Origin of the sequence: Flavobacterium sp. IB48, assembly GCF_016405855.1 — a bacterium.
In the GTDB taxonomy this organism is placed as follows: domain Bacteria; phylum Bacteroidota; class Bacteroidia; order Flavobacteriales; family Flavobacteriaceae; genus Flavobacterium; species Flavobacterium ginsengisoli.
On record NZ_JAEFCA010000005.1, the window covers coordinates 346029 to 403699 of the forward strand.

The 57671-nt window shown below is 33.6% G+C and carries 37 protein-coding genes (2 of these 37 cut by a window edge); 16 read left to right on the forward strand and 21 right to left on the reverse strand.

Annotation, left to right across the window (positions count from 1 at the left end; genetic code table 11):
* The 7 genes from JC605_RS17525 to JC605_RS17555 form a co-directional block, all read left to right on the forward strand.
* On the forward strand, positions 1 to 3805 hold the 3' portion of the coding sequence (locus tag JC605_RS17525; protein WP_198857441.1) for a two-component regulator propeller domain-containing protein. The gene continues 290 nt to the left of window position 1, outside the view; only the last 3805 of its 4095 coding nucleotides appear in the window; its start codon lies beyond the left edge, outside the window; the stop codon is at positions 3803 to 3805.
* 352 nt (positions 3806 to 4157) lie between these two features.
* Positions 4158 to 7160, forward strand: a complete 3003-nt coding sequence (locus JC605_RS17530) for a TonB-dependent receptor (protein ID WP_198857442.1) — start codon at positions 4158 to 4160, stop codon at positions 7158 to 7160.
* A gap of 12 nt (positions 7161 to 7172) precedes the next feature.
* The gene (locus JC605_RS17535) at positions 7173 to 8693 is read left to right on the forward strand and encodes a RagB/SusD family nutrient uptake outer membrane protein (RefSeq protein ID WP_198857443.1); all 1521 of its coding nucleotides are present in this window, start codon (positions 7173 to 7175) and stop codon (positions 8691 to 8693) included.
* 255 nt (positions 8694 to 8948) lie between these two features.
* Positions 8949 to 10142 carry a glycoside hydrolase family 88 protein gene (locus JC605_RS17540; RefSeq protein ID WP_198857444.1) on the forward strand — a complete coding sequence of 398 codons (1194 nt, stop codon included), beginning with the start codon at positions 8949 to 8951 and terminating at the stop codon, positions 10140 to 10142.
* Positions 10143 to 10296: 154 nt separating this feature from the next.
* Positions 10297 to 12624, forward strand: coding sequence for a glycoside hydrolase family 2 protein (locus JC605_RS17545; protein WP_233074151.1), 2328 nt, complete (start codon positions 10297 to 10299; stop codon positions 12622 to 12624).
* 210 nt (positions 12625 to 12834) lie between these two features.
* A complete protein-coding gene (locus tag JC605_RS17550; RefSeq protein WP_198857446.1) occupies positions 12835 to 14631 on the forward strand; it encodes a glycoside hydrolase family 2 protein in 1797 nt (598 codons plus the stop codon).
* A 109-nt stretch (positions 14632 to 14740) separates the two neighbouring features.
* Complete coding sequence (locus JC605_RS17555; RefSeq protein WP_198857447.1) at positions 14741 to 15304, forward strand: DUF2911 domain-containing protein; 564 nt, start codon at positions 14741 to 14743, stop codon at positions 15302 to 15304.
* A gap of 77 nt (positions 15305 to 15381) precedes the next feature.
* Here the strand turns inward: JC605_RS17555 and JC605_RS17560 are convergent, their stop codons facing one another.
* Positions 15382 to 16125 (reverse strand): response regulator transcription factor, encoded by a 744-nt coding sequence (locus JC605_RS17560; protein ID WP_233074152.1) that lies wholly within the window; start codon positions 16123 to 16125, stop codon positions 15382 to 15384.
* Between the two features lie 135 nt (positions 16126 to 16260).
* Between JC605_RS17560 and JC605_RS17565 the strand changes: the two genes are divergently transcribed.
* A complete protein-coding gene (locus JC605_RS17565) occupies positions 16261 to 17010 on the forward strand; it encodes a DUF1349 domain-containing protein (protein ID WP_198857449.1) in 750 nt (249 codons plus the stop codon).
* 145 nt (positions 17011 to 17155) lie between these two features.
* Positions 17156 to 17488, forward strand: a complete 333-nt coding sequence (locus JC605_RS17570; RefSeq protein ID WP_198857450.1) for a YegP family protein — start codon at positions 17156 to 17158, stop codon at positions 17486 to 17488.
* Positions 17489 to 17563: 75 nt separating this feature from the next.
* Here the strand turns inward: JC605_RS17570 and JC605_RS17575 are convergent, their stop codons facing one another.
* The 16 genes from JC605_RS17575 to rhaT form a co-directional block, all read right to left on the reverse strand.
* Entirely contained in the window at positions 17564 to 19501 is a 1938-nt protein-coding gene (locus tag JC605_RS17575; RefSeq protein ID WP_198857451.1) for a family 43 glycosylhydrolase, read from the reverse strand.
* Complete coding sequence (locus JC605_RS17580; protein ID WP_198857452.1) at positions 19502 to 20872, reverse strand: glycoside hydrolase family 27 protein; 1371 nt, start codon at positions 20870 to 20872, stop codon at positions 19502 to 19504.
* Positions 20873 to 20986: 114 nt separating this feature from the next.
* The gene (locus JC605_RS17585) at positions 20987 to 23410 is read right to left on the reverse strand and encodes a sugar-binding domain-containing protein (RefSeq protein WP_198857453.1); all 2424 of its coding nucleotides are present in this window, start codon (positions 23408 to 23410) and stop codon (positions 20987 to 20989) included.
* An 82-nt stretch (positions 23411 to 23492) separates the two neighbouring features.
* Positions 23493 to 25076, reverse strand: coding sequence for a glycoside hydrolase (locus JC605_RS17590; protein ID WP_198857454.1), 1584 nt, complete (start codon positions 25074 to 25076; stop codon positions 23493 to 23495).
* A 252-nt stretch (positions 25077 to 25328) separates the two neighbouring features.
* On the reverse strand, positions 25329 to 26966 hold the full coding sequence (locus JC605_RS17595; RefSeq protein WP_198857455.1) for a glycoside hydrolase: 1638 nt from the start codon (positions 26964 to 26966) through the stop codon (positions 25329 to 25331).
* A 1-nt stretch (position 26967) separates the two neighbouring features.
* Positions 26968 to 28569 (reverse strand): RagB/SusD family nutrient uptake outer membrane protein, encoded by a 1602-nt coding sequence (locus JC605_RS17600; RefSeq protein ID WP_198857456.1) that lies wholly within the window; start codon positions 28567 to 28569, stop codon positions 26968 to 26970.
* 11 nt (positions 28570 to 28580) lie between these two features.
* Positions 28581 to 31613: a TonB-dependent receptor gene (locus tag JC605_RS17605; RefSeq protein ID WP_198857457.1), complete on the reverse strand. Its 3033-nt coding sequence runs from the start codon at positions 31611 to 31613 to the stop codon at positions 28581 to 28583.
* Between the two features lie 46 nt (positions 31614 to 31659).
* Positions 31660 to 33057 (reverse strand): hypothetical protein, encoded by a 1398-nt coding sequence (locus JC605_RS17610; RefSeq protein WP_198857458.1) that lies wholly within the window; start codon positions 33055 to 33057, stop codon positions 31660 to 31662.
* 636 nt (positions 33058 to 33693) lie between these two features.
* A complete protein-coding gene (locus JC605_RS17615) occupies positions 33694 to 37626 on the reverse strand; it encodes a two-component regulator propeller domain-containing protein (RefSeq protein ID WP_233074153.1) in 3933 nt (1310 codons plus the stop codon).
* A 423-nt stretch (positions 37627 to 38049) separates the two neighbouring features.
* Complete coding sequence (locus JC605_RS17620) at positions 38050 to 38637, reverse strand: LUD domain-containing protein (RefSeq protein ID WP_198857460.1); 588 nt, start codon at positions 38635 to 38637, stop codon at positions 38050 to 38052.
* Positions 38630 to 40030 carry a lactate utilization protein B gene (locus JC605_RS17625; RefSeq protein ID WP_198857461.1) on the reverse strand — a complete coding sequence of 467 codons (1401 nt, stop codon included), beginning with the start codon at positions 40028 to 40030 and terminating at the stop codon, positions 38630 to 38632. The genes JC605_RS17620 and JC605_RS17625 overlap by 8 nt, the downstream gene beginning before the upstream one ends.
* A 164-nt stretch (positions 40031 to 40194) precedes the next feature.
* Positions 40195 to 40935 carry a (Fe-S)-binding protein gene (locus JC605_RS17630; RefSeq protein ID WP_111425602.1) on the reverse strand — a complete coding sequence of 247 codons (741 nt, stop codon included), beginning with the start codon at positions 40933 to 40935 and terminating at the stop codon, positions 40195 to 40197.
* A gap of 96 nt (positions 40936 to 41031) precedes the next feature.
* Positions 41032 to 42393, reverse strand: a complete 1362-nt coding sequence (locus tag JC605_RS17635; RefSeq protein ID WP_198857462.1) for an FGGY-family carbohydrate kinase — start codon at positions 42391 to 42393, stop codon at positions 41032 to 41034.
* A 138-nt stretch (positions 42394 to 42531) separates the two neighbouring features.
* On the reverse strand, positions 42532 to 43806 hold the full coding sequence (locus JC605_RS17640) for a TIM barrel protein (RefSeq protein WP_198857463.1): 1275 nt from the start codon (positions 43804 to 43806) through the stop codon (positions 42532 to 42534).
* Between the two features lie 203 nt (positions 43807 to 44009).
* On the reverse strand, positions 44010 to 46154 hold the full coding sequence (locus JC605_RS17645; protein ID WP_198857464.1) for a bifunctional aldolase/short-chain dehydrogenase: 2145 nt from the start codon (positions 46152 to 46154) through the stop codon (positions 44010 to 44012).
* A 31-nt stretch (positions 46155 to 46185) separates the two neighbouring features.
* The gene (rhaT, locus tag JC605_RS17650) at positions 46186 to 47235 is read right to left on the reverse strand and encodes an L-rhamnose/proton symporter RhaT (RefSeq protein WP_198857465.1); all 1050 of its coding nucleotides are present in this window, start codon (positions 47233 to 47235) and stop codon (positions 46186 to 46188) included.
* A 387-nt stretch (positions 47236 to 47622) separates the two neighbouring features.
* Here rhaT and JC605_RS17655 point away from each other — a divergent pair, with 387 nt between their 5' ends.
* On the forward strand, positions 47623 to 48663 hold the full coding sequence (locus JC605_RS17655; RefSeq protein ID WP_198857466.1) for a GntR family transcriptional regulator: 1041 nt from the start codon (positions 47623 to 47625) through the stop codon (positions 48661 to 48663).
* A 94-nt stretch (positions 48664 to 48757) separates the two neighbouring features.
* Here the strand turns inward: JC605_RS17655 and JC605_RS17660 are convergent, their stop codons facing one another.
* Complete coding sequence (locus JC605_RS17660; protein ID WP_198857467.1) at positions 48758 to 49936, reverse strand: serine hydrolase; 1179 nt, start codon at positions 49934 to 49936, stop codon at positions 48758 to 48760.
* Between the two features lie 213 nt (positions 49937 to 50149).
* Here JC605_RS17660 and JC605_RS17665 point away from each other — a divergent pair, with 213 nt between their 5' ends.
* A complete protein-coding gene (locus JC605_RS17665; RefSeq protein WP_198857468.1) occupies positions 50150 to 50905 on the forward strand; it encodes a response regulator transcription factor in 756 nt (251 codons plus the stop codon).
* A gap of 292 nt (positions 50906 to 51197) precedes the next feature.
* Here JC605_RS17665 and JC605_RS17670 read toward each other — a convergent pair whose 3' ends face one another.
* The 3 genes from JC605_RS17670 to JC605_RS17680 form a co-directional block, all read right to left on the reverse strand.
* Positions 51198 to 51374 (reverse strand): histone H1, encoded by a 177-nt coding sequence (locus JC605_RS17670; RefSeq protein ID WP_008467640.1) that lies wholly within the window; start codon positions 51372 to 51374, stop codon positions 51198 to 51200.
* A 725-nt stretch (positions 51375 to 52099) separates the two neighbouring features.
* Entirely contained in the window at positions 52100 to 52528 is a 429-nt protein-coding gene (locus tag JC605_RS17675; protein WP_233074154.1) for a hypothetical protein, read from the reverse strand.
* Between the two features lie 184 nt (positions 52529 to 52712).
* Positions 52713 to 53246: a YcxB family protein gene (locus JC605_RS17680; protein WP_198857470.1), complete on the reverse strand. Its 534-nt coding sequence runs from the start codon at positions 53244 to 53246 to the stop codon at positions 52713 to 52715.
* Between the two features lie 356 nt (positions 53247 to 53602).
* On the opposite strand from JC605_RS17680, the gene JC605_RS17685 reads away from it, so the two are divergent.
* The 5 genes from JC605_RS17685 to JC605_RS17705 all read left to right on the forward strand — a co-directional run.
* The gene (locus JC605_RS17685; RefSeq protein WP_198857471.1) at positions 53603 to 54694 is read left to right on the forward strand and encodes a sensor histidine kinase; all 1092 of its coding nucleotides are present in this window, start codon (positions 53603 to 53605) and stop codon (positions 54692 to 54694) included.
* A 7-nt stretch (positions 54695 to 54701) separates the two neighbouring features.
* Complete coding sequence (locus tag JC605_RS17690) at positions 54702 to 56030, forward strand: sigma-54 dependent transcriptional regulator (protein ID WP_198857472.1); 1329 nt, start codon at positions 54702 to 54704, stop codon at positions 56028 to 56030.
* A 172-nt stretch (positions 56031 to 56202) separates the two neighbouring features.
* Positions 56203 to 56355 (forward strand): hypothetical protein, encoded by a 153-nt coding sequence (locus JC605_RS17695; protein ID WP_198857473.1) that lies wholly within the window; start codon positions 56203 to 56205, stop codon positions 56353 to 56355.
* Positions 56356 to 56433: 78 nt separating this feature from the next.
* A complete protein-coding gene (locus JC605_RS17700; RefSeq protein WP_198857474.1) occupies positions 56434 to 57414 on the forward strand; it encodes a helix-turn-helix transcriptional regulator in 981 nt (326 codons plus the stop codon).
* Positions 57415 to 57447: 33 nt separating this feature from the next.
* Positions 57448 to 57671: the beginning of an AraC family transcriptional regulator gene (locus JC605_RS17705; protein WP_198857475.1), read on the forward strand. The gene runs 769 nt beyond the window's last position; the window shows 224 of its 993 coding nt (coding positions 1-224); the start codon lies at positions 57448 to 57450; its stop codon lies beyond the right edge, outside the window.

Below are 57671 nucleotides of genomic sequence, written 5' to 3' on the forward strand. Positions count from 1 at the left end.
CGGAACTTACAATGGATTAAATTGTTATGATCCTATTTCAAATCGTTTCACGAGATATCTTCATACCAAAGCCAATCATACCATTAGCAATAATGCCGTTTGGAGCATGAGAGAAATTGGCGGAGAAATGTGGTTTGGAACTTCAAAAGGATTAACGATTTACAATAAAAAAACAGGATTATTTTCTTCTGTTTTCCATTCAGATGATGATGCTTCTACCCTTCCGAGCAATAATATTTTGAGCATTTTAAAAACCAAAAAAGGCGAAATTTGGATTGGAACAACGAAAGGGTTGTGTCAATTGACAAGTAGAAAAAATGGCAAATTAACTTTCAAAAATTATCCTTTAAATTCGACTGATTTGTTAAATGTACAATCGGTAATTGAAGACAAAGATGGCAGTTTATGGATTGGAACAAAAAACAAAGGTCTTCTAAAATTCGATCAAAAAGAAAAAGCTTTTGTTTCGTTTTTACCAACAGAAAAATATCGAGAAATTAATAGCGACATTCGCTCTTTACTAATTGACAATCAAGGTTCTTTATGGATTGGAGCTTATGACGGAATTTATATCTTAGGTCAAGATAAGAGTCTTCAAAAAATCAACAATACCAATAACAGCAACGGAATCGACAAAGTAAAGTCGGTTTTTATGGATAAAAAAGGTTCTATTTGGATTGGCTGTTATTATAAAGGAGTAAATCTTTGGGATGTTTCAAATGTCAATTTCTCTAATTACAATCAGAATTCAAAAAAGATTCCGATGAGTTTTGATGTGGTGAGTTCGATTATTGCAGACAAAAACGGGAACATTTATTTTGGAACTGAAGGTGGCGGAATCACGATTTATAATAAAAATACCGAAACTGTAAGTTACATTAATAGCAAAACTGGACAAACTCATAAAAATGATATCAAAGCCATGTGTTTGGCAGACGATAATATTTTATGGATTGGAACTTTTTCTAAAGGATTATCAGCTTACAATACTATTTCTAAAAAAATTGAAGACAACAGAATCGCAACAGATCTAACCGATTTATTAAAAGAAAGCGGCGTTTATTCGCTTAAAGCTGAAAACAAAATCTTATGGATTGGAACTTTTGGCAAAGGTTTAATTCGTTATAATACATTAGATAAAACCTTTCAAATTATTGGAAATGATACTTCTAAACCCGTTTTTCTAACCAATAACATGGTTCGCAGTATTTTAATCGACAAACAAAATTCAATCTGGCTTGGAACACAAAATGGTTTAAATCGCATTTCGCTTCGAAATTTTGATCCGAAGAAATACCAAATACAGCATTTTTTTTATGATCATTCGGCTTTGTCGGGCGACGATATTTTGACTTTGTTTGAAGATTCTCAAAACAAAATTTGGGTGGGAACAAAAGCCAAAGGTCTTCATGTTTTTGATGGAAAAAAATTCACTAGAATCAATCTTAGAATTGGAAATACGGTCATTACTTCTATTCATTCGATTTTAGAAGATGACGATAAAAACTTATGGATCAGTACCAATCAAGGAATTATAAAGTACAATACAATTAAAAAAGCAATTGTCATTTATGATCAGAAAGATGGTTTGGCGAGTAATGAATTCAACGATAATTCGGCATTAAAATTAGGATCTAATCAGTTTTATTTTGGAAGTCCTTCGGGTGCAACCTTTTTCGATGCCACAAAAATTTCCTTAAATAATTATGCGCCACAGGTTTTAATTACCGATTTGAAAATTAAAAACGAAACGGTAAATGCGCATGACAAAGACGGAATTTTAGACCAAAGCATTGGTTTTACCAAAAACATTACTTTGGATTATGACAAGGCTAATTTTTCTATCAGTTTTGCGATTCCAAATTACATTCGATCCAAAAACAATCAATACAGTTATCGTTTGGTTGGTTTGGAAAACAACTGGACAACAACCAAAAACAGCGAGGCCAATTTTGCGATTCAGAATCCAGGAACTTATACTTTTGAAGTTCGTGGCGCTAACAATGACGGAGTCTGGAATCAAACTCCAACGACTTTAACTGTTATTGTAAATCCAGCACCGTGGCGCAGTATTTGGGCATTTTTATTGTACGGAATCGTAATTGGTTTAGGTTTGTACGGTTTGATTTGGATTATGAAATCGAAAGCCAGACTGAAACAAAAATTGGAACTGGAATATCTAGAAACACAGCGAATTGAAGAAAACAATAAATTAAAGCTGGATTTCTTTACCAATATTTCGCATGAATTTAGAACACCTTTAACTTTGATTTTAGGTCCTTTACAACAAATTCTAGCCGATTATAATGGTACTAATGAAATGTACAAAAAGCTTCTGGTTATTGAAGGAAGTGCAAATCATCTGTTGAGTTTGATTAATCGTTTAATGGATTTTAGAAAACTGGAAAATCATCAAGTTACATTAGAATCTGCAAACGGAAACATTGTAAAATTTACCAAAGAAATCTTTTTATCGTTTATTGAATACGCCAAAGACGGCGGCTACGATTACACGTTTGAAACTGAAAATGAAGAAATTCTAGTGTATTTTGACCGTTACAAACTCGAACGCGTATTTTATAATTTAATTTCGAATGCTTTTAGATATACTCCAAAAGGCGGTTCGATCAAAGTTACAATCAATCACGATCAGCAGAATCTGTTTATTGCGGTCGAAGATTCGGGCGTAGGAATTGCTGAAGAACATATTGATAAGATTTTCGACTTGTTTTTTGAAATTCCAATGCACAATCAAGTTCAGAAAAACTACAATAAAGGAACTGGAATTGGACTTTCGATTGTAAAAAATATTGTCGAATTGCATAAAGGAAAAATCGATGTTATGAACAAAACCACAGGTGGCGTTATTTTTAAAGTGACTTTACCGCTTGGTCGCGAACATCTTTTAGACAGCGAAATTATTTCTGATTTTAAAATCAGTGACGATATTGAACAATATTCGGCTCAATTAGAAACTTCAGAAATTATTGAAAATGAAGATATTGAAGATTTAATTGTAAACGAAGAAAAACAAACAATTTTAATTGTTGAAGATCATAAGGTTTTGAGAAAGTTCATGAAAAATCTTCTCAAAAAAGACTACAACATTATTGAAGCCGAAAATGGTAAAATCGCTTTTGAAAAAGCTTTAAAATTTGTTCCGAATTTGATTATCAGCGATGTCATTATGCCTGAAATGGTTGGAACTGAGCTTTGTTCAAAAATCAAAGAAAACATAAAAACGAGCCACATTCCAGTTATTCTGCTGACTTCTAGGTCTTCATTGGTTTACAAATTTGAAGGATTAGAAAGTGGCGCAGATGATTACATTAGTAAACCTTTCAACTTAATGGAGTTCAGGCTTCGCGTTAAAAATCTTTTGAATACAACAGAACGTTTACGAATCAAATTTTCAAGCGAAGACAGTTTTATTCCGTCAGAAATAACGGTTTCTTCTCTGGATGAAGAATTATTGAAAAAAGCATTCAAAATTGTGGAAGAAAACATTTCAAACGAACAATTTGATATTCCGCTTTTCTGTTCAGAATTGGGTGTCAGCCGAACGATGCTATTTTTAAAAATCAAAGCTTGGACCAATTGTACGCCAAATGAATTCATTCACGAAATCAGATTAAAACGTGCATCTCAATTATTAGAACAAAACAAATTAACCGTTTCAGAAATCAGTTATAAAGTAGGTTTCAACAATCCGAAATACTTTAGCAAATGCTTTCAGAAAAAGTATGGCGAGACTCCATCTCAATACGCCGACAAATTTTACAAATCTTATACGATTAAATTGTAAAATGTGAGATGTAAAATGTGAGATGTGAGATGTGAATTGTTTAAGGTAACCAATCCTTTCACTTTTCACTTTTCACTTTTCGCTTTTCACTTTTCGCTTTTCACTTTTCACAACTCACATTTCGCATCTTATTTAAATAATCCGCGTTTTTAAAGGCTTCAAAAAGGGTATCTGTATTTTTAGATACCCTTTTTTGTATTTCTATTTCTTTTTTGGCTTCTACATTTGCGATATGAAAATCAAAAAAACAAGCTTCCTTTTACTCCAAATTTTGTTTGTCATTATCATAATCGGAATGAGTTTATTGCTTTTCTACTTTATCTAACTTATTAACCTTAAAACCAAAAAATGAATGTTTACAAACCACAAAAACAAATCGTTTAAATGGTGTTTACTGGTATCTTTTTTACTGGTAAATATCGTGATGCACGCACAGGAACGAAAAGTAACTGGAAAAATTACTTCCAGCGAAGATTTGCTCGGGCTTCCTGGTGCCAATGTCTATATTAAAAATTCCTCTGTTGGCGCTTCTGCCGATATGGACGGAAATTATACTGTAATTGTAGGAGAGAAAAATGCTGTTTTAGTTTTTAATTTCGTCGGATTTCAAACTGTTGAAGTTCCGGTTGGAACCAAAAATGTTATCAATGTAAGTTTAAAACCAGATACAAAAGCCCTTGACGAGGTTATTGTTGTTGGTTATGGTACACGTAAAAAGAGTGATATTACAGGATCTGTATCTTCTGTAACAGCAAAAGAGTTGACGGCTTATCCTGTTTTAAATGCAGAACAAGCTTTACAAGGCCGTGCTGCGGGTGTTTCGGTAATGTCTAATAATGGTGGCGAACCTGGAGCTCCAACAAAAATCAGAGTTCGTGGAGGAACTTCAATCAATGCAAGTGGAGACGCTTTAATTGTTGTTGATGGTTTTGCAGGTGTTTCTATGCCAGCACCTCAAGATATTGCCTCTATCGAAGTTTTAAAAGATGCTTCGGCAACAGCAATTTATGGATCTCGAGGATCAAATGGAGTTATCATGGTAACAACCAAAAAAGGAAAAGCAGGAAAACCTGTAATTGAGTTTAGCAACTCGACTTCTATTCAATCTGTAAACAACAAATTGCATTTATTGAACGCTGATCAGTTTGCAGCTTACAGGAAAAGTTTTACTACGCATACGCAAGGTCCTGCAAATACAGATTGGCAAGATGTTATTTATCGCGAAGGAATGATTTCGAACACGCAATTATCTTTCTCAGGCGGATCTGATAATGTGAGATATTATGTTTCGGGAACTTATTTTAACCAAAATGGAGTTGTAATTAATTCTGGAATTGATAAATATACTATTGTGGCTAATCTTGAAGCCGATTTATCTCCTAAATTTAAAGTGGGGTTAAACACGTTTACAAGCAAACAGAACAAAGAAGGAATTGTAAGCCAGACAGGTGCTGGAGGAACGGGTGCTGCGGGTGTAATTGCGTCTGCTTACCGTTTTATGCCAGATAAAGGAATTTACAATGCAGACGGAACTTACACGACTACTGCTCCAATTGGAGACGATATCGACAATCCGTACGCAACTGCAATGGAAAATATTTTAGAAACTGTTTCTATCGTAAACCGAAGCAATTTCTTCGCTCAATATCAAATTACTAAAGATCTTGATTTTAAAACGACTTTAGGTTTAACCGATAATAATTCGCAAACAGGAAGATTTATTCCTTCTACTTTAATTGCTGGAAAAAATATCAAGGGAGAAGCTTCTGTCAATAACACTAGATTTTCTTCTTTCTTGACAGAGAATTATCTGACTTTCAAACGTGAAATTATCGACAAAGGAATACTAACGGTTCTTGGAGGATATTCATACCAAAAAAATAAAAACGAAAATTCGTATGCCGCTTCAAGAGGCTTTTTGACAAATACGAATTCGTATAGAAACTTAGGCGCTGGAACTGTTTTCTTAAAACCTGATTCTGGTTTATCTGAAACAGAATTGATTTCTGCTTTCGGAAGGTTGAATTTTGATTATGCAGACAAATATTTACTAACCTTTACCGCAAGACGAGATGGCTCTTCTAGCTTTAGTAAAAACTACAAGTACGGAACTTTTCCTTCTGGAGCAATTGGATGGAACATTAGTAAAGAAAACTTTCTGAAAGACAATAAAACGGTTTCAAATTTAAAATTAAGAGCAAGTTACGGAGCAACAGGAAACCCTTCAATTGGTGCTTACTCTACTCTTTCTAGATTCTCTGAAATTTATTATGTGAGCGGCGATGTAATTACAAATGCAGTTCAGTTAACTTCTTTGGATAATCCGAACTTGAAATGGGAAACTTCATATCAGCAGGATTACGGAATTGATTTAGGTTTATTTGATAACCGAATCAGCATTACAGCAGATTATTATAAAACAATCACTAAAGATTTGTTATTCAACAGACCGCTTCCAGGAGTTTCAGGAATTGCTTCTCAGCTTCAAAACGTAGGAGAATTAGAAAATAAAGGATGGGAATTAGGAATTAATACCAGAAACTTTATTGGTGCAGATTTTACTTGGTCTACAAATTTTAATATTTCTTCGAATAAAAATAAAGTGTTGAAATTAGCAGACAACAAAGATCTTTTAATCAATTCTGCTCCAGGACACTTCTTAGCAACTGAATCTCAAATTTTAAGAGTTGGACAACCTGTTGGTTCTTTCTTCGGATTTGTTTATGATGGTGTAATTCAACAAGGAGAAGCAGTTCTGCCAGGAAACTTTGAAACTGTTGCAGGTGGTGAAAAATTTAGAGATGTAAATGGCGACGGAAAGTTAGATTCTCAGGATAAAACAATTATCGGAAATCCAAATCCAGATTTCATCTTCGGATTCAACAACGATTTTACATACAAAAATCTTGATTTAAATATCTTCTTTCAAGGCTCGCAAGGAGGTCAAATCTTAAACTATACTTTAATGGAGTTGGCTTCTGGAAACAATAATGCTACAACTGAAGTTTTAGATGCTTGGACACCAACTCATACGGATACAAATGTTCCTGCAAATGCCGCTAGAACAAAAAGAATTACTTCAAGATTTGTTTATGATGGAAGTTATATCCGTTTGAAAAACATTTCTATTGGATATAGTTTAGATGAAAAAGTAGTTTCAAAAATGGGATTAAGCAAAGTTCGTTTTTACATCAGTGCGCAAAACATTTGGACAATTACCAATTATCCAGGAACAGATCCTGAAACAAATTACTTAAACGACTCTAACTCTAGAAGTAATACTTATTTAGGATTGGATTACGGAGGATATCCAAACGTAAGAACGTTTACAGCAGGATTCAATTTAAAATTTTAATCTAATACAACTATGAAAAAATATATAGCTCTTCTTTGCTTTGGAACACTTGCTTTTTTTAGCTGTTCTGATCTAGAAGAAAAACCAGTAGGAATTATTCGTCCAGAAAACTTTTTCAATAATACAGACGATTTACAGGCTGCTGTAAATGGAGCTTTCGCTAATATTGCCCACAACAATTATTGGGGAAGAGAATTTACAATTGCCCTTATGCTTCGTGATGATATGGCCGATATTGGCGATAGAACAACTCAAGCAGCACGTATCGATGTGAATGACATGTCTATGAACGATACAAACGCCCTTGTTGCAAATTTTTGGCCACAATCTTATGTGATTATTACAGCTGCCAATCAGGCTATTGCAGGTGCTAAAAAAACACCTGGAGATCCTGCAAAAGTTAATGCTATTGTGGCTCAGGCTTATTTTGCAAGAGCTTTTGCTTATTATCATTTGGTTCGACTTTTTGGAGATATCCCGTACGTAGATTTTGTTGTCAATGATGTATCGCAAGTAAATTCTTTAAGTAAAACAAAAGAAGCAGATGTTTATCCAAAAATCATTGCCGATTTAGAGTTTGCAAAACAGTGGCTAGATGATAAACCAAAAGTAAAAGCCGTTCCCGGAAAAGGTACTGCTGCAGGATATTTAGCTTCTGTTTACTTGACTTTAGGAAATTTCCAAAAAGCGTATGACGAAGCGAAATATGTAATTACAAACGAAGCTAAATTTGGTTTAGGTTTAGATGCCGATTTTCAGGATTTATTCAACGCTACAAAAACAGCTTCATTAAAAGAGCCACTTTTTACAATTGATTTTAATAACTTAACATCAGGAAATTACGGTCAAGATTATACGGCGTTTTTTACAGGATCTTTAAAAGATGACAGTTACAGCTACGGACAAGGTTTTTCGGTTGCAGTTCCATCTTTAAAAGTGTTCAATACTTGGGATCAGAGAGATTATAGAAGAGCCGTAAGTTTTGATACGATTATCAGAAAGAAAACCGGTCCAGGCGGATCATTGCAAGTTTATCCTTCAAGTGATAACGAAAAAGCGCCTCGTCCGCATATTGCAAAGTATTTCCGTTTTCCTGGAAAAGCTGGTGCAAACGGAAGAACTTCACAACACAATTACATCACAATGCGTTTTGCTGAAGTTTTATTGACTGCTGCTGAAGCCTTAAACGAAATTAATCCAGGAACAACAGAAGCTGATGGTTATGTAAACCGAGTTCGTGCCAGAGCAAGAAACAAAGCAGGGAAATTGGTTTCTTTTCCAGCAAATGTAACTCCAGGACTTTCTCAAACCGATTTTAGAAAAATGGTTATTGACGAAAGAAGATTAGAATTGGCTTTTGAATATATAAGATGGTATGATATAAAAAGATTAAAAATCGGACCAGAAGTATTTGGACCAAATGGTTTAGAACCACATGCTAATTTTGATCCAAACCGAGATTATTTATGGCCATTGCCTGGAACAGAATTGGCTATTAATCCGAATTTAAAACCAAATAATCCTGGTTATTAATAGTATGGAACGCGGATGAAACTGGTTTGCTATCGCAAAAACACGAATAAAACGGATTTTTTTATTGCTTAACTTATAATTGGTTTCCCGCAGATCTTACAGATTTAGCAGATTAAATTAAAAAATCTGTGTGAAGTAAAAAATCAGCCAAATCTGCTAAATCTGCGAGAGAAAAAAATCCGTGCAAACCAATGTCTTCGCGATAGCGAATCCGTACAATCCGAGTCTAAAAATCAAGATTACAAAATATTTACTATGAAGAATGTCAGTTTCATTTCTTTAATTCTTGGGTTTGCATCGCTGGTAACAGCATGCAAATCTGGGATTAATTCTCAAACAAAAACTACTTCAGCAACGACTGAAAAACTGGAAACGCGTTATAAAATGCTATTAGATTATCCGGTCGATTCAATGTCAATGCCAAGAAGTATGAATACCAAAACGCTTGAAATTCGTAAAGTCCCGTCTAGAGATTGGACAAGTGGTTTTTTTGCTGGAAATCTCTGGCAATTGTACCGATTAACAGGCGATTCAAAATACAAAGAACAAGCTCAAAAATGGACTCCTTTCAGCAAAAAGGAAAGTGTCAATAGTAATTCGCATGATGTAGGTTTTAAAGTGTTTTGCAGTTTTGGAGAAGCGCTGAAAGTGGAAAACAAAAAAGAATACAAAGCGGTAATTGTAAAAGGCGCAGAAACTTTATGCACAAGATTTAATCCAAAAGTGGGATCGATTCGTTCGTGGGATTTCAACAAAGAAATCTGGGATTATCCTGTAATCATCGATAATATGATGAATTTAGAATTGCTTTTTGAAGCGTCTAAAATATCAGGAAATCCAAAATACCGAGATGTTGCCATTCAACATGCCAATACAACTTTAAAAAATCAGTTTAGAGAAGATAACAGCTGTTATCACGTTATCGATTATAACCCAACAACAGGCGAAGTTAGAAAGAAAACAACGCTTCAAGGTTACAACGACGATTCGGTTTGGGCACGCGGTCAAGCTTGGGCAGTTTACGGATTTACTATGTCTTACCGCTACACAAAAGATCCTGCTTATTTAAAACAGGCCGAAGCGACTGCAAAGTTTTTTATGACGAATAAAAACCTTCCAGAAGACGGAATTCCGTATTGGGATTTTAAAGATCCAAGTATTCCTAATGCTCCCCGTGACGTTTCTGCAGCAATGGTTATGGCATCAGGGTTATACGAATTGTATACTTATACCAAAAATAAAAGTTATTTGGCTTTCGCCGATAAAGTAATGGCTTCAGTACAAACGGATAAATATATTTTGGATACTCAAATTAAAGCGCCTTTCTTATTTGATCACAGCACCGGAAACTGGCCAAAACACGACGAAATTGATGAACCAATAATTTACGCCGATTATTATTTCTTGGAAGCATTAATAAAGAGGCAAAGTCTCAAAGGTTCAAAGTAACAAAGGTTTTGAATCTTTGAACCCTTGAGCCAGAAAAACCTTTGAACCTTTGTAACTATGAACCTTTGTAACTATGAATAAACCGAATAAAACTTTTTCAATTTTTGCGCTTTTTGTTTTGTTTCAAATTTGTCTGAGCAGTTTTGCTCAGACAATGAGAAACATCAATGACAATTGGCTTTATTTAGAAAATCATACTCCAAATCTCAACGAAGCACAAAAAGCTTCCAATTGGGTTTCTCTAAATTTACCTCATACTTGGAATGCTGAAGATGCAACCGATTTAATGCCTGGTTACCGCCGCGATGCAAGTTGGTATCAAAAGAAACTCAACATCTCTAAAATCGATCAAAATCAGGTTTATTCCTTGTATTTTGAAGGATCAAACGTAACGACTAAAGTCTATGTAAACGGCAAAGAAGCGGGTTCTCATATTGGCGGTTATATTGGTTTTTCTATCGATGTTACGAAATTAATTAAAGAAGGAAACAACGATATTTTTGTTCGCGTAGATAATAGTTACGATATCGAGGTTATTCCGTCTCAAAAAAGCGATTTTTTTATTTATGGAGGCATCACGCGCGATGTTTGGCTGGTTTCAAAATATAAAAATCATATAGAAAATATAAAAATTACCACTCCTGAAGTTTCTGCTAAAAAAGCTTCAGTGCAAATTGTTTCTTCTTTTGTAAATCCTGATAATTCAAAAGATTTATCATTGACAGTAACTTTAAAAAATCCGAAAGGAAAAAAAGTAGCTAGTAAAACAGTTTTGGTTTCAGATAAAACTTCGACTATCACTTTCGAAAACATCAAAAATCCAGAACTTTGGGATACTGAAAAACCTAATTTATACAGACTTTCTGCTGTTTTATCAGAAAAAAATCAAATTAAAGACAGTGTTTCAGAGAAAGTAGGCTTTAGATGGTTTGAGTTTAAAGATCATGGGCCTTTTTACCTTAACGGAAAACGTCTGTTAATTCGCGGAACGCATCGTCATGAAGAACAAGCTGGAGTTGGTGCTGCAATGACAAACGAACAACATTGGGCAGATATGAAATCGATAAAAGAAATGGGAGCCAATTTTGTACGTTTAGCACATTATCCGCAAGATCCAGAAGTTTATAAAGCTTGCGACGAATTAGGTTTATTGGTTTGGGATGAATTGCCTTGGTGCCGTGGCGGAATTGGAAATGATGCTTGGAAAACTAACACCAAAAATATGTTGTCGGAAATCATCAATCAGAATTATAATCACCCAAGTATTATTATCTGGTCTTTAGGAAATGAAATTAACTGGCTTCCTGATTTTCCTGACGGAGATAATGCAGAAAAAACAAATGCATTTTTAACCGAATTAAATGATATTGCACACCATCTAGATCCAACAAGAAAAACGGCTATTAGAAAATATTATGAAGGTTCGCATATTGTAGATGTATTCTCTCCTTCGATTTGGTCAGGCTGGTATTCTGGAAGCTACAAAAGCTATCAGAAAGCAATTGATGTTTACAAAAAAGAATACAAGCATTTTATTCATGCCGAATATGGCGGAGACAGCCATGTTGGCCGTCACAGCGAAAATCCTGTAACAGGAGAAAATATCATAAAAGCTGAAGGTTGGGAAGAAGCCATTGTTCAGACCAAAGTGGCAAACATTGCTCAAATTGGCGATTGGAGCGAAAATTATATAGTTGATTTGTTTGACTGGCATTTGCATATATCCGAGAATGATCCAACGTTTGTGGGAAATGTTCAATGGGCATTTAAGGATTTTGCAACGCCGTTACGTCCGGAAGATGATATTCCATATATGAATCAAAAAGGACTTACAGATAGAAACGGAATTCCAAAAGATGCGTATTACGTTTTTAAAAGTTATTGGGCAAAAGAACCTTTTGCTTACATAGAATCGCATACTTGGACAGAACGTCAAGGTCCTGAAAATACACCACGAACAATTAGCATTTTCAGCAACTGCGATAAGGTAACTTTGTCTCATAATGGAAAATCATTAGGAGAAAAACAGCGAAATCTTGCTCTTTATCCTGCAAATGGTTTAACTTGGGATGTCAATTTTACAAAAGGCGAAAATGTTTTAATTGCTATTGGAAAAACAAAAGATGGAAAAACAGTTTCTGATACGCTAAAAGTGAATTATCGTTTCAATAAAAATGATACGGCAGTTTCTTTGCAATTGTCATCAGAAAAACTAAAAAACGGAAATTATTTGGTAACTGCAATCGCTATTGATAATAATAATTTACGTTGTTTGGATTATGAAGCAAGTGTTTATTTTCAATGTTTAAAAGGAGGAAAAACATTAAAAAATCAAGGAACGCCAACTGGAAGCGAATCCATCAGAATGGCAAATGGAAAAGCGTCTATCGAAGTTATTCCAGATGGTTCTGGCAATCCGATCGAAATGACGGCTTTGAACCAAAGTTTTAAAGGCGAATATTTGAAGATTCCGGTTGAATAAAAGTTGCTAAGATGCTAAGATGCTAAGCTACTAAGATTCTAAGTTTTTTTGTTTCACGCAGATTTTACAGATTTAGCAGATTTAATTTTGATCTGCTTAAATCTTTTTACATCTGCGTGAAACAAAATCATTTTAATCCTTATAATCTGTGGCTATAAATAAAGCATTCATTCCAAAAAAATACAATTACAAAACAAATTAATACAAAAAATGAAAAAACTATTAACCGCACTACTCCTAACCTCTTCCGTTTTGGCGTCTGCGCAAAATCTAATCTCGAATGTACCAAACCGAAATACCACCTCTTTAAACGGAGTTTGGAATTATATTATAGATCCATACCAAACAGGTTTTTACAGTTTTCACCTTGACCAATATGACAAAAGTGAAAAGCCAGCAAAAGGAGCTTTTTTTACAAATTATCATGCTCAAAACAAACAGGAATTAGTAGAATATGATTTTGATAAATCGCCTACAATCAATATTCCAGGCGATTGGAATTCGCAGGTTACAGAACTTAAATATTATGAAGGAAATGTTTGGTTTAAAAAGTCTTTCGATTATAATCTAGCAGCTAAAAAGCGTTTGTTTTTGTATTTGGGAGCTATCAATTATAAAGCTGATGTATATTTAAATGGAAAAAAACTAGGAACGCACGAAGGCGGTTTTACTCCATTTAATTACGAAGTCACTTCTATTGTACAGCCAAAAGACAATTATCTCGTTATAAAAGTGGACAATACGCGTCATAAAGAAGATGTTCCAACGGTGAATACTGATTGGTGGAATTATGGCGGAATAACGCGCGATGTAACTTTAATTGAAGAAGAAGCTTCTTTTGTAGAAGATTATACTATTCAACTGAAAAAAGGCAATGCAAATGTTATTTCTGGTTTTATCAAAATCAATAATTTACAGGCTTCACAAAACAGTGTTTCGATTTCGATTCCAGAATTGAAAATCAATTTTAAAGAAAAAGCAAATGCTCAGGGAATTTTAAACTTCGAAATTCCTGCTAAAAAAATCTCGTACTGGTCTCCTGAAAATCCGAAATTGTACGACGTAACAATTGATTTTAACGGACAAAAATTAAAAGATCAAATTGGTTTTAGAACTATCGAAACCAAAGAAGATAAAATTTTGCTAAACGGAAAACCAATCTTTTTGCGCGGTATTTCTATTCATGAAGAAAATGCAAAAGGCGGACGTGCTAATTCTCCCGAAGATGCCTTGCGTTTGTTAAATTGGGCAAAAGAATTAGGTTGCAATTATGTTCGTTTGGCGCATTATCCGCACAACGAAAATATTATTCGCGAAGCCGATAAAATGGGAATAATGGTTTGGGAAGAAATTCCGGTGTATTGGACAGTAGAATTTACAAATAAAAATACCTATCAAAATGCCGAAGATCAATTAACGGCTTCTATCATTAGAGATAAAAATAGAGCTAGCATTATTATTTGGTCAATGGCAAATGAAACGCCAATTTCGGATGCCAGAAATACATTCATTAAAAATTTAGCTTCACACACTAGATCATTAGACAACACAAGATTAATCAGTGCGGCTTTATTGACCAAAAAAGAAACGATTGACGATCCAATTGGTGAAGTTTTAGATGTTGTGGCTTTCAACCAGTATTTGGGCTGGTACGGCGGAAATCTCGAAGATGCTGAAAAAATAGTTTGGAAATCTAAATACAATAAACCTATTGTTGTTTCTGAATTTGGAGGCGATGCTAAAGCTGGTTTACACGGAGAAAAAAATGAACGCTGGACAGAAGAATATCAGGAATATTTATACATTCAGAATTTAAAAATGATTGAAAAGATTCCACACCTCAGCGGAACAAGCCCTTGGATTCTGGTTGATTTCAGATCTCCAAAAAGATTGCTTCCAGGAATTCAGGACGGTTACAATCGAAAAGGTTTAATTTCGAATGACGGCGAAAAGAAGAAAGCATTTTATATTATGCAGAATTGGTACGATAAGAAGAAAAAAGAATAATAAGTTATATGGTCTATTACCAATTCATTAACAAAAAACAGACTGTAAATTATATGATTTTTCTTCATTATTAACTTACTTTGTAGTTATTCTAAAAAATTGTAATCCTATGAAAAAATTTTATTTACTGGCAGTTACGCTATTTGCTGCCTTTACAGTTCAGGCTCAAGATGTGGTGAAATTTGCTCCATTAGACAATAGTCCTGTTGATATTTCTTATTTCCCAAACAAAGCAGTTAAGTTCAAAAAAACAGATAATCCAAATCCGGTTATCAAAGTTCTTTATGCAAGACCTACTGCAAAAGGAAGAACTATTTTTGGCGATGTTGTAAAATTTGGTGAAGTTTGGAGAGTTGGTGCTAACGAAAATACAGAAATCAAATTCTACAAAGAGGTAACTATTGGCGGTAAAAAAGTTCCTGCAGGATACTATAGTTTATTTGCTATTCCTGAAAAAGACAAATGGACTATCATTATCAATAAAGAATTAGATTTATGGGGTAGTTATGCTTATGACGAAAGCAAAGATGTAGTGAGAGTTTCTGTTCCTGTTAAATCTGTAAGCGAAACTATTGAAGCTTTATCTATTGCATTTACAGCTCAAGGTAATATTGCTAATTTAGTTATTGGCTGGGATAAAACAACGGTTGAATTACCTATTACGATTAAATAACAAATCGAATATTTTAAATACAAGAGAGACATTGCAAGATGTCTCTTTTTTTGTTTATAGCTTCTTAAATAAAATTTTTACAGCGAAATAATTCCCATTACAAAAGCAGTCTGAACTGCTTCTGCTGTATTGGTTACTTTCAATTTTTCGATAATATTCTGTCTGTGTCGTCTTACAGTATAAACCGAAATGTGCATTTCGGCTGCAATTTGTTCGCTTTTGTTTCCTTTTGCAACGCTGGTCAAAACTTCTATTTCTCTCTTTGAAAGTATATTTTCAGTATTGTTTTTATACTTTTCAGATTCAATTACTTGGCCTGTTCTAATATTAAAAATCTTTCCTTCAATTCCTGTACGAGGCTGCAAATCTGTTGATGGCAGATACAAGCATAATGCAAGCGAAATACTTCCGTTATTAAACGTGTTTAAATAAATCGTTCGATGATTTATATAGGTAATTTTATCGATAGAATCTTTCATTCTAAGACGGCTCAAAGTGCTGTAATTGCTATATTCTTCTCTCGGAATCTCTTTTAAAAACTGATAAAAATTGAGTTCCAAAACATGACGTTCCACCAAATCTTCTGAATTGATTTTAGTGAAAATACATTCTTCAAAAGCAGAATCGATTTCAGAATTTTCGTCTGGAAGTCCAAAAATCGAACCGAAACTACCTGCATAGATATAACTTTTGTCGGATTGATAATCGGATAAAACAGCTACACATTGTTCTATTTTGACATAATTGATGACGAATTGTTTATACATTTCGATATCATTAGATTCTCCAATTTCAAATTTTTGTTCTAAAAATGTAGTCATTAATTGGTTTTCGATCGAAGAATTCTGTGGCATTTAGAAAGTATAATTGGTTAATTTTACGTATTGCCCCTTTTGTGAAGCAATTCTATTTTTGGAAAATTAAAAATATTACTTTCTATCCCAAAAAAATAATCTATGAAAACATTTTTTTACAATGCTATTATTATCCTTAGCCTTTCGGCTTTAACGAGCTGCAATACTAAAAACGAAACTGCAAAAACAACAATGAAAGAAGAAACAAAAACAGATTCTGCATTTGTAAATGGTTCGCCTTGTGATATCAAATTATCTTCTATCCATTTTACAAAAGCAGTAAATGGTGCTGACTCGCTAATTAAGACTGAAGCAAATGAAAAAGTAATTTTTAAAGCTGGTGAAAAATCAGATTACTTTTCTGATCCAGACGGAAAATTGTCTAATACTAGCGCGCCAATGCTTTTATCTAAAGTAGACAATACAAAACCTTTTACGCTTACCGCAAAAGTTACGCCTGAGTTTACAGAAAAAGGTTTGTATAATGCTGGTGTTTTATATATTTATGTCAATGACAGTTTCTATCAAAAATTTTGTTTTGAGCAAGACGAAAGAGGCAATCACAGAATTGTAACGGTTCGCACTATGACAACTTCTGATGATAACAATCATGATGTGGTAAAACAGCCTTCTGTTTACATGAAAATCTCTTCTGACACTAAAACGGTTGCAAGTTATTATTCGTTAGATAAAAAGAACTGGCAGATGGTTCGTTTGTATAAAAACAACTACCCAAAAGAAATCTGGATGGGAATTAGCACTCAATGTCCTGTAGATAAAGGAACTCAAAGTATTTTTGAGGAAATTAATCTGGAAGAAAAAAGTGTTTCTGATTTTCGTTTAGGAATCTAAGTTTGCTATTTTAAGTTCTTCAATAAAAACAAATTGTTATCATTAAAGTAATTATTTTTTCAAATTGACGTATGATTTATATTACTAAGTTTTGTATTTTTATCTAAAGCAAAATTAATATTACCTAACTTTAAAAATAAACTACATGGGAAAATTTGTAATCACTACTAGAACCAACGGTGAGTTTCAATTCAATTTAAAAGCTGGTAATGGCCAGACTATTTTAACAAGCGAAGGCTACACAACAAAAGCGGCATGCAATAATGGAATTGAATCTGTAAAAAATAACGCAGCTGACGATAATCGTTACGACAGAAAAGAAGCTAAAAACGGAAAACCTTATTTCAATTTAAAAGCTGGAAACGGTCAGATTATTGGTTCTAGCGAAATGTACGAAAGTGTAGCTGCTAGAGAAAACGGAATTGAATCTGTAAAGAAAAATGCTCCTGAAGCTACTATTGATGATCAAACGGCTTAAGACATATTTATAAAAGATAAAAGCTGTTTCTATTAATTTAGAAACAGCTTTTTTATTGAAAATTAAATTTTGAAATTACTTCTTCAAAGCCTCAATTCCAGCATGAGTTGGAACAACTTCTTTGATGGTTCCATCTGCATTAAATTCTAATTTATCGATGCAGACTTCGCGATGAAAACCTCCTGCGTCTCCCATTTTTATTCCGGTTGGATAAGAGAATCTATGATACGTAATATACCATTCGTCTCTATTTGGAATTTGTAAAACTGAATTGTGTCCGGTTGCATAAATGCCTTCTTCCGGTTTTCCTTGAATTACGATATTGTTTTCTGGAATTTCAAGCGGTCCAGTCGGAGAATTTGAAATTCCGTATCTCACTTTGTATTTCGGACTTCTCGTATCGTCTTCGCTCCAAAAGAAATAGTATTTTCCGTTTCTGTAAATTACATAAGTTCCCTCACGAAATGAAGGATTTACAGCAATCACTTTCTGCGTTCCGGGTTTTAAAGAAACCATATCAGGATTTAACTCAGCCACTCCCATATACATATTTCCCCAATACAAATAGCTTTTTCCTGTTTTAGGATCGGTGAAAACATCTGGATCAATTTCTTGTCCGTCGTGTATTCCTTCTGGTCTTGTAGCAACGATGGCTTTTCCGCTGTCTTTAAAAGGTCCTGTTGGATTGTCAGAAACGGCAACTCCAACTTTTTGCGCAGCTGTGAAATAGTAGAAATATTTATACTTTCCTTTTATCTTTTTCTCAACAATACAAGGCGCCCAAGCATTTCTATTTCCCCACGGAACATCTTTTTTTAGATCTAAAATAATCCCCTCATCTTTCCAATCCACTAAATTATCTGAAGAAAAGGTTTTGAAATAATATCCAGACCAGCCATCAAATCCGTCACTTGTTGGATAGATGTAATATTTTTTTGTTTTGTTAGAATACAAAATTTCAGGATCTGCATAATAGCCTTCCAAAACTGGGTTATGATTTACTTTTGCAAGTTTTGCAGGTGTTCCCCATTTATCAGTAATTCTTTTTAATTCAGAACGAGTTATCGGTAAAATAGTTCCATGACGCGGATTAAAATCCATTGAAATATCATTATCAATTACACTGAAATTCTCTAGGTCTTTCGTTTTTGTGAATTGATATCTTCCTTTAGTGTACACATCGTACATCAAAATATACTCATCTGAATTATTCAGTTTAAAAACGCTCGAACCTTCTACTCCATCTTTTGTCTGTTGCAGATAATTATCATTTTCAACCCATTTTCCAGAAGTCAAATCTTTTGTAACTGCCACTTTGATTCCAGGCGTATTGGTTTCTGTTTTATAAAAAAGGTGATATTCTCCATCTTTTTCAATGATATCACCATCAATACAAGCGTTTCCTGACTTTGGAACAAACAATAATTTTGGCTCACTTTCTAAGGCAGTAAAATCTTTATTCGCGTAAGCGTAATAAATTTTATCTGGACCTCCAGCATGTTGCATACTAAAGTAAATCATGTATTTTCCAGCCTTTGCATCGTAAATAGTTTGCGGCGCCCAAACACGTTTTAAGTTTTCATTTCCTGGAAATGTAGTTTGGATATTGACAATACTGCTTTTCCAATTTACTAAATCAGTACTTTTTAATAAAACCATTGCACGGTTGCTGTCCCAACCTTTTGAAGAAGTCATATCGGTTAGAACCATGTAAAATGTTTTGCCATCGTCTCCGCGTAAGATATGCGGATCGCGAACTCCTCCTGTCGAACTGATCGCTTTACTGTCTAAAATTGGTTTATTATTGTTAAGCGCGTAATAATGATATCCGTCACTGCTTACAGCATAATTAACTGCTTCTTCTTCGACTTTATTCCCTATAAAATAAACAAATAAATAAGCTGTTAAATCTTTTTCGGCAATAACGGGCGGAACTCCTTTTGCTGAATTCTGGGCTTGTATAGAAGTCGAAAGGCTTAGTAATGATATCAGACAAAAAAATATTCTTTTCATTTATTTTTTACTTTTTAATTGATATAAAATAGAACTATGAGGTTTTAAGTCAGTTCCAATTTCATTTGATGTAGTTTTTGATTTTTCGCCTGTCCACATATTCAAAACTTCAGCCGAACCAGAAATTCCTAAATCAGAAAGGTTTACTGCAACTTTTTGCGAACCGTTATCAGAAATATTAAATAAAGCCAGATAAACACTGCCATCTTTTGGATTTTTTGAAGTGACAGCAATTTTTCCGTCTTTTTGAAAAAGCTGTTTTACATCAGTACTTTGATTGTGCATTTTTACGACTTCTTTATTCGTCAATAATGACAATGTAAAAGCGTCATTACTTGGCAAATCTCCTCCAAAAAACAATGGCGATTTGAAAATATTAAAAAATGTAATCAAAGTATATTGTTCGTCTTTTGTCAAACGCGTCATACGGTCTTCACCTCTTTCTCCTCTAATTGAAATACGCCCTAGCGGAATCATATCGCAATCTGGCCATGTTCCCGGCGCAATGTGCGGATACCATTTTTGAGCTACATCCATTAAATGCGTAATATGAGGCCATGTATCCCAAACATCATCAACCATACGCCACATATTAGCATGTGTAGTTACGTGAGGTGCTGCTTTGATTGGTGTTTCTCCAGGCGATGTACTTAAAACAATTTTACGTCCGCATTTGTCGATTGCGTTTCTTATTAAGTTGATTTCGCCTTCGTGATACGGTCTTGATAGATCATCTATTTTTATAAAATCTACTCCCCATTGCGCGTACAATTCGAAAATAGAATCATAATATTCTTGTGCTCCTGGTTTGTCTGCTACAACAGTATAATTGTCTCTCAGCCATTCGCATTGTAATGCTGTAGAATAAACTTGGTCTGCAGTGATTCCGTTTGCTCCTTTAATTGGCAGTTTATCTTCGACTGCTTTTTTAGGAATGCCACGCATAATATGGATTCCGAATTTTAATCCTTTTTTATGAATATAATCTGCCAAAGGCTTAAAACCTTGTCCATCTTTTGCTGAAGGAAAACGGTTAACAGCTGGCAAATATCTTCCGTACTGATCCATTACGTAACGTGGATCTGTTTGGTTGTATCCTCCTGCTTTATCATTTTCAACAAACCATCTGATATCGACTACGATGTATTCCCAACCGAATTTCTTCAACTCTTTTGCCATATAATCGGCGTTGGCTTTTACCTCATGCTCTTCAACTGTTGGTCCGTAACAATCCCAGCTATTCCAGCCCATTGGCGGAGTTTGAGCCCATTGTTTGAATTCTTCTTTTTGAAACGTTTTGTTTTGAGCGTTAGTTGTAACAGATAGAAAAAAAGCTCCTATTGTTACTGTAAGTAAGTTTGTAATTTTCATTGTGTTTGGTTATGTGTGGTTTTTACACTTTAAATATAATGAAATTTTATTGTTACCAACGTAAAGAAAACCTAACAGGTTTTTAAAAACTTGTTAGGTTTTTAGATTGATACTTTATTTCACATTAATAGTAACCTCAACAGGCTTTAACCACTGGCTTGTAAATTTAACTTTTATAGGCGCTGTAGAATCTCCATTTGCCTGAATATATGCTGCAATATGTCCGTGAAATACACGCTGTACATTATCTGTGTAATCAGTCATGTCGCTGTTATTTCCTGCTTCTAATCCTAACAAAGTTGCCGCACCGTTAATTGTACAAGTAACTTCATTGTCTGAAAGCATTACCGGAAGGCCGTTTTGGTCTTTTACCTGAACCATAATTTTCGCTACGCCTTTGTCTTTGCTAATTGTAATGTCTTTATCAGCAATTGTTAATTCAACTGGCTGTTGTGTTGAATTAATGGCGAAACGGCTTACTTCTTTATCGTTTTTATCTAAACCAACTGCTTCTAATTTTCCTGAAGCAAACGGAATATCCCAATAGATAATTCCGGTTTTTTCGTCATACAATTTAGTTTCTCCCACTACTTTTCCGTTTAATTCTAAACGCGCTTTTGCAGCATTGGTATAACAAACCACACGAATTTTTTGTCCGTTTTCATAATTCCAAATTGCCCAAGCATCTTTAGAAATGTCTTTTTCGTTTGTCAAAGGATAAGTTCCTAAATATGCCATTGGTTGATCTGACCATAATGATTGACGGAAATAACCACGGGGTTTGATAACTCCAGCAAAATCAACTAAACCAGAATAAAATCCTCTTGAAGGCCATCTTCCTGATTCTCCCAAATAATCGATTCCTGTCCAAAGAAATTGACCGAAAATAAACTTATTGTTTTTTACTGCCAACCAAGGTTCCATATCATGAACATTTTCACTTCCATAAATCACTCTTTTTGGATACTTTTCGTGATCTGATTTGTACTTGCTTTCGGTATAATTATATCCTGTAATATCTAAAGCTCCTGGATATTCTGTTTCGTTAGACATGGCAACTCCAGCCAAACCAGCAGTTGTCGGTCTTGATTTGTCGTATTTTTTTACTGCAGCGACCAAACGTTTTGCAATTGCTCCAAGTCTCATGGCATCTGGCGCATCTGGTTTATAACCACCGTAAGCTGCTTGCCCAAAACCGTCTTTTCCTTTATCTAAAACTGGGTGAGAATACGGATCGTTTGGATAATCTACTTCGTTACCAATACTCCATGCAAATACAGAAAGATGATTTCTGTCACGACGTACAAAATCTTCAAGATCTTTTTCGGCATAATCTGCAAAAATATCAAATGAGCCTTCAAATCCTGGTGTTCCGTAGTTCCAGCCTTCTAACCATTTACGTTTTGGAAATTCCCATTCGTCATACGCTTCGTTTAAAACCAACAATCCTAGTTCGTCACAAAGTTCATAGAAATCTGGCGCTTGCGGATTGTGGCTTGTGCGAATGGCATTTACACCAATTTCTTTCAGCGTTTTTAATCTCGTTTTCCAAACTTCTCTTGGAACTGCAGATCCTAAAACTCCAGCATCGTGGTGCAAACAGACTCCTTTCATTTTCATCCATTTTCCGTTAAGGGCAAAACCATTGTTTGGATCGAATGTGAAGTTTCTGAAACCTGTTTGTGTTACTGTTTTATCAATTTCTTTTCCGTCTTTTAAAACTGTTGTTCTCAGTTCATATAAATTAGGATTGTCTAAGTCCCATAATTGCGGATTTTTGACATTTAATTTTGTTGAAATTTTCCCGTTTTGTTTTGCAGCGAGATCAACTTTTGAAGATGATTTTGCGACCGATTTTCCGTCTTTTGAAAATAATTCATTTACAACAGTTAAAGCAGATTTTGATGAAGATCCGTTCTCTACATCAACCTCAACATTCAAAGTTCCTGCTCCTTTTTTAACCTCTGGATAAGCGTAAACGCCCCATTGTGTAATATGAACCGGATTGGCATAAACCAACCACACATTTCTATAAATTCCAGATCCAGTGTACCATCTTGAGTCGGCGCTTTGGCTGTGGTCTACACGAACCGAAATTGTATTTTCTCCACCAAATTTCACAAACTCTGTTGCATCATAAGCAAAAGAAATATATCCGTTTGGACGTTTTCCTAAAGAATGTCCGTTGATGAAAACTTCGCTTCTATTATAAACTCCTTCAAAATACAAATAAACTTTTTCTCCAGATTTGGTTTGCGGAATATTAATTGATTTTCTATACCAAGCAATTCCACCAGGCAAATAACCTGTGCAACTTGCTAATGTTGGACTCAACTGGCCTTTTACGCTCCAGTCGTGCGGTACATTTACTTGTTGCCATTTACTATCATCAAATACATTATTTTTTGCTTCTGGAGTTTCCTGAAGATTGAATTTCCAGTTGTCATTTATTTTCTTAGAATCTCCAAACGATATTTGACTGCTTGCAGATAGACACGAAAAGAGTAATACGGGGATTAAGGTTTTCTTTGTAATCATTTTTTTTTTAAGGTTCTAAGATGCTAAGATTCTGAGAGTCTAAGCTTCTTTTGTTTATTTAATTATTTTTTTTGTTTCAAGTTTATTGCAACTCTCCAACAAACGTCACTACAGATCTTGCAGGAATTTCTAGATTTCCATTTTTCTGAACTTCGGCTCTTTTTAGATTTGATGTATCAGAAGTTACGTAAGGTGTGAACTCGTTATTTTTTAAAGTTCCTTTTGATAAATCAAATTTGTATTCTTGCGCCGATTTTCCGCAGTTTACTGCCACTACAATCAGCTTTTTGCTTTGAATATCTTTGTAAGCCGTTAGCATTACATCATTTGCTTTGTCTAATTCGTTTTGGTTTGGAATATCAACTCTCAACATCCCTGGACGAACAAAAAGCGAATAATTTCCTAAAGCCCAAAGCAGTTTTGAATCGTGAAATTCTCCATCATTTCTTACATAATCTGGAGCAGTTCCGCCGTTACTTTTTCCATCGTCTAAATAAATTAAACCATCCTTGTAATCTACTCTTGTTATTGATGTCCACCATTGCCAAGAAGCTGCGTTGGCAACCGCAATATCATTATGAATTAAACGAGCAACGAACAAAGCGGTCTGCATTCCTAAATCTCTTCCGCCACCAGAACCGCCAGGGATTTCAGCTTCTCCTGGGTTTTCTAAAATACAGTATTCCGATTGCCAGTATTTTAATCCCGGTTTTTGCTTGACTTCTTTAGCAATTAATTTTCGGCTTAAAACCTGTCTTTCAACTGGCCATGTTGTAAAATAACTGTGCCCGAGAATTACATTTTTTACGTTTGAAAACTTAGTCACGTTCGTTTTGGTATTTCCAAAGAAATAATCGATTTGATTGTCACGGTTTTCTGAATTTACATTTTCATACAAATAATCGATTTGAGCGGCCTCTGCAATTACAATCTCAGTACTCATTTTTTTAGCTTTCAATTTTTCTGAAAGTGATTTGGTCAAATCATATATTTCCTGATTGGTTGCTGGTGTTCCTTCCTGACTATTTGTATCTCCGTGTTTTGGCATCCATTCCCATTGCGGTTCATTAATCGGACTAACATAATCGAATTTGATTCCTTCTTTTTTCTCCAATCCTTGAATACTTTGAACTAAGAAATCGGCAAATTTTGGAATTGCACCATCTTTTAGATTCAGTTTATTCTTTTGAGATGCAAAAGATAATCCGTTGTTAGTCATATAAACTGGAGGACTATTAGTAAAAATAAGAAACTTTTCTACTCCACGTTTTTTAGCCGCCTGCAAAAACCATCTTTGTCCTTCTTGTTTTGAGAAATCATAAGTCCCGTCAGCATTCAGAAAACATTCGCTTCTTCTCCATTCGTCAGAAACTTTACTGTTTTCTCCTTGTTCTGTACTCCCTGCGCCAAGATTAAATCGCCAGATCGAAAGTCCGATTCCTTTTGGATTTCCTTGTGCATCTATTTCTTTACTAAAAAGCAAATCTGCAATGGCATTTTTTTTCTGTTCAGGCCAATTTTTACCCACAAACTGTGTTCTCCAAGCATCAGAGCCTCCAAAACCATCCATGGTTTGCACTACATTATCTGTGCTAATAGTAACCGTTCTCTGTGCAAATGACATTGAAGTTGTTACCAATAAAAGCGAGATATATATTTTTCTCATTTAATTATTATTTTTCGTGTTGACGTAATTTTTGTTATCGTCTTTTGCCATTTCGCCGAAAGAGAAGTCTTCGTAAATAAATCAACCAAGCCCTCATTAGTTTGTCGAGTTACTTGTGGAGATCCCTCCTCCGTCGGGATGACAAGTTTGTGGTTAATAACTTTGTCAAAGTTTAAAACTTTGTCAAAGTTTGCACACAATACTACTTATCTTTCAAAACTTAGAATCTTAGCATCTTAGCCCCTTAGCAACTTATTTATATGTTCCAACATAAGTTACTACTGATCTGGCAGGAATTTCAAGACCAGAAACATCAACCGCTGTTCCTTTTTTCAAACTCATTGTTTCAGAAGTAATGTAAGGGTTTAATTTGTTGTCTGTTACTGTTCCGCCTGCAAGATTCAATTTATAAGCTTTTGCTGATTTACTTATGTTTACCGCAACAATTACCAATTTTTTATTTGTAGCATCTTTATAAGCTGTAAGCATTACATCATTTAATGCTGTCGAATTATCGATGCTTGGAATCTGAACTCTCACCATTCCTGGTTTTACGAAAAAAGAAAAGTTTCCTAAAGCCCAAAGTGTTTTTGAATCTCTAATGTAACCGTCATTTTTACAGTAATCTGCATTTCCTGCTCCGTTACTTGCTCCATCATCAACGTGAATTAAACCATCTTTGTAGTCGCCACGGCTAATTGCCGTCCACCATTGCCAAGACGTTACACCTCCAACGGCAATATCAGTACTAATAATACGAGCTGTCCAAAGTGCCAAAGACATTCCTAAATCTCTTCCTGAACCAGCTCCACCTGGAAGTTCTGCAGTTCCCGGACTTTCTAAAACGCAATATTCAGATGACCAAAGACTAACTCCGCCAACAGACTGAATTTTCGCAGCGGCGGCTTGTCTTGATGAAATCATTTCACTTAATGGCCATGCTTGCCAATAACTGTGTCCAGAAATTGTCTTTTTTACATTGCTTAAACTGCCGATGTTTTTAGTAGAATTGGTTGCAAAAAAGTAATCAATCTGATTGGATCTGCTTTCTTTTCCTGAAACAGTCTTGTATAATGGTTCGTAAGCTCCTGCTTCTCCAACTACAATCTTGGCTTCTAGTCCTTTCGCTTGTAATTTTGGAGAAAGAATATTGACAAAACTGTAAATATTGGCATTTGTCGCCGGAGAACCTTCCTGCCCGCTTCCATCCCATTCGTATTGCGGTTCATTAAACGGACTCACATAGTCTATTGTTAAACCGTGTTCTGTTTTTAGCTTATCTAAAGATGTTGTCCAAAAATCGGCCAAGTCGGGCATTTTACCATCTTTTAAATTGTAAAATTCTTTGATTGTAGCATGTGCTTTTCCGTTTTGAGTTAAATAAACTGGAGCACTGTTGGCAAAAGCTAAAAGTTTATCTACGCCACGTTCTCTTGCGGCTTTCATAAACCAAACCTGACCCGCTTGTTTTGTCATATTATACGAAACTCCATCTGTAGTAAAACATTCCGATCTTCTCCATTCGTCGGTAATATCACTTGCTACGCCTTGTTCTGCACTTCCTGCTCCAAGATTGAAACGCCATAATGATAAACCGATTCCTTTTGGATTTCCGTCTGCATCTACACCTTGACTGAATAATAAATCTGCTATTTTATTCTTTTTATCAGTAGGCCAATTTTTTCCAATGAAATTACATTGCCAAGCATCCGAAGCTCCAAAACTTTCCATTGTTTGAAGATTCATATCTAAACTAATATTCAATGCTGCTGTGCCACTTTCTGAACTCGAGCTATCAGATTTATCAGAATCGCAGCTCATAAAAAGCGAACTTGCAGAAAGCAAGCCTGCACACAGCAGACTTACTTTATTTCCTTTAAAGATGCTCATCTTAATAACCAGGATTTTGTTTGATTAAATTACCGCTTAAGTCAATTTCTAATTGTGGAATTGGCCATAATAAGTGCTTAGAAGGGTCAAAGTTGATTCCTTTGTCTTGCGGTTCTCTCAAATTGGTTGTTTCATAAGGGTCAGTAGAACTCAAATTATACTTTACAAAGGTTCCGTTTGGTCCCATTAAAGATTCGATAACTGGTCTTCCTGTTGTTGGATCTTTTTCGCGACGGATATCAAATAAACGAAGTCCTTCAAAAGCCAATTCTAAACGACGCTCTTTGTAGATTTGTTTCAATAAAGTTGGTCCAGAAATTCCTGTTTTTGGATCTAATTTTACACGAGCTCTAATTACATTGATATCTGTTAAAGCATCTCCTCCTAAGTGATAATTTGCTTCTGCTCTTGTCAAATACATTTCTGCTAAACGAATCAACGGAATATTTAATGGCAAGTGACCGTCTTTTTTATCTAATGAACGACGTGTTGCAATTGGAATGTAATATTTACGGCAAATACGTCCTGATTTGTTATCGTTTAAACTGAATTTATGAGTTGGATTTAAAACCTCATCTCCGTAAGCAGCTTCTCCCCATTTTGTAATGGTGCTTCTACGACGAATTACATCATTTTCAGAAAGATAAGCATTTTCTAAATCGCTCGTTGGCATACACCATCCCCATCCGTCTAAAACATCAGCGGCATCATTACTTGGAAAATTCTTTTTGTCTTCTCCTCTTGCTCCCGCTAAAGTTGGTAATGCAGAACCTAAATCTCTATTTTGAACTGATGAAGATTGTGCTTCTAAAATCGATTCAATTCCGTTATGGTTGTTTACATTCCAGATATTTAAGAAATCAGCCTCAAGCGCAAAAGGTCCTTCAGTGATTACTTTGTTTGAATATGTTTTAGCTTCAGCCCATTTTTCTTGAAACAATGAAACACGAGCTAATAAAGCATAAGCCGCCCATTTGTTTATTCTACCATCTTTATTGACAGGAGTGTTTTCTAATTTTGCAGCCGAATCTTTAAGATCTGTTTCAATTTGCGCATATACGTCTGCCGCAGAGCTTCTCTCTAAAGTTAAATCTCCTGTTCCTAAAGATTTTGTATACAAGGGAACTCCTCCAAAAAGATTTACCAATTCGTAGTAGCAATAAGCACGTACGAATAAGGATTCTCCCATATATTGGTTTTTCTGCGCATCTGTAAGTGGCGATGAAGCCATTCTCTCTAAACCAATATTAGCCGATTGAATGGTGTAGTAATGTGCAGTGTAGATACTGTTCATATCTCCCATATTATCGGGAGTAATTAGATACTGTGAAGCAGGTCTGTGCGCACCACTGTCCTGTCCGGTATTTCCCATCCAAGCGTCATCGGTTGACATCTCGTTCGTTACTCTTGGTGCTACTAATGTCCACCAGTCGTTAGGAAGCAATAACCTTTTTGTTAATTCGTTGGTATAATTTTCACACTCTTGTACTGTTTGAAAATAGTTCTCTAAAGTCTGGGTTCCTCTTTGTTCTTTTTCGATGAAATCACTGCAAGAAGCTGAAAACAAAGAGAAAGCTATGATTGATACTATAATTTTTTTCATGATCGTTTTGATTAAAATGCAACATTAAGCCCCATCAAGATTGTTGGCTGTACTGGATAGTTCCATCCTCCAAAACCTGATCCTTTTACTCTGTCTCCTTTATCAGGATCTCCTCCGGCTACTTCAGGATCAACTCCTGTGTATTTTGTCCATGTCCATAAATTCTGCCCAGACAATGAAATTCTTAATTTATCTAAACCAAATTTGTTGTAGAAAGAATATCCTAACTGTAAATTTTTCATACGAACGAAAGAACCGTCTTCAACATAAAGAGAAGAGAATTTGGTAAAGTTTTCGTTGTTATCATCTTTTGATAAACGCGGAATGTAATTTGAAGTTCCTTCACCATGCCAAGCCATTTGCTCTAATCCGCTAACTTTGTTTGTTAGACTTGCTCCATTATATAAATCTGAAATGTTTTGGTTTACAATTTCGTTTCCAATGCTAGAATAGAAATTAGCAACTAAATCAAAGTTTTTATAACCAAAGTTTAAATTCAGACCTACGTTGTAATCTGCCCAAGGAGAACCAATTTTTGTTCTGTCTTTTTCATCAATTTTTCCATCACCGTTTACATCTTTAAAACGAACATCTCCTACTTGTGCATACGGCTGTAATTTGGTTCCGTGTTGATCTGTATGTGAGTTTAATTCGGTTTGGTTTTGGAATAATCCATCTGCAACATATCCGTAGAAATATCCTGGCACATCGCCTTTTACAGTCAAAGTTCTGTTTCCAGATCCATATAGTTTCTCGCCATCAGCAGAAAGCGTCAGCATTTCAACATTTACGGTTGTAAAAGTCAAGTCTACACCATACGAGAAATCGCCTTTTTTATCTTTATAAGAAAGCAATAAATCGATACCGCTTGATCTCATAGAACCAACATTTGTCCACATAGTTGAATATCCTGGAAATCCGCTGTAAGTTGGAAACTGTTTTAAGAACAACATATCGTGGGTTTCTTTTTGATAATATTCCAATGAACCTGAAACTTTATTTTTCCAAAATCCGAAATCAAGTCCGAAACTCATATCTTCTACCGTTTCCCATTTAATGTCTTTGTTTGCCATTGAAGACGGATAAGAAGTATCTACTACTTCGCCACCAATTGTATAATAATTTTGCCCGATATTAGATTGGTAAACCGCATCTGGCAAACCTTGATTACCTACTTTACCCCATCCTGCTCTTAATCTAAGATCACTAACTACATCTTTTGCAGATTCCATAAAACCTTCGTTTAAAATTCTCCAAGAAACCGATGCCGAAGGGAAATTTGCCCATTTGTTATTGGTCATGAATTTAGAAGAACCATCACGTCTAAATGTTCCTGTGAAATAGTATTTACCATCGTAATTATAAGAAAAACGAGAAATATAAGACATCAACGAACTAGACCAGCTGTTACCTTTACTGTCTTTGTTTTTAGTAGCTGCATTTAGCTCTCTCATTGAATCTGAATTGTTTGGAACACCTTCACCATAACCCCAAAGATTATTTCCATTGTATTCTTCCATTGTGTTACCAATCATCAAAGAAGCATTGTGTTTTTCTGCAAATTTTTTAGAATAGGTAATCGTATTTTGCCAAGTCCAATCAACATTTGTAGTATTCCATTTTTCAACACTATTGATTTCTTGTTTTTCGTGTGCTGCATCAATTACAAAATCGGGCGTAAATTTATTTCTTGTTTCATCTCCAACTTCAATAGACGCTTGTGTACGAAATACTAAACCTTTGATTGGCTCGTATTGCAAATATCCGTTCGTATTTAAGTTGTACTTATTGGTATAATCATCATAACGTTTTACGGCAGCAACTGGATTCCATACGTAAGAAGGAGATCTTGCATAAATGCTGTATTCATTTTCAGTTCCGCTTAACTGGTCTGCTGGTTTGTAAATTGGCGTAATTGGATCAATTTTATCAAAATCTGCCCAATTGTTTGGCGCTCCCCAAGTTTCATAACGAGGGTTTAAAGTGATTCCTGCTGAGAATTTATCTGTGAATTTAAAATCATTTGCGATTCTCATTGTAACTCTTTCCCAACCTCCAACACCATACATTGAATCAGAATCGTAATAGTTTAAACTTATAGCGTAAGTGTGTTTATCAGATCCTCCAGTTACACCTAATGAAGCATTTGTAACAGGGGTTCCAGTTCTAATTCCCGCTTTCCACCAATCTGTTGTTTTTCCTCTGTATTGAGAAGGATTCGGAAGATAATCTGAATAACCTGAATTGTTATAAGCCGTGTTCATTATTCTCGCATAACCTTCGGCATCTGCCATATTGTAAGGATTATTCATTATCTGCATACCAGAGCTCAAATCAAAGTTGAATCTAGTTTTTCCAACTTTTCCTTTTTTAGTTGTAATCAGAATAACTCCATTCGAAGCACGAGAACCATAAATTGCGCTTGCAGAAGCATCTTTTAAAACCTCCAAAGATTCAATTTCGTTATTGCTTAAGAAATTAATGCTCGTTCCCATCGGAATTCCGTCAACTACGTAAAGCGGATCTGTGTTTAAGTTTAAAGTCGAAATACCACGAATTAAAACTCTTGGTTGTGCACCTGGACCACCTTGTCCTGTAACTTGCACCCCAGAAACTTTTCCTTGAAGTGATTCGGCAACGTTACCAACAGTCATAGTTTGCAATTCTTTTCCTTTTACAGAAGATATCGAACTCGTTACATCGCTCTTTTTAACCGCCGCATAACCTACCACAACTATCTCATCTAATGCTTGGCTAGCTTCTTGCATTACTACACTAATCTCTGTTTTATCGCCAACTGGTACAACTTGAGAAGTAAAACCAACGAATGAAAATTCGATTTGCGCATTTTTATTTGGAACATTGATTACATAATTTCCGTCAAAATCAGTTGCTGCAGATGTTGAAGTTCCCTTCACCATTACATTCACTCCCGGAATCGGCACATTGGCTTTATCCTTAACAGTACCTTTTATTTTTATTTGTCCAAAAGATACAGCAGTACACAAAAGGGCAATAAAAAATCCTATATATTTAAATTTCATATTAAGCTGTTTTATTTATTAAATGTTACAACAAGGTTATAACCAACTATTTTTTTGTTATAAATACTCTTTCCAACTCAGTATCTAAAACTACTTTGTAAACTCCAGGTGCTGCAGGATATTTAGCATTTCCGTTTTCTCCTGGCGACATTGTTGCAATACCATTTTTGATTAACCTCCAAGATGGATCCCACCATTGTCCTGTAAAAGTTGCTTCTAGAGTTCCTGTTAAAGTATATTCTCCAACTAATTGATATGGATTGCTTGCATTATTTGCTAGATGAAGTTTTGTAACTACCCAAGCATTCCATGTATCCCAGTTTGCACCGTCGATTCCGCCACCACAAACACTTACGAATGGTTTTCTTTGTGCAGCATCATCATGCCATAAACCGTTTGCAACATCTGCCCAAACTTTGCTTGTTGGTGTATATTTCTCTACAGTATATTTTAGTGTATTTGGATTTACTTTAATCTTATAATATCCTTTTGTAGGTAAAATAATTGCTGTTGAAGTCACATCATCTACTAATTCTCCAGCTGCATTTAAACCAAAACAATGCGGTGCAAAATCTGATTCTTGACCTAAGAAATAAACTTCTTTGTTGTCTTTGTCAGCATAATATTTAAATTCGAAATCTTGTCCGTCTTTCTCATGGAAATACATTGGAACTCCCACTGCATCTGTCGTTAGGTTTGTTCCCTTTGGCTGATCGCATAAATAAATTGCAGGATATTCGTTTGTTGCTACAATATTTACGTTTAATGATCCTGTATTCGGAATTGCAAATTTGTCTTTTGCAGTAATCGTTAATACATAATCTGCAGCAGTTACAGGCAAAGTGTAGGTTTTGTTGAAAGTATAAGATTGAGGAGAATCTGTTAACTGTATCATTTCGTCAATGCCAAGAGCCTCACATTTTACTTGTATATAATCAATTCCTGAATCGTCGTTTACGACAAAATTTACTGGCATTTCATTACTTGTAGACAACAAGATAACTGCACCTTCTTTTGGTGTTATCATTGTAATGCTTGGCGGTGCAAATTCACCATCAAGGCGTAAATTGATTTCTTCGTTTACAACATTTCCAGAAACGTCTGTAATTACCAATTTTATTTTAAAAGATTCAGAAGTTCCTCTATTTGCAGGAACTTCAAAAAAGTAACTTAAATCGTAAGTTTTTAAAAGCGGATCTGTTTTAAAGCTAATTACTTTATCTAGTGATAATTCTGGAATTTGAATTTCTACACTTTTTAATCCTAAATCGTCTGCAAGTGCAGCTTTGATTTCAAATTTTCTACTCGGAGCTCCATAAATCTCTTTTGTAGAAACTACCACCGTAGGATTATCAGAACTTGGAAATCCTGATTCATTATTTTGACATCCGGTTACAAGAAAGCCAAAAAGGGCAAGAAAAAATAAAAATACATTTTTTTTCATTTCTTTAGTTTTAAGGTTAGGTTAGTTAGTTTTCTTTCTAAAATGAAAGCTTGTTTTAATTTTGTAGGTTATTCAAGGTTTTACTATTTTTTGTCTGAGGCAGAAAAAAACAGCATTACATAATTAAGTGGTCATTTTCATATTCTATTGAGTTTGGTTAATTGTTAGATATTTCCTTTTTTTAATTTCCTTTCAAATTGTATAAGTGTCTTTTTTAATTAACCCGCAGTTTATCTTTTTTAAACTGCGGGCTGATAAGTAACGCAAACCAATCATTACTGATCTAAAATTTAAAGAGTGCTCACCTCTTTAAACAGATAACAAACTATCTTGATATTAACACTTATAACTAACAGCAATAATCTAATTCGTGATTGCTATTACCGCAAAGAAATGTTTAAATAACACTTTTAAGGAGGGGTAAATTGGAAAAAAAAGGAGGTCAAAATTGCAATTAACTATTATTTTGAAATAAATTTTAAAGACTATTAAAAAATAAGACAGTATTTTTGAGAAATTTATAATTATTGAAAAAACAGCATTTTTTCAGCTAAAACGTTTAAGTTGAATAGAAGATTTTAATTGATTTTTTAAAAAACAAGAAAATAATGCAGTAACAAAATAATGTTAGCTGCATTATTTGATGATATTCAAGTCAGAATTAAATGACGTTTTATACTTTTTAATATATTCTGAAGGAGTCATCCCAAAAAGTTTTACGAATTGCTGTCTGAAATATTTTGGATCTTCAAATCCAACTTCTGTACTTGCTTGTGTGATGTTCATATCTTCAGTCAACATCAACATCGCTGCTCTTCTAATTCGCAATGAACGGATAAAAGCATTTAAAGTTTGCCCAGAAATAATTTTGATTTTGGTATAAAGCGTTCTATGACTCATTCCCATTTCTAGGGCGAAAGTTCGAATTGTAAAATCTTTTTTATGAATATTAGCTTCAACAATTTCGATACATTTTTTAAGCATCTGCTGATATTCGACCGGAACTTTCTGCGTGTTTTCTTTTAATGTAATACTGTCTAAGAAATAAGTGCGTAGATTATGACGATTTCTTAGTAAAGATTCAACACGAGCCGTAAGAATATCATCGTCAAAAGGTTTGGTGATATAATCATCTGCACCTTCATTAATTCCTTGCAAATGCGTTTCTGGGTTTTTAGATGCTGTCAATAAAATAACTGGAATATGCGATAAGGTGTTGTCTTCTTTTATTCTTCGACATAATTCTAAACCATCCATTTCTTCCATAGTAATATCACTAATGACAAGATCTGGCATATGTTTTTTAGTCATTTTTAAACCTTCTTCGCCATTTTCTACGCTATAAACAATGTAACTATCAGCAAAAAGCTTAATTAGATAAGCTCGAATTTCTGCATTATCATCAATGATTAAAACAGTGCGTTTATCGGTTAACATGGTCTTTTTGAAATCGCTATCTGCAATTGAAGTTGTTGCTGTCGAAATCGGTTCTTCTATTTCATCAGGAATTAATTCGTCAAACAATTGGCTTCTTTGCGGTTTTTCATTGGTAATTTCTACATCTTCAAAATGACTGTTTCCTTTTAAAAATGCCAATTTAAAAGTGCTTCCTTTTCCAGCTTCACTGCTACAAGTTACAGATCCTTTATGTTTGTCAACAAAATATTTAACAATATAAAGTCCAATACCAAAACCGGTTCCAACAGAAACTTTTGAATTAATCTGTTTGAATTTTTCAAAAATAACATCAATGTCTTTCTTATCAATTCCGTCTCCGTTATCCGATATTTCTAGAAAAACCTTTTCATCGTTTTCTGTCAAAGTCAGATTGATTTCACCTCCAATTGGTGTGTATTTAAAAGCATTTGACATTAAATTGAATAATGAAATTTCTATCTTTTCATAATCGCCAATTATAGTAATTTCATGATTTGGAATTGTAAAATTATAATTGATGTTTTTATCTTTTGCCTGATTCACAAAACATTGATAAACTTCATTAGAAAGATTATTTACATTAATTGGAGATAAACGCAAAGCATCGGCATCATTTTCGGCTTTTCTTAATAAAAGCAGTTGATCTACCAAACTCAATAATCTTCTGGCATTTCGATGCGCAATAGCCAAATCGCTTCCAGAAGAACCGTTCTCGACATTTTCTTTCTGTACTGCTTTTTTTAACGGATTTATGATTAGCGAAAGCGGTGTTCTAAATTCATGCGAAATATAAGTAAACATAGACGACTGCTTTTCTGCAATCTCTTTTTCTTTCTTGCTTTCAAGCTCAGCGATTTTGACCTTATATTTTAATTTTTCTTTGTTTTTATTGTAATCGAGATATAAAAACAATAATCCGCCAATTGCTAAAAGATATAAAGTATAGGCCCACCAGGTTCTGTACCAAGGCGGCAAAACTTCTATTGAAATGAGACTGACCTCTTTATTCCAACCTCCTTTAAAATTGGTTGTTTTAACTTTAAAAGTATATTTTCCTTCAGGAAGTCTTGAATAATTTGCTTTTCGGGTCTGTCCCACATAATTCCATTGCTCATCCCAACCATCTAAAAAGTAAGCGTAATTTATCTTGTCTGCATTGTTGTAATCTAAAGCAACAAATTCTAATGATAAAGTCGTTTGATCGTATTCTAAACTAACCTCTTTAATTTTATCAGAATCGGTAGCAACTTCTGCATTCGTTTCTTCAATCAACTGATTGTTGACATAAAAATCAGTCAGTAAAATAGTATTCTTTTGATTGAAGCCTTTTATCGATTTAGGGTAAAAAATATTAAATCCGTTAATCCCTCCAAAAAGAAATTCGCCAGATGAAAGTTTGATTCCGGCATTAAAACTAAACTGATTGCTTTGAAGTCCATCATTCACAGAGAAATTACGGAAGGTTTTACTTCTTTTATCGTATCTGCATATTCCATTATAAGTACTCATCCACAAGTTGCCTTCATTATCTTCTAGTAATCTTAAAATAGTATTAGAAGGCAAACCATCGTCAATAGTCTGTCTTTTAAAAGTATTTGTTTTTCTATCAAATAATAGTAAACCTCCTTCTTGAGTTCCTATCCAGAGATTTTTATTTTTATCTTCATAAATACATCTAATAGGATTTCCAATCGCTTTTTTAGTGATTTTTTTAGTCTCTTTATCAATTGACAAAAGTGAAGTGTAATTTCCTGCCCATAACTTTCCATCTGAAGTTTCGGTTATGCATTGCAGGTTATCAATCCTTTTATCAAAAAGTTCAAAAGCATCTTTATTTCTATTTAAAAGGTACAACGAACCTTCATTTGTAGCACTTGCCCAAATATTTGATTTTGAATCTTTAAATACAAACCAGATATTTTTCTCGGTTTGCTTTGTATGAGAATTATAACAAGAATAGTGTTTTACATTATTCGTATTCTTGCTTATTTTATTGATTCCTCCCGCCCAAGTAGAAACCCAAATGTCGTTATTATTATCGCGAACAATTCCGGTAATAAAAGGACTGGAAAGCGAATTTCCATAATTGGTGTACGAATTGTTTTTTCTATCCCAATATTTTAAACCTGCGCCGTCTGTACCTACCCAAACATTCTTTTTTTCGTCTTCACAAAAAGATAAAATAAAATTGTCGGCAGGATCTTTAGCATTATATCGAATACTTTTAAAATACTTTGGAGTATCGCTCAACATACTTATTCCGCCACGAAGCGAGCCAAACCATTTGTTACCCGATTTATCTTCATATAGACTCCAAACCGAATTGCTTTTGGCTAATTGTTCATTATAAGGCAGAAGTTTTTTAGTATTTGGATTAATGTAAAATATTCCGCATCCGTCTGTCGTCACCCAAGTTATTCCTTTTTTATCCACCAAAACATCAGTAACGCTACACTTATTCGAAAAATAATTTTCTGAAATCGAACCCGATTTTGTGTTTAATAAAAAAAGTCCTTCGTCGGTTCCTAATAAAAGATTTCCATCAGAAGAAAGTTTCATCGCTTTTACTCCTATCGAAAGCGGGAAAACAATTTTTAAGTCTTTTGCTTTATAATCATAAGTACAAACTCCAACATTGCGAACGTATATCCAACATCCCGATTTCTCTTTATTTTCTTGAATTGCAATGGCATCGTAATTAGAAATCGTAATTCTATTTCCTAATGCATTTAAAGGAATATGTTTCCCTATAAAAGAACCATTTTCAAAAGCCAATAAACCTAATTTCTGCGAAGCGACTAAAACTAAATTATCTGAAACCGAACGCATTTGATGTATAATATCTTGAAGCACTTTTGGTTTATCATCCCACAACGTATACTTAACGGTATGAAAAGACGCTTTTGTTTTATCGTAAATACAGATTCCGCTTGTTCCTCCTACCCAAATATTATTTCTAGAATCACCTTCAATATTGTAGATTGTATTGAACAAAAGTGATTTTTTATCGTTTATTCTGTTTCTAAAAACTTTAAAATTATAACCGTCATATCGGTTTAAACCATCGTAGGTTCCAAACCACATATACCCTTCTTTATCTTGGTAAATTGTAATTATGGAATTGTTAGACAAACCATCTGATATGTCAAGGAATTTGATGGGGTAATCTTGTGAATGTAGGGAAGAAGAAAACCCTAATAAAAATAGAAAATATAGAACAAAAGGCTTCAAAATGAGTTTGGTTTTCTGGTTTGTGTAATAAGCACAATTATAAGATAATTTTGCTTAGATTCCTTAAATTTTAGACCAAAAGCATATTTCTGCACCGAAGTTGCAGGATTTTATTCTGATATGTTGTTTTTGATAAATTAATTCTTACCTCTTTTCTATGCTTATAAAGTCCAAAGATTCAATCATTTGAATTTTGCATTAGGTCTTATATTACATTCCAATGATTGAAACCATTGGCTATGGTCCTTAAAAAATCATAGAATGATGCATAAAAAAAGAGCCCGTCTCAAAAAATGAGACAGGCTCCCCTTCTATTATTTTTTATTAATCCAATATAAACACAATCAAACCTCTTGCTCCATGAGCTCCGAGAACCAAAGACTGCTCAATATCAGCCGTTTTTGACGGACCAGCGATGAAAGTTCCAAAACCGTATTCCATGTTTCCGATTCTTTGATACGCTTGCTGCATGGTTGGCACAAGATCTTTTTTATGAACTATAATCGCTAAATATTGTGCTATGAAAGGCGCAACACGCTGTCCTAAAATATCATCTGTAACCCAAAGTCCGCTGTTTTCTGCCACGCCAAAATGTGCTTTTACAACCGTTAATTCAACATCTTGAAGCGAATGCGGATCTACTGCTTTCCAATCTAAAGAAGCAATTTCAGAAAGCTCTGGAAGCGTTGTAATTAATCGTTTTTCGAGATTATAATTGGATTTGATGTAATTGATGATTTCGTTATAATCGGCAACTTCTACAGGATCACCACCAATTCCTTTTAAAACCGTTTTGTAGGTTTCTAATACATCAAATTGTTCTGAACCTAAAAGATTTAAATCTGGTAGTTCTGAAACCAATTCTGGTTGATTTGCTTTTATTCTTTTTAAAATTTCGCCTTTACTACTCATTTCCTTTTTCTTTAGATTCTCGCGAATTTTTCTTGTACCATTCTCTAAAAGATTCTTCTGGAACATCTGGCATTTCGCGCTGATCGTACCATTTATTCATCTTATTATTGACCATTCCTGGAATGTTCTTCATTACAAATCTACCTGATTTTCCAGCAATATTAAAAACCGTTGGATTTGCTAATACCGTTGCCATCGTTTTCATCGCTACAGTTTTGGCCGTCGGAGTATGTCCTTCTTTTACCAAAACCTGACGCCATTTGTACAATTGATCGTGAATGTCAATTTTTACAGGACAAACATTAGTACAAGAACCACAAAGCGTACTGGCAAAAGGCAGATCGGCATTTTTGCTCATATCTAAATTTGGTGCTAAAATAGAACCAATTGGTCCTGCAACAGCATTATGATAACTGTGTCCACCACTTCGTCTATAAACTGGGCAAGTGTTCATACACGCACCACAACGAATACATTTCAAGGAATTTCTAAAATCTTCTCTTCCTAATTGTGTACTTCTTCCGTTGTCTACAATTACGATATGCATTTCTTTTCCGTCTCTTGGCTTTTTAAAATGACTTGAAAAAGTAGTAATTGGCTGTCCAGTTGCGCTTCTTGCCAATAATCTCAAGAAAACACCTAAATGTTCTCTTTTCGGAATCAATTTCTCAAATCCCATACAAGCGATATGAACGTCTGCTAAATGCGCACCCATATCGGCATTTCCTTCATTGGTGCAAACCACAAATTCTCCTGTTTCTGCAACAGCAAAATTGACTCCTGTTAAAGCCACTTTTCTAGTCAAGAAAGTATTTCTCAAACTATGACGCGCTGACTCTGTCAAATATTGCGGGTTGAAATTTCCTTTCTCTGTACCTAAATGTTCGTGAAAAGTTTCGCTTACATCTTCTTTCTTTAAGTGAATCGCCGGAAGTACAATATGGCTTGGCGGTTCTTTTCGAAGCTGAACAATATATTCTCCCAAATCAGAATCGATTACTTCAATTCCTTTTTCGGCTAAATAATCATTTAAATGGCATTCTTCTGTAAGCATCGATTTGGATTTCACCATTTGCTTTACATCATGTTTAGCCATGATAGAATGTACAATTTCATTGTGTTCTTTGGCATCGGCTGCCCAATGTACAATTATCCCATTTCGTTGCGCATTCGCTTCAAATTCAACTAAATAATCGTGAATATTAGAAAGCACATTTAATTTGATTTGAGAAGCTGTTTCTCTGAGCAGTTCCCAATCTTCAATTTGATGTGCTGATTTATCTCTTTTTGCACGCACAAACCAAAGTGTTTCATCATGCCAATTGACACGCTCTACGTCTTTATTGAACTTTGCCGCGGCTTCGCTGTGCTGTATTATTTTTTCTGATGACATTTTTAATTATTTAAAAGTCAATTTTGAAATGTTTATAATGATTTATTTAACCGCAAAGTTCGCAAAGGAAAAAGCGCAAAGTTCGCAAAGATTAAAATTAACTTTGCGAACCTTGCGTAAAACTTTGCGCACTTTGCGGTTAAATTTTATACTCAACATCTATATTAGTTTTCGAGTGAATTTAATATTTCGGCAATATGAATGGTTTTAATTCTGCTTTTTTGTCTTTTCAGAATTCCGTCCAAATGCATCAAGCAAGACATGTCTCCGCCTGTAATATAATCCACATCATGACTTTCGTGATCTTTAATACGATCTTGTCCCATTTTTACAGAAACTGCTTCTTCGGTCACACAAAACGTACCTCCAAAACCACAACATTCGTCTTTTCTCGTTAAAGCAACCAAATCAAGATCTTTTATACCATGTAATAATTGTTCTGGCTTAGAAAAAAATGGTGCATTTAATTCTGACATCTGCGAAAGCTTTAAACCGCGCTGACCGTGACAGCTTACGTGCATTCCGACTTTATACGGAAATCTTCCATCTATATGGTCAATTTTTAAAACATCGGTTATAAACTCAGTAAGTTCATATACTGTATTTCTAATTGCCGTTGCCTTCTCTTCTTGTTTTTCGTCATGCAAATGGTCTTTTACATGCAAAACACAACTTCCAGAAGGACAGACTATGTAATCAAATCCAGAAAAATTGGCAATAAAATTGGCATCGCATCCTTTCGTTAAATGTGCATAACCGCTATTTGCCATTGGTTGTCCGCAGCAGGTCTGTCCCATCGGAAATTCGACGTCACAACCTAATTTTTGTAACAATTCGTAGGTTGCAATTCCTACTTTTGGATAAAATTGGTCGACATAACAAGGTATAAAAAGTCCAATTTTCATGTTGTAGTATTTAGTGTGTTGTTCATTTAGGCGTGTACTGTAAAAATGTAAAAAATACGTTTCTCAGCAAATTTACAACATACAGACCGTTTTTACCTAATGTTTATAGAATTTCAAGTCAATTAAATCGTTCTGAATTGGTTTTGGATTCCAATTATCATGAATTGCCAACGCAGCTCCCAAAGCACTTGCCTGCGCCATCGAGGCCGCATAAACTTCTACATCTGGAAAAGCTTCTGCCAATAAATTCATGTAAATCGAATTTTTACTGAAACCTCCATCCACAAAAATCTTTTTTACTGGACTGTTATGAATGACCAAATTGGTAGAAAAAACCTGCTGTTCTACCAAATCTAACATTAATTGATGATAAGCGGTTTCGTAATTTTTATAGTGTGAAAGGTCTCTTTTTTGAAAAGGGCATTCTTTCAGGATATCAAAATTGTATTTTTTTGGATAGAAAATCTGATAGTTAAGTGCGCGTAAATTGGCTACTATTTTTTTATCAAAATAAACTTCTTTGTACGTATCAACAGGAACCCTAAAATGTTCTGCCAAGCGTTTGGTCTGCACTTCGTGTTCGTTTCCTGCAAATAAACGAGCCGCTTTTACAGGTTTCTCAGTATATTGCATATAGCACAAACAGTCGTTTTGCGATTCGTCAAACGTTAGAGGTTTGTTGTTGAACGGATTTAAAGAAATACTCCAAGTTCCTGTAGACAATAAAACAAAAGGTTCTGTAAAATTGATTGTATAAGGAATAATTGCCGATGAACTATCGTGAAGACCAACTCCAATTGCAATATTTTCGCGGGTCATAATGACATCTTTACCAAAATGAATTGGCGGTATTTTATCTGAAATACCTTCTTCTTTCAGCCATTTATGGTATTTCATTTTTTTGAAATTCCACAAATTGGTGTGGCAGCCAATACTTGTAATATCAGCGTATGCTTCATTCGTTAAAAGAAAACTTAAAAACTGAGGCAAATGCAGACAGTATTTTACTTTTTCAAATATTTCGGGCTTTTGTTCTTTTATGCGGTAAATCTGCATTCCCGAATTTAAACTGCCCAAAACTGGAGAAGCTGTTTTTACAGCAAACTTTTTTTCTCCTTTATATTTTTCATAGAAATCAGCTTTTAAATCCTCTGGATAATCTTTTAAATAATTATACAGAGGAGTTAAAACTTTTCCATTTTCGTCTATATAAACAAAACTTGCTCCGTAAGTGCTAAAATTGATGGCTTTTAAAACATAATCTTTAAGCTCTTTTATTTCAGATAATCGATCTAAAATCCAATTTTTAAGCACTTCGATATCTTCGCACGGAAATCCGTCTTCGTCTGTGGTTTCCTCCAGATTTACCGATTTTTCCCAGACAATTTTATAATTTTCGTTAAATAAAAAAACCTTTTTGTTTGTTTTACCAATATCAAAAATCGCAACTACATTCATTTATTCTAATTATGAGTTATGAGTTATAAGTTATGAGTTCTTGAATTATGCTTTTTTATGTTTAAGCTAAGTCTTTTTATGTTTTTAGTACAAAACACAAAAAGACTCAACTTATAACTCATAATTCATAACTTATAACTACAACCCAGTGGCCATTGTTTTTAAACCTCTCTCGCCAACTAGGTTTTCTCTAACCTGAAGTGAACGATATAATCCTACCGGATTTAATGCCGCTCCAGAACGAAGACGAGCTTCTGCAACTAATGCGCGAACATCTGTACGGAATGCGTTTTGAAGAATTTCTTGCGCTTTTACCACATCATTTTCTTCTTGTGCTTGTTCCAATGCTTTTCTGTCTACAGAAAGTGCTTGCGCATAAGCAATCATAATCGCTTCAACAGACTGCAATAAATCTTCTAACGGATCTTTGATGTTGTGAGAAGCATCGATCATCCAGCCTAAATCTTTGGCGTGATTCATTCCTCTTGCATCCATTCCTTCAACCAATTCATTAAAAATTAAGAATAATTGATATGGTTTTAAAGCTCCCGCTGTTAAATCATCGTCGCCGTATTTTGAATCGTTAAAGTGGAAACCTCCTAGTTTGTTTTCCATCAATAATAAAGAAACGATTTGCTCAATATTAGCGTTTGGAAGGTGGTGACCTAAATCAACTAAAGTCTGCGCTTTGTCGCCTAACTTTTTAACATACGAATAAGACTGCCCCCAATCTGCTACAGTCGTAGAATAAAAGTTAGGCTCAGCACATTTATATTCTAAAAATAATTTCCAGTTTGAAGGCAATGCATCGTAGATTTCCTCTAAACTTTCTAATGTATTTTGATACGCTTTTCTGAAATTTAACTGCCCTGGAAAGTTAGAACCATCTGCCAGCCAAATTGTTAAAGACTCAGAACCTAATTCGATCCCGTGTTTAATAACTTCAATATTATGGGCAATTGCTTGTTTGCGAACTGCTTTGTTTACGTTTTGTAAAGAACCGTATTTATAAGTGTGCTCAGAACTTGCTTGATCTTGAAACGTATTCGAATTCATCGCATCAAACTTCAATCCGTGCTGATTTGCTAGTGTTTTGATTGCTTTGTAATCTGTCGGGATATCCCACGGAATATGAAGTGAAATCGCACCAGAAGCATTATTTAATTTGTGAAGCAAACCAACATCTTCAATTTTTTCTTCTAATGAACGAGGTTCTCCTCCACCAGCGAAACGTCCGAATCTTGTTCCTCCTGTACCTAAAGCCCAAGATGGAATTGCAATTTGAAAGTCGATTAATTTTTGAATAATCGCTTCTGTATCATTTATTTCTGATGCTGTAAAAACTAATTTATTTTGGTGTTTTTTTAATAAATCTTCGTTATGAGATTCGATGTGGTTTGATCCGATTAACATAGTTATTGATATTTTAATAGAGTTTACAATATATAACTTTATACGCTGTGAACTCCCGTTTTACTTCACTTTTTTGTTAAGTTTTCTTTGTTAAAGCGAATTGTTATATGCTAAAAAAATCTAACGTTCGAAAGACTTCGAACGCTAGACCACAAAAAACCACTTTTGCTTAAACAAACTTATATAAAAAACCTAAACAATCTTTATCTATAAAAGCCCATGGCTACGCCACCGTCTACGTTTAAGGCATTTCCTGTAGATTTACCTAGTAAACCTCCAACAAAAGCATAACAAGCATTGGCAATATCATCTGGCAATATGATTTCATTTAATAACGTACGTTTTGCATAGTAAGCCGGAAGTTCTTCAACTGTAATTCCGTATGCTTTTGCACGACCTTCTGCCCATCCTCCAGACCAAATGTTTGAATCTGAAATTACAGCATCAGGATTTACTGTATTTACACGAATTTTATCTGCTCCAAGTTCTGCAGCCATTAAACGTGTTAAGTGCGCTTGAGCAGCTTTAGCCGAACCATAACCTGGGTTATTTGGACCAGCAACAACAGCATTTTTAGAAACGATATTTACAATATCTCCTCCAAAACCTTGTTTGCGCATTACTTCGATTCCGGCTTTAGAAACAATAAATTGTCCTTTAACCAAAATATCGTATAATCTATCCCACTCTTCTAAAGTGTGTTCTGCGATAGATTTTGAGATACTGATTCCTGCATTATTTACCACAATGTCAACACCTCCAAAAGCTAAACAAGCTTCGTCTAATGCTTTTTCTGTGCTTACTTCATCAGTAACATTCAACAAAGTGCTTGAAACTGCATCTTTACCAAAAGCCTTAATAAACTCTGCTGTTGCACCTTCTAAACGCTCCTCATTAATATCATTAATTACTACACAAGCACCTTCTTGAGCGAATTTTTTAGCGATAGCTTTACCAATTCCGCCTGCAGAACCTGTAATTAAAGCTACTCTTCCAGATAATGCTTTTGGTTTTGGCATACGCTGTAATTTTGCTTCTTCTAGTAACCAATATTCGATATCAAAAGCTTCTTGGTGTGGTAAAGAAGTATATTCTGAAACTGCTTCAGCGCCTTTCATCACGTTTACTGCATTGATATAATATTCAGATGCCAAACGCGCCATTGTTTTATCTTTAGCAAAAGTAAACATACCAACTCCAGGATATAAAATAACCACTGGATTTGGGTCACGCATTGCTGGCGAATTTGATTTTTTACATGCATTGTAATAGTCTTTGTACATTGCACGATATGCTTCGAATGCTGGAGCTAATTTTGCTTTTACAGCTGCAACATCTGATAAGTCTTCGTTTGGATCTAATTCTAAAACCAAAGGACTGATTTTAGTTCTCAAGAAGTGGTCTGGACAAGATGTTCCTAATGGAGCTAATTTTGCTAAATCATTAGAATTAATGAATTCTAAAACTCTTGCATCGTCTGTATAATGACCAATCATCTGACGTTCTGATGAACAGAAACCTCTTAAAATTGGAGCTACTTTTGCTGCTTTTAATTTACGATCTGCTTCTGGAAGGCTGTCGATTTTTTTACCTCCAAAAACTGGACGTGTTTTTCCGTAATTATCTTCTAAGTAAGAAGCACATTTCTCTATTACTTCCAGCGTATTGATATAACTATCAAACGCAGTATCTCCCCAAGTAAATAAACCATGAGAACCTAACATGATTCCGCGTAGTTTTTTACCGTTTTTTTCTGCTTCCTCTAGACAAGCTCTCAACTGAAGACCAAGATCAAATCCTGGACGTTGCCAGCCTACCCAACCGATTTCTCCGTTGAATAATTCTTCTGTGATTTTCTTTCCATCTTTCGCAGCAGCGATTGCAATTGCCGCATCTGGATGTAAGTGATCAATATGTTTGAATGGAAGAAATCCGTGTAAAGGTGTATCAATAGAAGGTGCTTTTGAAGCTAAATCGAAAATACAGTGGTTGAATAATTCTACCATTTCGTCTTCAAACTCAATACCTCTGTAAACGTTTTCAAGATTACGAAGTCTATCTAAATACAAAGCCGCACAACCAGATTTTGTCAACGTTCCGATATCACCGCCAGAACCTTTAATCCACATTACTTCAGAAGATTCTCCAGTAAGAGGATCTTTGTCTGTAATTTTAACAGAAGTGTTTCCACCGCCGTAGTTGGTTAATCTTAAATCAGCTCCTAACAAGTTAGAACGATAAATAAAAAGCGCTACTTCATCACCTGCTAATTCTGCTGCCTTAGCTTCATCCCAAAGGTAGCTTACATGCTTAAAATTCATATTATTAATTGTGTTTGTATTCGACATATAGTATTTAAAATTATTTCTTGAATTATTTTTATAATGAGTTACCAATTCCTACCAAAACGATTGCAAGCATAATAAGCCCAATTCCCCAGAAAAAAGTTCTCATTGTTTTTTTAGAAACCCCTGTCCATTCTTTCAAGTAAAATCCCCAAAAGTTTGCTGTTAGAATAATGGTCGCCATATGTAAAATCCATGAACTAGCACCATTTCCAAGTTTGCTTTCCCCCATTCCGTAAAAGAAAAACTGTAAAAACCACATGGTTCCAGCAAGAGCAGAAAACAAAACGTTTTTTGTTATTGGAGTAGATTTATCAGTATAATTTTTGATTGATTTATTTTTAAAATTCAAATAAAGGCACCAGATAAAATTGGTCGTTAATCCTCCCCAAAGCAAGACAACATAAGTCACATTGTTTTGGAACAACGGATTTGCTCCATTTATTAAAGCCTGTTCTGCCATTGGTTTTCCAGCTTCGATTCCGTAATTAAAAAATGAACTTAAAATTCCAGAAATCACTGCTACAATCAAACCTTTTACCAGATTGAAGTCTTTATCCTTATCTTCATGGCCTGTTGCAAAATCTTTTTCTTTCAGCATTCCTGCTTTTCCAGAAATAGCAATTCCAACTAGATATACTACAACACCTAATAAAACCAACTGTCCGCCAGAATGAGAAAGCATGTGAGAAAATGAAATTTTTCCTTCTGTTGGAACAAAATCATAATAAATTGAAGGAACTAAAGCTCCAAATGCAGAACAAAATCCTAATGTGATTGAGTTTCCTAAAGACATTCCTAAATAGCGAACGCCTAAACCATAAGTTAAACCGCCAATTCCCCAAACAAGTCCCATTGAAAATGTAAACGTTTTTATTGATGGAGAAGCTGCAGCTATAATTTCACCAAAATGCGGAATCGTTAAATAGGCAGCAATTGGCGGAACAATTAGCCAAGAGAAAAATCCTCCTACTAGCCAATAGCTTTCCCAAGCCCAGTCCTTTACTTTTTTAAAAGGCATATAAAAACTACCTGAAGAAAATCCTCCGATAGAATGAAAAATGATTCCTAATAATGATTCCATTTAATAAATTTTAGTTTTTGGTTTGTTAGATAGTGATTTGGTTTTGTAAAATAAGAGAATGTCAAAAACAAAACTGTCCTGTACTATCCTTTACGTATTTTATATTTTTTGTTAAAACTAAAGAATATTAGAAATAACAATCTGTAATTATTGGGTAAATAAATTTAAAATGGCTACTTTAGCAATCGATTTCGTAATTATTGATTCCTCATTCGGTTTAAAATTTATAAATTATAAAAAAAAGATTACAAGCCTTGTCAAATTCTCTTTTTCTTGCCTAAAACGATTCTACGCAACAGATTTTTTAAAAAAAGTGATTTTTTAAAAATTATTTAGAATTTAAAAAGAGTTTTGCTGAAATGCCAAACAAATTTCCTAACAATGAACATGATTAAGCTTATTAAAATAGACGAAGATTCACGAGTTCCTAAATACAAACAAATTGTTGACTCTATTCTTCAGAACATCGCCAACGGAAATTTAAAAATCAATCAAAAAATTCCATCTATAAATAGTTTCAGCGAAGAATTTTATATGTCTCGTGATACTGTTGAGAAAGCTTACAATATTTTAAAAGAGCGGAAAATCATTTCTTCCATTAGAGGAAAAGGTTATTACATTACCCGAACAAAGCTTGAATCTAAGGTTAATGTTCTGTTCCTGACTAATAAATTGAGTTCATATAAAATGAAAACATACAGTTCGTTTATTGATACTCTAGGAGCAAATGCACATGTTGACCTTCAAATTTACCACTGCGACGAAACCTTATTTTTAAACATCTTAGATAAGTTTGAAGGCGCTTACGATTATTATGTCATTACAACGCATTTTAAAACAGAAGAATTAAAACATTCCAGTTTTACAGACAATGTTGTTAATGCTATTAAAAACATTCCGCAAGAAAAGCTGGTTATTTTAGATAATATAAAACTTGGGGCTGGAGATGAAGTAATCAAAATTTATCAGGATTTTGAAAATGACATATATAATGCTCTAATCGAAGGGCTTTCTAAAATATCGAAATACAAACGTTTAATTCTAGTTTATCCAGACAAAGCCGTTTATCCTTACCCGAGACGAATTTTACATGGATTTAGAAAATTCTGCGTAGAACACGAAATCAATTTTGAAATTCTAAGTGAAGTTTATGATGATATGATCCTTAAAAAAGGAGATTTATTTATCACGATTGAAGAATCTGACTTAGTGAATTTAGTAAAACAAATTCGCGATGAAGAATTTGTTTTAGGAAAAGATATTGGCGTTATCTCTTATAACGACACTCCTTTAAAAGACCTGCTTGGCATTACTGTAATGTCAACCGATTTTAATGTAATGGGAGAAACTGCAGCCAGAATGATCTTGAATAAAGAAAAAGGTCAAGTAAAAGTTCCTTTTAATTTTATTGATAGAAATTCGATCTAATCTAAGATGCTAAGCTTCTAAGATACTAAGATACTAAGATACTGAGATACTAAGATACTGAGTTTTTTTCTTAGCATCTCAGAAACTTAGAAACTCATTTTTTATCATAAGGAATGTATTGATCCCATTCCCATGGCGTGTAGGTATCTTTTATTCCTGTTTCCAGTAAATACTTCATTATTGCTCCTGTTTTGTAGCTGTTAGACATAATCAGCATGCCAATGCCCTTGTCTGAAAAAACAATGCTATAATTCTGAAAACCTGAACCCTGACCTTCTTTAAATGCACCATAACCATAAGGCGTTTTTACCAATCCCCATCCTAAACCATAGGAAAGTTCTGTTTTATCATTCCAATTTCCGTCTTCTAATGCACCTGGACCAAACTGGTTTTTAGAACGAATTCGAATCTGTGGGCCAAACATTTCTTTATACGATTTAGCATTTAGTATTTTTTTATTCAAAATTGCTGTTATAAACTTACTGTAATCTTCTATTGTAGTTTCTAGTGTTCCTGCTCCTCTTGGTGCATTGTCTTTGTCTTTTTCCTGCATTTTTCCGTTTTCATCATACCCGTATGCATAATCTTTTTCGAATTTTTCTTGCCAGCGATAACTCGAATTTGTCATTTTCAACGGTTTGAATATTTTTTCCTGAGCCATTTCTTCTAAAGTTTTCCCCGTGATTTTTTCTAGAATAACCTGAAGATACGTGAGTCCTTCACCAGAATAACTGTATCGAGTTCCTGGCTCAAACTTAATTTTCAGTTTTTCGTCAGATTCAAACCAGCGCCAGTTAGGCAATCCAGATGTATGATCTAGACACATTCTTGCTGTTATCTTTTTATATTCTGGATATGATTTTAATTCTCTAAAATCTTCATGCCATACTTTAAAATCATATTCATAGATAGGTTTGGGCAGATAATCCTGAAGTGGCTTATCTAAACTTATCAAGCCCTCTTCTACCAATTTCATAACCAAAACAGCAAATACGGCTTTACTTAAAGAAGCACCATAAAGATTGGTCTGCAACTCTAACTTCTTTTTGGTTTCAACATTACTAAAGCCAAAAGTTTTCATATAAACAGGCTTTTTAGCGTTAAAGATAGCTACAGCCAGCCCTTTTACATCGGCTTTACCCATTAAGTTTTCAATTGTTGCTGTTAAACTATCTGTTGAAATTGTACTCCCATCAAGCCTTTTTATGGCAGAATTTTGTGCTTGAAGAGAATTTATACTTATAAAAAAAACAATTAAAAGAAGGTTTTTCATGATTTTAATTTATTAAGCATTGACAATCATTATACTTTCATCAAGTATTTTTAGCAATAAATTTAGCCAAAACAACTTGATAATAAGTCAAGTAAAATGATTAAGAATTTTATAATTATTTTAAATCCCATTTTTTATTATATTTCAGGTCATATAATCATACAAATATATTCGGCTTAAAACCATAAGACAATACTTATAAATAACCATTTTATGAAAAGCATAAAAGATGATTTGAGCAAGCAGCTTTTAGAGCAAAAAAACTCAGGAAACTTAAATAATAAAAAGGTTTTAAAAACCTGTAAAGAAATTGCTCAGAATTTCGCTGATTTAGAAAATGGTATTGCCGTTCTAAGCGATTTGTACAAAAACAAAAGCTATATCTACTCAGGCAAAATTTCAGAAGAACTTAAGATTTTTAAAAAAGATCAAATCCAAGAAATTGAGAGCATCTGGGAAGAAGAGCTTTTTGGCAAGTTAAATTCTGATGATGTATTGCAAAAATACCTTTTAGAGCTTCACTTTTTTCAGTTTATAAAAACGGTTCCTGTAGAAGAAAGAAAAGATTTTTGTGTGATTAGCAAACTGAGAATGAACGATAAAACAGCTGAAAAATCTTTATTACATAAAATGTTTTACTTTTCAAATGAATACGAAGATGTAGAACTGGCACTATGTCTCTATAATTTTGATTTTTCTTTGACTCCACAATATGAAGGCGCCATTATTAATACAGCGACTGGAAATATCATTAAGCAAAATGAAAAAGAGAGTAATTTTTTTCTTTCTACAAGAGAGAAAGAAATCCTTAAAATGCTTCAAGAAGGAAAACAAAGTAAAGAAATTGCGCAACTATTATTTATTAGCATCAATACCGTAAGCCGACACCGACAAAATATTCTAGAGAAAATGAAAGTCAACAATACTGCCGAAGCTTGTTCTATTGCAACAAAACTAAAGTGGATATGATTTTTTTTTAAGATGCTAAGGTTCTGAGATTCTGAGATACTAAGTTTTTTCTTTGCGTTTTGTATCCCGGAAGTTGCTAATGATTTTCTCAGAGTTATTAAGTTTTTTTATAGACACTTCTACAAGTCCGCAAAGCACTAAATCCAAAAAGTAAGCACAAAGCATTGCGAACTTTAAACTCTCGCAAAAAATACAATAAAAATCTTTGCGAGCTTTGCGTTAAAATCACACACATTTAATAAGAAACCAAAGGCATAAAAAAACCTCGCCGATTGACGAGGTTTTAGTTGTATTATTTTTTTGATTCTTCGATAGAAACTTTTCTAAACTCTTTTAAAAGTTTTTCAATTTCTAAAGTTGATTTACGTGCTCTTGGTCCAGCAGCTTTAATTCCTTTTTCAGTCAAAGATTCAGCTTCAGCTTTGAATGTTTCAATTTCGGCGTTGATTTTTACTAATAAATCTTTCATGCTTATATATTGTTAAATTAAGCCACAAAAATAAAAGTTTGTGTGATAGTTACAACAATTTTGCTGTTAAATTTAATGCAGTTTTTCATTCATTTTCTTTACAATAAATTGACTTCTATTTTTTGACAACACCCAACAAACACAACCAGCTTAAAGTCAAATACTTATTTGTAAAAGTGTTTTTACCACACCTGTTTTAATGCTTTGTAGAAAGTATCATAGACAAGGGGTTTTAATTTAAAACAAGCATTTAAAACGCTCCTATTTGTTAATTTTTGCATGGAAAAATTCCCCAAACAAGGAAAAAAATACTCAATTGGTAGTTCTGCTCAGATGAGTTTTTATTAAAAAGGAAAAGTTTACAGATCATTAATAACAACAAAGAATCGATTTTTCTATTACAATTATTTGATCTCAATTTTTATTTTAACAGAAAGCTGTTCGGCTAAATTGATTATATAGTAAGTAGGAATTTGTTCCTTTTTAAAAGTTGTTTGTTCGACATTATTCACGGTATTATTTCCTAAAATTCCAAGTCGTTTTATATTATTATCAATCAGCAAAGCATAACCACGAAAGCATTTCTAAGTGGAAAAATTTTCTCTTTTAAAGAGTTTACATATTGTTTAAAAAAAATGCAGGATAATGAACAACAATTATCCTGCATATAAAAGGCACAATTTCACTCAAATTTTGTGCTGCAAAAACATAAAAAATAAAATAAATTACATTAAATAATACATAGCCTTGTAATAGTCAGGAAACGGAATATTAGATTGCGAAGAAACTTTCTCAGTTGTTGATTCTAATTTCTTTTTAAAAAAAGCCTTTATTTCTTTAAAAATTTCTCTTCTAGTTTTATACTCATCAAACAGCACCAAATTGTTCATTATTTCTAAAAATGACAAACTTGCATAAAACTGCTTGTCAAATAAACAAACCAATACATTTCTATTTCTATTCTCCTGCAAAAAGCCAAGCAGTTCATTTCTATCGTAGACTACATAAATAATACGATCATATTCTTTTATCTTGTCTTCACTATTATCAAAAAATGATTTTTCAAAAAAATCAAAATCAGTTTTCAATTTTCTCTTAAACATTTTCAAAAAGATTCCTTTATTATCTCGGACTAAAATTTTCTCCTTTTTCATTCTCATCTTTTTATATCTATAATAAAAATTCATCTCCTAACAATTATCAATTAAGAGTATACCCAAATTTATATTTAAACTTTGTTCTTTACCTCCCCCAATAAGCCATAAAATGATTATAATAAGGCATTTTTTTAATAAGTTTTATAGATTGTAGCCTTCCGGGAAAAACAAATAATAGGCCTTAAACTTTGACAACATGAATAACATTTTTTTCTACAAAAGACAGTAATTCCTCAATTTTCTTAGAATTGCTTTCTTTCTTGGAAATTGATATTATGTAACTATTTTGTTCTTTTATATATAGAAACAAGAAGTTTTTAGTTTGAATAACTTTTTCAATTTTTGACCATTTATGGGTTAATTCTCCCAATGGTGATTTGACACAGATATTAGAATGAGTAAAAGAGAGTTTATATTTATTGGAAGATTTATTTAACCCAATAATTTTTTTTGTCAATTTAAAAATCGCTTTAGAAATCACATCTATAAGAGAAAATTGAATCATTACAAAAAAAACAACCAAAAGTAGACTTCTTATTAACCAATCAAGATAGTCTATTTCTAGACTAAAATCAATTAGTATCATTAAAGACAAAACAATAAGGAGACCAAATACGATTCGATCTTTAAATAAATGCTTAAAATACATATCATTAAGCATTTTTATTTCCGAAACATTCAATTGAAATTCTAATGAAAAGTTTGCGGTATTCATGTTATTTGTTTTTGTTCAATATTGTTGAAACAAAGGTATCACGAAGTAAACTCTTAAAATGGACGGAAAAGCTTTAAAACTATTAAAATAGGACTTAATTCATAATTCTACATTTTCCAAAAAGAGTCAACTAAAAGTCAAAATAATCAATAAAAAATTCTGACATTTTTTTTTACAAAAAACCTTATTCAGAACTTACCTCTAAAAGCTATAAAAACATCAAAATAAGACATAATACAACCAACTATTTATTTCGTTTTCAAATAGTTAAGATTAAATACTATTTTATACAATAATAGTATTTTTTTATTTACTTTTGGTGCTTTTTAAAATTAATTATATATTTTTTTCTTACAATGAATTTACCGTCTACTGAAGAAAATTTAAGAGAAAAAGTGAGAGAACTTACTTCTCTTTATGAAATTCTAAAAACAATTTCTAACGCAGACTCTATTAATATTCAGACCTTACATGATATTATTATTAGTACAAAAAATGCTTGGCGTTTTTCTAGCGATGCTGTAGTAGAAATTCATACGACTAATTACCATCTTTCAACATCTGAACAGATAGAAAAAAGTATTTTTCAATATAGCATTATATCTATAAACAAGATTGATTGCGGAAATATAAAAGTGCACTACCCATCATCTAAATATACTCTTGAGGATTTTAGCTCAGATGAACAAAAACTATTAGATACAATCGCACTAGAAATTGGAAATTACATTGAAAAACATCAAATATTAGAAAGAAAAGCTCTTTTGAGAAAAACTCTTGAGCGCATGGAACGTCTTACTCTTCTCGGAGAAATGACAGCAGGAATCGCACATGAATTAAATACTCCTCTAGGCAACATTTTAGGTTTTGCAGAACTTATTAAAGATCATAATTCAGATCCAAATATTGCTTCAGATATTTCGATTGTTATTAATTCCGTAATCTATTCTCGTGAGATAGTAAAAAAATTAATGTTTTTCTCGTGCGAAATGCCACAAAAACTAGAAGTACAGCAAATTAAACCAATTATCGTTTTTGCCTTGTCATTTTTAAAATCAAACTTTCAAAAAAAAAATATCAAATATGAGCTCATTTTTAAAGATGAAAATATAACTGCAAAGATAGATTCTGTTCAAATAACACAAGTTTTTTTTAATCTATTAATCAATGCTATTTATGCATCGCCTGAAAAAAGCACTGTTAAGATTATTATAGAAAATGATGAAACCAATTTATATATTAAAATTAAAGACCAAGGAAGTGGTATTCCAGACACAATAAAAGATAAAATATTCGAACCTTTTTTTTCTACCAAACCTACCAGTTATGGTAGCGGATTAGGCCTTAGCGTCGTACATGGCATAATCAAAAATCATAAAGGAGAAATTATTCTCCAAAACAATTTTCCAAATGGATCAATTTTTATAATTAAGATCCCCCTATCTTAAAAACAAAATGACTTTTAAAAAAGAAAACATATTGATTGTTGATGATAATGACGATATGCTCGATTTAGTTCAAAGACAATTAAAAGCTTTTAATTATCGTACATATAAAGCCTCATCTGTTAATGAAGCCATAGAAATTTTAAAATATGCCGATATCAGTGTTTTAATCAGCGACTTAAATATGCCAGACATTAATGGCATCGAATTGCTTAAATATGCAGAAGAGCATTATCCCGATATACCAAAACTAGTTATTTCAGGTATTCCAACCGTACATATAGTTGTCAATGCCATGAAATCTGGTGCATTAGATTATTTAACTAAACCATTTACATCTGATGAACTCCATAAAGCAATTTTAAGCTTACTTGAAAAACATAAATTTATTGCAAGACCTTCTAAACATTTATCAAATTCAAAAACCGAAAATTTTTACGGTGAGATAATTGGGAATTCAAATCAATTAAAAGATCTAATAGAAATCATTGAACGTGTCAAAGACACTAGAGCAAATGTACTTATTGAAGGCGAAAGCGGTACAGGAAAAGAATTAATTGCAAGAGCTATTCATTACACAAGCAAACTTGCCGATAAACCTTTCATTGCTATAAACTGCGGAGGGATACCTGAAAACTTAATTGAATCTGAATTATTTGGACATGTTAAAGGCTCATTTACTGGCGCAACTGAAACACGTATAGGTTTATTTCAGGCAGCAAATGGCGGAACAATTTTTTTGGACGAAATTGGTGACGCTCCCTTAATGGTACAAACTAAACTTTTACGTGTACTTCAAGAAAAAGAAATTTTAAGAGTTGGTGCTACAAAACCAGAAAAAATTGATGTTAGAATTCTCTCTGCTACAAACAGCAATCTAGAGGACATGGTTGCAAAACGTTTGTTTAGAGAAGACCTGTATTACAGAATTAATGTGATCAATATTAAAACTACACCTTTACGGGATCGCAAAGATGATTTGCTTTTATTGATAAATGCCTTTATAGCAAAATATACCTTAGAATATAAAAAGTCCAATATAGAAGTTAATGAAAAAGTTATTGACATTTTAATGCGGTATAACTGGCCTGGAAACATAAGGGAGCTTGACAATATGATTCAGAGAATAGTTATTATGAGCGATGACCAAATTACATTGAATCAGGTTCCTGAGCATTTAAAATATCACATTTCAACTTCAAACGATACTTTTAAATCTTTAAAAGAATACGAAAAAGAACAAATTCTTAAAGTATTGTCCTATGTCAATAATAATAAAACCAAAGCAGCTCAAATACTTCAAATTGATCGCAAAACTTTGAATCAAAAAATATTATAAAAAGAGGAATTTCTCCACAACATAACATAATCTACCTAAACTTTTTTTGTCCTAAAAACAAACCTACATCACAATGTATTGATTTACAGCAATATAAAAAATAAGGCATATTCTTTGCCTGTAGAAGTCTAAATTATATTAAAATAAATCAAAATAAGACAAAAAACAGATTATGACTTACTCCTCTTTAACTGATACTCCAATAGAATCTACAGCCAACCAGACTACTTTAAAACCTTATACAATTGCCTTGTCCGATTTTTTTCTCGCAACACAAGTAACTGATTTTTTATCAAAAGTCACAACACAAACCACACCTTGCTAAAAATCAACAACTTACAATTAAAAAAAATATTTATTTAGTAAAAATAACTTAACTTTATAATATAAAATTCAATTACATATGAAAATAATTGAACATCATTACAGTGCTGACTTGAATTGGGTTAAGCACTATGCTGCACAAATTGGCGGAAAAATTGAAGGAAATTTTATTATTCTTCCACAAGACTCCCAAACTGGCACAAGATACGTTTTAGATTGTGGTGATGGTATAATTGCTTACTATATCAATGTTGAATATCATAGAAACTTCCAACTTATACAAAAAAATCTGAATCAAGATTTTGTCGGATTTTATTATAATCTCACAGAAGGCGAAGCATCTGTAAGTAATATTCATTTTATGTACAATGTTGGTCGATGGCAATACAATCTAGCAGTAATCGACGGATCTCTTGATTCAAAATATAATGTTGTAAAAGGAAGTAAAACTTTTGCCTTATGCATTTTTATCAAAAAGAGTACAATCAGAGCTTTTGCAAAAAAAAATAATATAGTTATTCAAAACATAGATAGTGTTGTTAACTCAAAAGTAAATACGATCGTACGTTTTGATAGAATGAGCAACGAAAGTTTCCATCTTTTAAATGATCTACGAAAGCTGGAAGTTGGAGGTGCTGTTTTTGACTTAAATTTAAGAGGTACCGTTCATTTACTAATTTCTAATTATTTAAAAAAAATCGCTACAAAAAGATTAATTATCCAAACTGTAAATGAAAATGACTTAAATCATATCATTAACATGCAAATGTATCTAGTTAGTCATCTCGAAGATCATTTTCCAAGTATAACAGACATGGCAAAAATGTCAAACATGTCTGAATCAAAATTTAAAACATTATTCAAAAAAATAACTGGCAATACTCCCAATGCTTTTTTCATGGACAATAAACTATTATTAGCTAAGGAACTCCTAGAAAAAAAGCAACTTACTATTTCTCAAATTTCAGATCAGCTTCATTTCACCAATAATTCATATTTCGCTTCAAAATTTAGAGAACATTTCGGACTCTCACCAAAAGCATTTAATACCCAATTATAATAATTGCAGTAAATAAAATTAAATAAGCCGCTTATGAGAAAAATTACTCATTACTATAGTTTAACACCAGAATGGCAAGTGAATGTAGCAGAGCAGTTAAATACCGAATTAATAGATAACAAATTGATGATGATTCCTAAAGAAATTGGAAAAGGTTTTTTTTACTTTTCCCAAATTATGGATGGAATTTCTGTAGTTTATGCTGATCTGGTTGCCAATGAACCTTTAAAAATTACACGTCTAAAATCTGACAATCA

Bases quoted from the DNA above. Each gene is read 5' to 3' on its own strand.
- JC605_RS17530 (WP_198857442.1), top strand. From the start codon at position 4,158: ATGTTTACAAACCACAAAAACAAATCGTTTAAATGGTGTTTACTGGTA.
- JC605_RS17535 (WP_198857443.1), top strand. From the start codon at position 7,173: ATGAAAAAATATATAGCTCTTCTTTGCTTTGGAACACTTGCTTTTTTT.
- JC605_RS17540 (WP_198857444.1), top strand. From the start codon at position 8,949: ATGAAGAATGTCAGTTTCATTTCTTTAATTCTTGGGTTTGCATCGCTG.
- JC605_RS17545 (WP_233074151.1), top strand. From the start codon at position 10,297: ATGAGAAACATCAATGACAATTGGCTTTATTTAGAAAATCATACTCCA.
- JC605_RS17550 (WP_198857446.1), top strand. From the start codon at position 12,835: ATGAAAAAACTATTAACCGCACTACTCCTAACCTCTTCCGTTTTGGCG.
- JC605_RS17555 (WP_198857447.1), top strand. From the start codon at position 14,741: ATGAAAAAATTTTATTTACTGGCAGTTACGCTATTTGCTGCCTTTACA.
- JC605_RS17560 (WP_233074152.1), bottom strand. From the start codon at position 16,125: ATGACTACATTTTTAGAACAAAAATTTGAAATTGGAGAATCTAATGAT.
- JC605_RS17565 (WP_198857449.1), top strand. From the start codon at position 16,261: ATGAAAACATTTTTTTACAATGCTATTATTATCCTTAGCCTTTCGGCT.
- JC605_RS17570 (WP_198857450.1), top strand. From the start codon at position 17,156: ATGGGAAAATTTGTAATCACTACTAGAACCAACGGTGAGTTTCAATTC.
- JC605_RS17575 (WP_198857451.1), bottom strand. From the start codon at position 19,501: ATGAAAAGAATATTTTTTTGTCTGATATCATTACTAAGCCTTTCGACT.
- JC605_RS17580 (WP_198857452.1), bottom strand. From the start codon at position 20,872: ATGAAAATTACAAACTTACTTACAGTAACAATAGGAGCTTTTTTTCTA.
- JC605_RS17585 (WP_198857453.1), bottom strand. From the start codon at position 23,410: ATGATTACAAAGAAAACCTTAATCCCCGTATTACTCTTTTCGTGTCTA.
- JC605_RS17590 (WP_198857454.1), bottom strand. From the start codon at position 25,076: ATGAGAAAAATATATATCTCGCTTTTATTGGTAACAACTTCAATGTCA.
- JC605_RS17595 (WP_198857455.1), bottom strand. From the start codon at position 26,966: ATGAGCATCTTTAAAGGAAATAAAGTAAGTCTGCTGTGTGCAGGCTTG.
- JC605_RS17600 (WP_198857456.1), bottom strand. From the start codon at position 28,569: ATGAAAAAAATTATAGTATCAATCATAGCTTTCTCTTTGTTTTCAGCT.
- JC605_RS17605 (WP_198857457.1), bottom strand. From the start codon at position 31,613: ATGAAATTTAAATATATAGGATTTTTTATTGCCCTTTTGTGTACTGCT.
- JC605_RS17610 (WP_198857458.1), bottom strand. From the start codon at position 33,057: ATGAAAAAAAATGTATTTTTATTTTTTCTTGCCCTTTTTGGCTTTCTT.
- JC605_RS17620 (WP_198857460.1), bottom strand. From the start codon at position 38,637: ATGAGTAGTAAAGGCGAAATTTTAAAAAGAATAAAAGCAAATCAACCA.
- JC605_RS17625 (WP_198857461.1), bottom strand. From the start codon at position 40,030: ATGTCATCAGAAAAAATAATACAGCACAGCGAAGCCGCGGCAAAGTTC.
- JC605_RS17630 (WP_111425602.1), bottom strand. From the start codon at position 40,935: ATGAAAATTGGACTTTTTATACCTTGTTATGTCGACCAATTTTATCCA.
- JC605_RS17635 (WP_198857462.1), bottom strand. From the start codon at position 42,393: ATGAATGTAGTTGCGATTTTTGATATTGGTAAAACAAACAAAAAGGTT.
- JC605_RS17640 (WP_198857463.1), bottom strand. From the start codon at position 43,806: ATGTTAATCGGATCAAACCACATCGAATCTCATAACGAAGATTTATTA.
- JC605_RS17645 (WP_198857464.1), bottom strand. From the start codon at position 46,154: ATGTCGAATACAAACACAATTAATAATATGAATTTTAAGCATGTAAGC.
- rhaT (WP_198857465.1), bottom strand. From the start codon at position 47,235: ATGGAATCATTATTAGGAATCATTTTTCATTCTATCGGAGGATTTTCT.
- JC605_RS17655 (WP_198857466.1), top strand. From the start codon at position 47,623: ATGATTAAGCTTATTAAAATAGACGAAGATTCACGAGTTCCTAAATAC.
- JC605_RS17660 (WP_198857467.1), bottom strand. From the start codon at position 49,936: ATGAAAAACCTTCTTTTAATTGTTTTTTTTATAAGTATAAATTCTCTT.
- JC605_RS17665 (WP_198857468.1), top strand. From the start codon at position 50,150: ATGAAAAGCATAAAAGATGATTTGAGCAAGCAGCTTTTAGAGCAAAAA.
- JC605_RS17670 (WP_008467640.1), bottom strand. From the start codon at position 51,374: ATGAAAGATTTATTAGTAAAAATCAACGCCGAAATTGAAACATTCAAA.
- JC605_RS17675 (WP_233074154.1), bottom strand. From the start codon at position 52,528: ATGAAAAAGGAGAAAATTTTAGTCCGAGATAATAAAGGAATCTTTTTG.
- JC605_RS17680 (WP_198857470.1), bottom strand. From the start codon at position 53,246: ATGAATACCGCAAACTTTTCATTAGAATTTCAATTGAATGTTTCGGAA.
- JC605_RS17685 (WP_198857471.1), top strand. From the start codon at position 53,603: ATGAATTTACCGTCTACTGAAGAAAATTTAAGAGAAAAAGTGAGAGAA.
- JC605_RS17690 (WP_198857472.1), top strand. From the start codon at position 54,702: ATGACTTTTAAAAAAGAAAACATATTGATTGTTGATGATAATGACGAT.
- JC605_RS17695 (WP_198857473.1), top strand. From the start codon at position 56,203: ATGACTTACTCCTCTTTAACTGATACTCCAATAGAATCTACAGCCAAC.
- JC605_RS17700 (WP_198857474.1), top strand. From the start codon at position 56,434: ATGAAAATAATTGAACATCATTACAGTGCTGACTTGAATTGGGTTAAG.